49 protein-coding genes and 3 pseudogenes (1 of these 52 running past the window's edge) are annotated in these 57,671 nt (G+C 40.3%); 28 read left to right on the forward strand and 24 right to left on the reverse strand.

Features of this window, described 5'->3' with window-relative positions; translation table 11 throughout:
• The 3 genes and pseudogenes from H6G97_RS17480 to H6G97_RS17490 all read left to right on the forward strand — a co-directional run.
• Window positions 1-633 (forward strand): annotated as a pseudogene (locus tag H6G97_RS17480) (IS630 family transposase); the annotation flags it as partial.
• A gap of 5 nt (window positions 634-638) precedes the next feature.
• A pseudogene (locus H6G97_RS17485) lies at window positions 639-1,607 on the forward strand (nitroreductase family protein); the annotation flags it as partial.
• 18 nt (window positions 1,608-1,625) lie between these two features.
• Window positions 1,626-2,000 carry a hypothetical protein gene (locus H6G97_RS17490; protein WP_190942008.1) on the forward strand — a complete coding sequence of 125 codons (375 nt, stop codon included), beginning with the start codon at window positions 1,626-1,628 and terminating at the stop codon, window positions 1,998-2,000.
• A gap of 32 nt (window positions 2,001-2,032) precedes the next feature.
• Here H6G97_RS17490 and H6G97_RS17495 read toward each other — a convergent pair whose 3' ends face one another.
• The 3 genes from H6G97_RS17495 to H6G97_RS17505 all read right to left on the reverse strand — a co-directional run bounded on the left by H6G97_RS17495 (window position 2,033) and on the right by H6G97_RS17505 (window position 3,262).
• Window positions 2,033-2,503, reverse strand: a complete 471-nt coding sequence (locus H6G97_RS17495) for a hydrogenase maturation protease (RefSeq protein ID WP_190942009.1) — start codon at window positions 2,501-2,503, stop codon at window positions 2,033-2,035.
• Window positions 2,504-2,578: 75 nt separating this feature from the next.
• The gene (locus H6G97_RS55955; protein WP_190942010.1) at window positions 2,579-2,764 is read right to left on the reverse strand and encodes an element excision factor XisH family protein; all 186 of its coding nucleotides are present in this window, start codon (window positions 2,762-2,764) and stop codon (window positions 2,579-2,581) included.
• Between the two features lie 75 nt (window positions 2,765-2,839).
• On the reverse strand, window positions 2,840-3,262 hold the full coding sequence (locus tag H6G97_RS17505) for a hypothetical protein (protein WP_190942011.1): 423 nt from the start codon (window positions 3,260-3,262) through the stop codon (window positions 2,840-2,842).
• A 285-nt stretch (window positions 3,263-3,547) separates the two neighbouring features.
• Here H6G97_RS17505 and H6G97_RS17510 point away from each other — a divergent pair, with 285 nt between their 5' ends.
• From H6G97_RS17510 to H6G97_RS17515, 3 genes are all read left to right on the forward strand, one after another.
• Entirely contained in the window at window positions 3,548-4,051 is a 504-nt protein-coding gene (locus H6G97_RS17510) for a cold-shock protein (protein ID WP_242054969.1), read from the forward strand.
• On the forward strand, window positions 3,946-4,215 hold the full coding sequence (locus H6G97_RS52540) for a DUF1294 domain-containing protein (protein ID WP_338421750.1): 270 nt from the start codon (window positions 3,946-3,948) through the stop codon (window positions 4,213-4,215). The genes H6G97_RS17510 and H6G97_RS52540 overlap by 106 nt, the downstream gene beginning before the upstream one ends.
• Window positions 4,216-4,333: 118 nt before the next feature.
• On the forward strand, window positions 4,334-4,840 hold the full coding sequence (locus tag H6G97_RS17515) for a GNAT family N-acetyltransferase (protein ID WP_190942012.1): 507 nt from the start codon (window positions 4,334-4,336) through the stop codon (window positions 4,838-4,840).
• 74 nt (window positions 4,841-4,914) lie between these two features.
• On the opposite strand, the gene H6G97_RS17520 is transcribed toward H6G97_RS17515, so the two are convergent.
• Window positions 4,915-5,133, reverse strand: coding sequence for a hypothetical protein (locus H6G97_RS17520; RefSeq protein ID WP_190942013.1), 219 nt, complete (start codon window positions 5,131-5,133; stop codon window positions 4,915-4,917).
• Window positions 5,134-5,220: 87 nt separating this feature from the next.
• Window positions 5,221-5,613 carry a hypothetical protein gene (locus H6G97_RS17525; RefSeq protein WP_190942014.1) on the reverse strand — a complete coding sequence of 131 codons (393 nt, stop codon included), beginning with the start codon at window positions 5,611-5,613 and terminating at the stop codon, window positions 5,221-5,223.
• Window positions 5,614-6,054: 441 nt separating this feature from the next.
• On the opposite strand from H6G97_RS17525, the gene H6G97_RS17530 reads away from it, so the two are divergent.
• From H6G97_RS17530 to H6G97_RS17550, 5 genes are all read left to right on the forward strand, one after another.
• The gene (locus H6G97_RS17530) at window positions 6,055-6,672 is read left to right on the forward strand and encodes a TetR/AcrR family transcriptional regulator (RefSeq protein WP_190942015.1); all 618 of its coding nucleotides are present in this window, start codon (window positions 6,055-6,057) and stop codon (window positions 6,670-6,672) included.
• 109 nt (window positions 6,673-6,781) lie between these two features.
• A complete protein-coding gene (locus H6G97_RS17535) occupies window positions 6,782-8,071 on the forward strand; it encodes an ABC exporter membrane fusion protein (protein ID WP_190942016.1) in 1,290 nt (429 codons plus the stop codon).
• A 55-nt stretch (window positions 8,072-8,126) separates the two neighbouring features.
• The gene (locus tag H6G97_RS17540) at window positions 8,127-8,462 is read left to right on the forward strand and encodes a DUF2834 domain-containing protein (RefSeq protein WP_190942017.1); all 336 of its coding nucleotides are present in this window, start codon (window positions 8,127-8,129) and stop codon (window positions 8,460-8,462) included.
• A 15-nt stretch (window positions 8,463-8,477) separates the two neighbouring features.
• Entirely contained in the window at window positions 8,478-9,644 is a 1,167-nt protein-coding gene (gene devC / locus H6G97_RS17545) for an ABC transporter permease DevC (RefSeq protein WP_190942018.1), read from the forward strand.
• A gap of 62 nt (window positions 9,645-9,706) precedes the next feature.
• Window positions 9,707-10,459, forward strand: a complete 753-nt coding sequence (locus H6G97_RS17550; RefSeq protein ID WP_190942019.1) for a DevA family ABC transporter ATP-binding protein — start codon at window positions 9,707-9,709, stop codon at window positions 10,457-10,459.
• Window positions 10,460-10,652: 193 nt separating this feature from the next.
• On the opposite strand, the gene H6G97_RS17555 is transcribed toward H6G97_RS17550, so the two are convergent.
• Window positions 10,653-11,309 carry a GAP family protein gene (locus H6G97_RS17555; RefSeq protein WP_190942020.1) on the reverse strand — a complete coding sequence of 219 codons (657 nt, stop codon included), beginning with the start codon at window positions 11,307-11,309 and terminating at the stop codon, window positions 10,653-10,655.
• 370 nt (window positions 11,310-11,679) lie between these two features.
• On the opposite strand from H6G97_RS17555, the gene nifJ reads away from it, so the two are divergent.
• From nifJ to H6G97_RS17570, 3 genes are all read left to right on the forward strand, one after another.
• Window positions 11,680-15,294 (forward strand): pyruvate:ferredoxin (flavodoxin) oxidoreductase, encoded by a 3,615-nt coding sequence (gene nifJ / locus H6G97_RS17560; protein ID WP_190942021.1) that lies wholly within the window; start codon window positions 11,680-11,682, stop codon window positions 15,292-15,294.
• A gap of 592 nt (window positions 15,295-15,886) precedes the next feature.
• The gene (locus tag H6G97_RS17565) at window positions 15,887-18,430 is read left to right on the forward strand and encodes a beta strand repeat-containing protein (RefSeq protein WP_190942022.1); all 2,544 of its coding nucleotides are present in this window, start codon (window positions 15,887-15,889) and stop codon (window positions 18,428-18,430) included.
• Between the two features lie 15 nt (window positions 18,431-18,445).
• Window positions 18,446-18,658: a hypothetical protein gene (locus tag H6G97_RS17570; protein WP_190942023.1), complete on the forward strand. Its 213-nt coding sequence runs from the start codon at window positions 18,446-18,448 to the stop codon at window positions 18,656-18,658.
• A gap of 118 nt (window positions 18,659-18,776) precedes the next feature.
• Here the strand turns inward: H6G97_RS17570 and H6G97_RS17575 are convergent, their stop codons facing one another.
• Window positions 18,777-19,343, reverse strand: a complete 567-nt coding sequence (locus H6G97_RS17575; RefSeq protein ID WP_190942024.1) for a DUF2808 domain-containing protein — start codon at window positions 19,341-19,343, stop codon at window positions 18,777-18,779.
• A gap of 22 nt (window positions 19,344-19,365) precedes the next feature.
• A complete protein-coding gene (locus H6G97_RS17580; RefSeq protein ID WP_190942025.1) occupies window positions 19,366-19,803 on the reverse strand; it encodes a DoxX family protein in 438 nt (145 codons plus the stop codon).
• Between the two features lie 400 nt (window positions 19,804-20,203).
• Here H6G97_RS17580 and H6G97_RS17585 point away from each other — a divergent pair, with 400 nt between their 5' ends.
• Window positions 20,204-22,378 (forward strand): DEAD/DEAH box helicase, encoded by a 2,175-nt coding sequence (locus H6G97_RS17585; RefSeq protein WP_190942026.1) that lies wholly within the window; start codon window positions 20,204-20,206, stop codon window positions 22,376-22,378.
• Window positions 22,379-22,472: 94 nt separating this feature from the next.
• Here the strand turns inward: H6G97_RS17585 and H6G97_RS55395 are convergent, their stop codons facing one another.
• The 7 genes from H6G97_RS55395 to H6G97_RS17615 form a co-directional block, all read right to left on the reverse strand.
• A complete protein-coding gene (locus tag H6G97_RS55395) occupies window positions 22,473-22,739 on the reverse strand; it encodes a sensor histidine kinase (protein ID WP_338421747.1) in 267 nt (88 codons plus the stop codon).
• Between the two features lie 2 nt (window positions 22,740-22,741).
• Window positions 22,742-23,884 carry a HAMP domain-containing protein gene (locus H6G97_RS54780; RefSeq protein ID WP_338421748.1) on the reverse strand — a complete coding sequence of 381 codons (1,143 nt, stop codon included), beginning with the start codon at window positions 23,882-23,884 and terminating at the stop codon, window positions 22,742-22,744.
• Window positions 23,881-24,939, reverse strand: a complete 1,059-nt coding sequence (locus tag H6G97_RS17595; protein WP_190942027.1) for a substrate-binding domain-containing protein — start codon at window positions 24,937-24,939, stop codon at window positions 23,881-23,883. Before H6G97_RS17595 ends, H6G97_RS54780 begins: the two co-directional genes overlap by 4 nt.
• Window positions 24,940-25,126: 187 nt before the next feature.
• On the reverse strand, window positions 25,127-27,820 hold the full coding sequence (locus tag H6G97_RS17600; protein WP_190942028.1) for a PAS domain S-box protein: 2,694 nt from the start codon (window positions 27,818-27,820) through the stop codon (window positions 25,127-25,129).
• Between the two features lie 429 nt (window positions 27,821-28,249).
• The gene (locus H6G97_RS17605; protein WP_190942029.1) at window positions 28,250-29,428 is read right to left on the reverse strand and encodes a DNA double-strand break repair nuclease NurA; all 1,179 of its coding nucleotides are present in this window, start codon (window positions 29,426-29,428) and stop codon (window positions 28,250-28,252) included.
• A gap of 334 nt (window positions 29,429-29,762) precedes the next feature.
• Entirely contained in the window at window positions 29,763-30,548 is a 786-nt protein-coding gene (locus tag H6G97_RS17610) for an HAD family hydrolase (protein WP_190942061.1), read from the reverse strand.
• A 156-nt stretch (window positions 30,549-30,704) separates the two neighbouring features.
• On the reverse strand, window positions 30,705-30,977 hold the full coding sequence (locus H6G97_RS17615) for a Rieske 2Fe-2S domain-containing protein (protein ID WP_242054970.1): 273 nt from the start codon (window positions 30,975-30,977) through the stop codon (window positions 30,705-30,707).
• A 409-nt stretch (window positions 30,978-31,386) separates the two neighbouring features.
• Between H6G97_RS17615 and H6G97_RS17620 the strand changes: the two genes are divergently transcribed.
• The 3 genes and pseudogenes from H6G97_RS17620 to H6G97_RS17630 all read left to right on the forward strand — a co-directional run bounded on the left by H6G97_RS17620 (window position 31,387) and on the right by H6G97_RS17630 (window position 35,197).
• Window positions 31,387-31,719 carry a hypothetical protein gene (locus H6G97_RS17620; protein WP_190942030.1) on the forward strand — a complete coding sequence of 111 codons (333 nt, stop codon included), beginning with the start codon at window positions 31,387-31,389 and terminating at the stop codon, window positions 31,717-31,719.
• A gap of 1,541 nt (window positions 31,720-33,260) precedes the next feature.
• A complete protein-coding gene (locus H6G97_RS17625; RefSeq protein WP_190942031.1) occupies window positions 33,261-34,607 on the forward strand; it encodes a DUF697 domain-containing protein in 1,347 nt (448 codons plus the stop codon).
• 329 nt (window positions 34,608-34,936) lie between these two features.
• Window positions 34,937-35,197 (forward strand): annotated as a pseudogene (locus H6G97_RS17630) (CP12 domain-containing protein).
• On the opposite strand, the gene H6G97_RS17635 reads toward H6G97_RS17630, so the two are convergent.
• From H6G97_RS17635 to apcB, 4 genes are all read right to left on the reverse strand, one after another.
• Window positions 35,194-36,012 (reverse strand): TlyA family RNA methyltransferase, encoded by an 819-nt coding sequence (locus tag H6G97_RS17635; RefSeq protein WP_190942032.1) that lies wholly within the window; start codon window positions 36,010-36,012, stop codon window positions 35,194-35,196. The pseudogene H6G97_RS17630 and the gene H6G97_RS17635 overlap by 4 nt on opposite strands.
• Window positions 36,013-36,447 carry a DUF29 family protein gene (locus tag H6G97_RS17640; RefSeq protein ID WP_190942063.1) on the reverse strand — a complete coding sequence of 145 codons (435 nt, stop codon included), beginning with the start codon at window positions 36,445-36,447 and terminating at the stop codon, window positions 36,013-36,015.
• Between the two features lie 138 nt (window positions 36,448-36,585).
• Window positions 36,586-37,068 (reverse strand): XisI protein, encoded by a 483-nt coding sequence (locus tag H6G97_RS52555; protein WP_242054971.1) that lies wholly within the window; start codon window positions 37,066-37,068, stop codon window positions 36,586-36,588.
• Window positions 37,069-37,575: 507 nt separating this feature from the next.
• On the reverse strand, window positions 37,576-38,085 hold the full coding sequence (gene apcB, locus H6G97_RS17655) for an allophycocyanin subunit beta (protein WP_190942033.1): 510 nt from the start codon (window positions 38,083-38,085) through the stop codon (window positions 37,576-37,578).
• A gap of 358 nt (window positions 38,086-38,443) precedes the next feature.
• Between apcB and glnA the strand changes: the two genes are divergently transcribed.
• Window positions 38,444-39,865: a type I glutamate--ammonia ligase gene (glnA, locus tag H6G97_RS17660; RefSeq protein ID WP_190942034.1), complete on the forward strand. Its 1,422-nt coding sequence runs from the start codon at window positions 38,444-38,446 to the stop codon at window positions 39,863-39,865.
• A gap of 123 nt (window positions 39,866-39,988) precedes the next feature.
• Here the strand turns inward: glnA and gifA are convergent, their stop codons facing one another.
• Complete coding sequence (gene gifA, locus H6G97_RS17665) at window positions 39,989-40,189, reverse strand: glutamine synthetase inactivation factor IF7A (protein WP_012411649.1); 201 nt, start codon at window positions 40,187-40,189, stop codon at window positions 39,989-39,991.
• Window positions 40,190-40,477: 288 nt separating this feature from the next.
• Between gifA and H6G97_RS17670 the strand changes: the two genes are divergently transcribed.
• Window positions 40,478-41,536 (forward strand): class I SAM-dependent methyltransferase, encoded by a 1,059-nt coding sequence (locus H6G97_RS17670; protein ID WP_190942035.1) that lies wholly within the window; start codon window positions 40,478-40,480, stop codon window positions 41,534-41,536.
• A 777-nt stretch (window positions 41,537-42,313) separates the two neighbouring features.
• Here H6G97_RS17670 and patX read toward each other — a convergent pair.
• Window positions 42,314-42,541 (reverse strand): heterocyst-inhibiting protein PatX, encoded by a 228-nt coding sequence (gene patX, locus H6G97_RS17675; protein ID WP_190942036.1) that lies wholly within the window; start codon window positions 42,539-42,541, stop codon window positions 42,314-42,316.
• 107 nt (window positions 42,542-42,648) lie between these two features.
• Window positions 42,649-44,490, reverse strand: coding sequence for an FAD-dependent oxidoreductase (locus H6G97_RS17680; RefSeq protein ID WP_190942037.1), 1,842 nt, complete (start codon window positions 44,488-44,490; stop codon window positions 42,649-42,651).
• A 283-nt stretch (window positions 44,491-44,773) separates the two neighbouring features.
• On the opposite strand from H6G97_RS17680, the gene H6G97_RS17685 reads away from it, so the two are divergent.
• The 6 genes from H6G97_RS17685 to hetR all read left to right on the forward strand — a co-directional run bounded on the left by H6G97_RS17685 (window position 44,774) and on the right by hetR (window position 54,740).
• Window positions 44,774-45,235: a helix-turn-helix domain-containing protein gene (locus tag H6G97_RS17685; RefSeq protein WP_190942038.1), complete on the forward strand. Its 462-nt coding sequence runs from the start codon at window positions 44,774-44,776 to the stop codon at window positions 45,233-45,235.
• Window positions 45,236-45,253: 18 nt separating this feature from the next.
• A complete protein-coding gene (locus H6G97_RS17690) occupies window positions 45,254-46,018 on the forward strand; it encodes a PIN domain-containing protein (RefSeq protein WP_190942039.1) in 765 nt (254 codons plus the stop codon).
• Window positions 46,019-46,139: 121 nt separating this feature from the next.
• Window positions 46,140-47,186, forward strand: coding sequence for an alcohol dehydrogenase catalytic domain-containing protein (locus H6G97_RS17695; RefSeq protein WP_190942064.1), 1,047 nt, complete (start codon window positions 46,140-46,142; stop codon window positions 47,184-47,186).
• Between the two features lie 92 nt (window positions 47,187-47,278).
• Window positions 47,279-48,580 (forward strand): inorganic phosphate transporter, encoded by a 1,302-nt coding sequence (locus H6G97_RS17700; protein ID WP_190942040.1) that lies wholly within the window; start codon window positions 47,279-47,281, stop codon window positions 48,578-48,580.
• 701 nt (window positions 48,581-49,281) lie between these two features.
• Window positions 49,282-51,609: an EamA family transporter gene (locus H6G97_RS17705; RefSeq protein WP_190942041.1), complete on the forward strand. Its 2,328-nt coding sequence runs from the start codon at window positions 49,282-49,284 to the stop codon at window positions 51,607-51,609.
• Window positions 51,610-53,840: 2,231 nt separating this feature from the next.
• Window positions 53,841-54,740, forward strand: coding sequence for a heterocyst differentiation master regulator HetR (gene hetR / locus H6G97_RS17710; protein WP_190942042.1), 900 nt, complete (start codon window positions 53,841-53,843; stop codon window positions 54,738-54,740).
• 339 nt (window positions 54,741-55,079) lie between these two features.
• Here hetR and H6G97_RS17715 read toward each other — a convergent pair whose 3' ends face one another.
• Window positions 55,080-55,781: a hypothetical protein gene (locus H6G97_RS17715; protein WP_190942043.1), complete on the reverse strand. Its 702-nt coding sequence runs from the start codon at window positions 55,779-55,781 to the stop codon at window positions 55,080-55,082.
• Between the two features lie 278 nt (window positions 55,782-56,059).
• Between H6G97_RS17715 and H6G97_RS17720 the strand changes: the two genes are divergently transcribed.
• The gene (locus tag H6G97_RS17720) at window positions 56,060-56,206 is read left to right on the forward strand and encodes a hypothetical protein (RefSeq protein WP_190942044.1); all 147 of its coding nucleotides are present in this window, start codon (window positions 56,060-56,062) and stop codon (window positions 56,204-56,206) included.
• Between the two features lie 30 nt (window positions 56,207-56,236).
• Window positions 56,237-56,845 carry a 30S ribosomal protein S4 gene (rpsD, locus tag H6G97_RS17725; protein WP_190942045.1) on the forward strand — a complete coding sequence of 203 codons (609 nt, stop codon included), beginning with the start codon at window positions 56,237-56,239 and terminating at the stop codon, window positions 56,843-56,845.
• Between the two features lie 59 nt (window positions 56,846-56,904).
• Here the strand turns inward: rpsD and moaA are convergent, their stop codons facing one another.
• Window positions 56,905-57,671 carry the 3' portion of a GTP 3',8-cyclase MoaA gene (gene moaA, locus H6G97_RS17730; RefSeq protein ID WP_190942046.1) on the reverse strand. The gene runs 220 nt beyond the window's last position, so the window shows 767 of its 987 coding nt (coding positions 221-987); its start codon lies off the right edge, out of view; the stop codon is at window positions 56,905-56,907.

Below are 57,671 nucleotides of genomic sequence, written 5' to 3' on the forward strand. Positions count from 1 at the left end.
CCAAAGCCAACCCAGAGGCGGTGGCAGAAAAAAAAAGGAGATTGAAACACTACTGGCAAGCAAGCGTTCCGAAATCGAAACCGGAAAATTGAGGGTATTATTAATTGATGAGTGTCATTTAATGTGGGGAGACGCCATTGGCTATGTCTGGGGGAGAACTGATACGGAAATAACAGTTCCAGTGGTGAATGAGCGCAATAAACAAACATATTATGGGGCAGTTGATTATATCGAAGGAAAATTGCTGCTTAGAGCTTACGATAAGGGAAACTCAGAAAATACAATTGATTATCTCCGATATCTGCTAAATGAGTCTGGTGAGCAACAATTGTTACTTTTTTGGGATGGTGCGACCTATCATCGTTCCAAAGAAATTCAAGGGTTTTTGGATGAAGTTAATCAAGGTTTGACAATTGACCAATGGAAAATACGCTGCGTTCGTTTTGCACCCAATTGTCCAGAACAAAATCCTATTGAGGATATTTGGTTACAAGCCAAAACGTGGGTACGGCGTTTTTGTGCCTTAATTCCAACATTCTCACATTTGACATGGATTTTGAATGGTTTATTCGACACACTACCTTTGATTTTGCCACTCTTCAGATGTACGGAGCTTTTTCAAAAATCAAATAGGAGTCCTATACCATCTAGAAGTTGAGAATAATTGTCTAACTCTCATCTATGAATTAATTGATGATGGGTTAGAGAATTATATTATACCGGGTAAATGTATCAACGGATTCATCTTTTTAATTAGTTGTGTTTATTATAGGTCTAGCTGGAAATATCAAAATAGAAGCATAAGATATTGCTTCTTAGATAGCGGACACCATTTAGGTGCGATCGCAGCTTCAGCTTATGTTCATGAAAAAGAAATACAACTAGTTTTTGACTTTGATAAACTTGCGCTCAATTCAGATTTGGGTTTTGAGAATAAGGAGTTTATTACTGGTTGTGCGGTGTCAGGAGAAATACAAGACAAAAAAATCAGACGTTTAAGGCTGAAAATTCCTTTTGTTTCTGGTACTGATTATTTTGAACCTAATCAATTTATTGAAGATGCCTATCAAGCAACGGCTCTACAAAAGAGTTGTCAGCAGAAATTAGAGTATCCTCAATTTGATTTTGATCGGGATCAATTTTATCAAACAATTTGGGATAGACGTTCTATTAGACGTTTCCGGAAAGAGTGTATTTCTCAAGAAGATTATTTATATGTAGTGCAACAACTTCAGCAGTCAATACCGACAGAAAATTATGAGCAAATAGAGATTTACTCAGTGGTGCATCGAGTAGAAGGAATGACACCTGGGTTATATAAAGGTACGTATCTGGTTAAAGCGGGTAACTTTAGCGAAAAGACAGGTTACTTATGTATTAATCAGGCTATTGCTAGAGATAGCGCTGTAACTTTATTTTTCGTGTCAGATTATTTAAATTATCAAACTGCTATGCAAATAGCTGGTTTTCTTGGACAGAGGCTTTATTTAACTAGTAATTATTTGGGGATTCAGTGTAGTGGAATTGGTGCGTATTATGATGACGAAACCCAAGAATTATTAGAAACGAATAAAGATGTACTTTATGGAATGGTGATTGGAATATAAGCAGGAAGCTAAAGAGATATGGCTAGAAAGATGTATTACTTCAATAGTGATGACTCACATCCTATGCAACCCACATCTGCGGATATTATACTGCGGCAACAGCTAGAGTATTCTATTAGCAGATACTTTTATGACGCTTGCGATCGCACGATTCAAAATCTGCTATCTAATTGTCGGTGGTATGTCACAACCCCCGCCAATGCTCTGACATTGGTAATTGAATGTCCCGATCAAGTTACCAATTGGCGTGTTCTTCAAAAAATCGTGCCAATGGGGACATTACTATATGGAATTGTCAGCAGTGCTAAAATCCGTGTTTGTCCGCCAGAGAGTCAAGGCGTACCTTTTGAAATGAGGGTAGATGAACTTTCAGTTTATCGGGATTGGGCGTAAGAGAATAGTTAGGAGTTAGGAGTTTAAAATTTCTACTCATTATTTTGGCTGATGAGTGCAGCTACCTCTTCAAAGACTAAATCAGCAGAATATTTGACAACAAGGCTTAACTCCAGCCCCAAATCAAGATTTGCAGCCTCAATTAAATAAACTGTAACATCTTCGGGAAAGTCATTTTGAAAGATTTTCCGTCCGGCGGCTAAAGCATTATCCCAACGAAAATCGTGCAAGTTATAACTAGGTTCTGGCAAAGCTTCCAGTTCTTTTCCTGGAACTTTAAACACAGCACCTGGTTCAGAACCTGTTGAACTTGCATCAATAATTACTAATTGTTTACTACCTCTAGCTTGAAACATTACTTCCATCCCTGCGGTGCCACAGTCATACACACGCACATGAGGATGAGGGTTTTCAGCTAGATATTTTTGTAAGCGTTGGGCAATGATTACGCCCACTGCGTCGTCACTGCGATTTAGATTGCCGCAACCGATAATAGTTAGCATGGGATGAGATTTAATTGTTTAAGTAGATGCGGTCATATTCTATGAGAATATTTTTAATAATATTTCTATAGTGATTTAGTTTATCCATTGAGCTATAACCTCACTTTCGACATTTACAACCATTAATAATAGTTGATTCTGCTGAATTACTAACGTAATTGCTTTTAGCTGGAAAAATTTTTCATAAGTGCTTTGCTTAATTGCTAAATAAAGTTGATATTGAGGTTCTGTAACAATAATTAAAGTTTGTAATATAGCCAATCAGTAGTAACTGAAACAGAGGCTTTGTCTATATTATTAGTTAAAGCCTCTGAAAACTAAATTATCAGCAGGAAACTATATCTCTACACCATGTTTCTTGGCAACTTCAGTTAGTTTCTCATACTGATGTTGTGATGCTTGAGTTAATATCTCTTCAGCCTGTTCTTTAGTACTTCCTTCTTTAGGAATTAAATACTTGACATAAAGAGATACAAAATCAGCAGCGATCGCTAAACCGGATAAAGCATGTTTGTCAGCTTCCTTGCCAGCGATCGCAGCTACCAAACCGGCTTTAATTGGGTCTGGTTTAACTTTCATGAACTGCTCGACAAGTTTAGGAACATAGTCTTCTGGTGGCAAATTATCTAACTTACTTGTATCAGGAGTAAAGTTACATTCTGCGGCTTGAGCCTGCTCTAAAACACACCATTCTATGTATTCTTGCAATGCTGCATCGGGAACGCGAGGGAGATAATTATGTAGCGCTAAATCAGACACAAGCTTACCGTGTAAATTGCTGTTTTATGCAAATGCATTAACGCAAGCCTAACGCACTGTTTCTATAAGTTTTAGTGTGTTACGCTACGACTTTTGAATATAAGGCATTGGGAATATGGCATTAGGCATAGGTTATTTCTCCCTCATTTCCCCCACTCCCCACTCCCCGGTTAAAAAAGTTGGTGGGGCGATGTCTCCGACGGGCTACGCCTACGCATTTTTGATGTTGTCTATTTGTGTAGACAAGGGCACACTATAAGACAGGTATAAATATATAATTTGTTCATGAAACCTGCTTTACACAAAGGGCAACTAATCAGATGGAAGGATGATCGCGGGTTTGGTTTCATACAAGCCGATGATGGTAGTCAAGAAGTATTTTTACATATTACAGAATTGAAAGGCGTTAACCGTCGTCCCCAAGTTGGTGATTTGATTTGTTATCAATTAACAGCTCGTAAAGATGGTAAAGTACGCGCTTTTAATGCTTCTATTGAAGGAGTTACATCAAAATTATCATCTTCTACGGCACCAAAGAAGTCTATAGCCAGAACTGTAGACAAATCTATATCATTAGTATTAAAGACATTACTTCTATCTTTACTACCTGGCTTGGGTTCAATCCATCTTGCACTAACAACTGGCAACCCAATTCCTCTAATTCTTTATCCTGTCATGGTTTTATTACCTTTTGGCTATATGCCGATGATAAGTCTCGCGCACAACAAGGACGATGGAGAAGACAAGAAAATACTTTACATCTGTGCGAATTTACGGGTGGTTGGTTAGATGGATTCGTTGCTCAACAGAAGCTACGTCACAAAAGCAGCAAAGTTTCTTATCAAGTTACATTTTGGGTAATAGCAATTCTTCACATTGTATTTTGGTTAGATTGGCTATTTTTTGGTAAAGCGTTGATAAATTTGTTTTTTACTATTGCTTCTAGAGGATGAGGATCTGGTGTTCGATACTGAGTTTGTGAGTACACAACAGATTGTGGTTTACTAGACTTAGACTATGAGTAATGTTTCTATTCTCAAAAATGCTGGAGTTGCACTGAGGTCTTAGCTAATGACTTTAATACTTGAAACTCAGAGGTTGTTGTTAAAACCAATTTTGAAAAGTGGGCTGAACACACTACACGCTATTCTCATTGACTCATACGTTAGAAAGTATCTGTGCGATGACAAAATTTTTCCATTGCAACAGGTTGAAGAGATGGTGATACAGAGCCAGAATAGTTTTGAAGAAAAAAAACTTGGTTTATGGTTTATTGAAACTAAAAATGAGCAAGAAATCATTGGATTTGTTGGTTTATGGGATTTCTTCGATGAAGAACAGCCCCAACTAATTTATGCTTTGCTGCCTGAAGCAACCAAAAAAGGCTATGCTACCGAAGCGGCAACTAAGATACTGGACTATTGTTTTAATAAACTTAACTATCAGTATCTTTTAGCAAGCTGTGATCGGCCAAACCTTGAATCACAAAAAGTAACAGAAAGGATTGGAATGAGAAAGGTGGATGAAAAAATCGTAAATGGCAATCCTTTAGTATTTTTTAGGATTGAGAGGTTGTAAAAGACATTGTGACTGTGAAAGCGATCGCCTAGTTCTCATAGATTTCCCTATCCTCAGAATCTAGATTGTCTAAGTCAGTCTGTTGCTTGAGGATGAACGCAATAAACAGCAGCGATCGCTGAAGTAGCAAATGTAGTCTCCGAAGTAGCAAATGCGTAGGCGTAGCCAGCCCTTGGCATTAAGATTTGGCTGCCCAAAGTAGAGAAATGCTGCCGAAATTTCTTCTGGCAAAGGGGCATTTTCGGCAAATATTCCAGCAAAGCTTTTCTGCTTTGAGCTAAAGCAGCTAGCATAAATATTTCATCCATGTTTGAGCGTAAATGTTCTAGATAAATTACACGAGCAAAAGTTAATTATCTCTTGTTAAAAAAGTTTCTATATTAAAATTGAGTAACTGTCACACTAATACCAGAATCGAGTTTAGGAACCTTTAGATATTCAATTGGCTCACTACTTTGAGAACTTTGGCTATCTGTTGGCTTTTGACATTGCTTAAAGAAAGACTCTGGATTATTGATGAACTCAAGCGGATTAATCTTTTGGCATCCTCGATCCTGCACTAGCATAATTGATTCAGCAGTTTGTTTGGAATTATTACTTTGTCCGATAAAATTACTCCATGTAGTGTTAATCGTGGCTGGTTCCGTCAATAAAACTCCTGCCTGATTGCGATCGTCTATTATCATGGGTACATTTTCTTGGTTAGCATAGACACTCTTAGGTAAAGCAAGTGCGTTAATTACAACCATTAAGGTGATAAAACAGGATTTCATAATTCAATCTCTTAATATCAGTCTAATAATTAAAATTCGCTAGATACAGACACCCAAAAATAGCAGTCTAGTTTTAGTACTTCAGATTAACACAGGTACTAAGGAGTATGGCTAAACTTCATTAAAAATGTAGTAGCATCTATTACACTGTGGCGTAACTTTACCTATCTTTAGCAAGTTGCTCAGAGCAGCGTGTCTGCTTAATTAAGATGGTAGCTTGATTTCTGTCATACTGTACTAGTCAGATGTTGGCTATTGCATCCTCTAAGCACATCAGTATTTGACCGAAGAGACAGGGGGAGCAAGGGAAAAGATACTAGAATTCCTCCAGCAAAGAAGGGTTTCAGAGAAAATCAATTTATTTTTGCCCGATTTAAATCAATCAGTAGTAAACATGCTAAGTTAATATATAACGAGCGTTCGATATAAGTAACCTGAATCATGCCTAAGATTGTTGACCATGAGCAATACCGTAAAGAACTGCTCGACAAGTGCTTTGATTTATTTGCCCAAAAAGGTTATGGTTCCATCACTATGCGCCAAATTGCTGAAGGGCTAGGGGTTTCTACTGGTACGTTGTACCACTATTTTTCTAGCAAACAAGCTCTATTTGAGCAATTGGCCCAGGAAATATGTGAGCAAGATTTAAGTACAGCATTAGCTGAACTAGAAGGAGCGCAAACGCTGCAAGAATCAATGGAAGCATTAGGAAGATATCTAGTTAAAAACGAAGATTATTTCATTAAATGGACTTATATTTGGATTGATTTTTGCCAACACAAAGACTCTACAGAAATGTTGAAAAATAGTATTTTTAAGCGAACTAATCAGCGCTATCAGGAGGCAATTTTTGATCTTTTTGGTATTCAAGATTCGGTAGTGGCTTCCTTTATTTTGAGCTTTGTAGACGGTTTAATTCTGGAAAAATTATGGGGTAATGAAACAATTGATTTTATTGAACAATGTGCGTTGTTAGGCAAAATACTGACGGTATATTTACCGCAGCATACAGTAGTGTCTAGGAGTAAAACAGCCTTTATATCAGGTTTGGAGAGCTAGATTATGTACTTTATGCTTATTGTAGGTAAATCAATAATTATCAGCATTTATTGAAAACTTAAAATTATTTTTACTATAAATAAAACATTTTTTTAGGAGAGTAAAAGAGATGGTTCAAAAACTGTCAGAGAAAGCTTCCAAGAAAGGGTTAGTTGCATTAGTAATTGCAGCTACTGCTATTACAGGTGGAATTATTGTTTATGGGATTTCTCAGTTTGGCCAAATAACCCAAACTGGGACATCTCAGCCAGTTGAAAGTACGCCCAACATTCAAAAAGTAGCTGCATTAGGACGGCTAGAACCGGAAGCAGAGGTAATTAGCTTGTTTGCGCCCTTAGCATTGGATGGCGATCGCATTGCCAAAATTCTAGTCAAAGAGGGCGATCGCGTTCAAGCTGGACAGGTAGTAGCAATTTTAGATGCCCGCGATCGCTTGCAAACTGCTGTACTACAAGCCCAACAACAAGTCAGAGTTGCTCAAGCTAAACTCGCTCAAGTGCAAGCAGGAGCAAAAGTAGGAGAAATTAACGCCCAGCAGGCAAGTGTTGAACGCCTTGAAGCGCAATCCCAAGGAGACAAAACAGCGCAACAGGAAGCCATATTCCGCATAGAGGCACAGTGGGAAGGCGACAGAATAGCGCAAGAGGCAACCATTAAGAAGCTAGAGGCAGAACTCAAAAATGCCGAAGCCGAATATCAACGTTATCAGCAGCTCTATTCTCAAGGCGCAGTTTCTAATTCTTTGTACGATAGCAAAGGTTTGACTGTAGAAACTGCCAAACAGCAAGTAGACGAAGCCAAAGCAGTTCTCAACCGGATTAACACCACTGCTAGCAAACAACTTGCCGAAGCCAAAGCAGCACTCGCCCGTACTAACGCTACTGGTAGCAAGCAAGTTAATGAAGCCAAAGCCACACTTAACAGTATTGCAGAAGTCCGACCTGTAGATGTCGCCGCAGCCAAGACAGAAGTTGAAAATGCGATCGCCACACTCAAACATGCCCAAACCGAGTTAGCGGGTGCTTACATCAAAGCACCGATGGCGGGACAAATCATCAAAATTCATACGCGAATGGGAGAAAAAATTAGTGCTTCTGGCATTGCAGACTTAGCGCAAACAAACCAGATGATGGCAGTAGCAGAAGTTTATCAAACTGACATCGGTAAAGTGAAATTAGGACAAGAAGCAGTGATTAGCAGTCAGGCATTTGTCGGTGAACTGCGAGGAACCGTTGCCCAAATTGGGTTGCAGGTGAATAGACAAAACGTTTTCAGCAATCAGCCAGGGGAGAACCTTGATAGCCGAGTAGTTGAGGTGAAAATCCGCCTCAATCCTGAAGACAGCAAACGAGTTGCAGGTTTCACCAACTTACAGGTACAAACAGCAATTGAAATATAGAGTTGTTGTTCGCTATCTCGTGTATTCCATCATTTTTTATAAGGTGAATTTAATCATGATTAAAATCATATACCTTTTGCTTTGTGTACTTGGCTTCGTTCTACCTTACTCCCAGTTTCTTCCATTTATCTTAGAACATGGTCTTGATATAAAGCTGTTTTTTGAACAACTATTTGCCAATAAAATCTCTGGTTTCTTTGGCATGGATGTTATTGTTTCATCGCTAGTCTTGTGGATATTCGTTTTTTGGGAAGGGACACGTTTGAAAATGCAAAATCTCTGGGTTTACATTGCCTGTAATATTTGGGGTGGTGTTTCTTTTGGTCTTCCCTTATTTCTTTTCATGCGAGAGCGCCAGCTTGAACAGCAAGCTAAAACACTGGGTTACTAAGGAGTTTTTTAAAATATGTTTTCTAAACTATTTCGCAAAACGCCGCTAGCATGGCGGCAGTTAATGAAAGAAAAAACCCGTCTGGCTGTTGCAGTCGCTGGTATTGCCTTTGCCGATATACTGATGTTTATCCAGTTGGGATTTGAAAGTGCGCTTTTTGATGCTGCTGTGAAACCTCATCGCAATTTACAAGCAGATTTAGTTTTAATTAATCCCCAATTTCAAACTTTATTTTCTGTAAAAAACTTTTCCAGAGAGCGACTATATCAAACATTAGGTTATGAAGGTGTTCAGTCAGTTAATTCTGTCTACATCAGCACCGGACAGTGGCGAAATCCTGAAACACGTCTTGAACGAGCTATTTTAGTTTGGGGTGTTGATCCGGCAAAATCAGCATTCAAATCGTCCGAAATTAAACAAAATCAGCATCACCTTAAACAGTTGTATCAAGTTCTGTTTGACCAGGCAGGTCGTCCAGAATATGGGGCGGTTGCCGATATCTTTAAGAATACAGGCAAATTTCACACGGAACTGAATAGTAAAGCCGTCTTTGTTAAAGGCTTGTTTACTGATGGTGCTTCCTTTGCTGCCGATGGTAATGTGATCACCAGTGACTCGACCTTTCTCCAGCTATTTCCACAGCGTCAACCCGATCGCATCGAAGTTGGGTTAATCACGCTTAAACCAGATGCAGATCCAGAAAAAGTGCGATCGCAACTTGTCAATGGACTACCTAAAGATGTCAGAGTCCTCACTCCAGAAGAGTTTGCCAAAGTGGAGAGAACTTACTGGGAAGCCGGTACTGGTATTGGTTTTATTTTCGGTTTAGGTACAGCAGTTGGGTTTATTGTTGGCATCGTGATTGTCTACCAAATCCTTTACTCGGATGTTTCTGACCACTTGCCAGAATATGCCACCCTCAAAGCAATGGGATACACCGATAATTATCTCTTAGGTGTTTTAATTCAAGAAGCATTATTATTAGCAATCCTAGGTTTTCTGCCTGGATTCATCCTTTCTTTTGGACTGTATCAAGTCACTTATGCTGCGACGATGCTTCCTATTTTCATGAAAATGGAACGGGCGATCCAGGTTTGGATTTTGACCGTGATCATGTGTAGTGTTTCTGGCGCGATCGCTATGCGAAAACTACGGTCTGCCGACCCTGCCGATGTTTTTTAGACGCGATTCATCGCGTCTCTACAAGAATTATTTCTCTATACCCAATGCTTTATAAAATCATAATGTTGCAAAAATCTCTAGCAGTGAATTCCGATTCAACATTTTCTACTTTAGAATCTGTGATTTCTATCAGTAACCTCAATCACTATTTTGGTGAAGGTGCGCTTCGCAAACAAGTATTATTCGATATTAATTTGGAGATTAAGACTGGGGAAATCGTTATTATGACTGGCCCCTCTGGATCGGGGAAAACCACCTTGTTAACCTTAATGGGTGGATTACGTTCTGCTCAAGAAGGTAGTCTCAAAATCTTAGGGGAGGAAATTCGTGGCGCTAAAAAGTTGCAATTAACTAAACTTCGCCGCCAGATTGGTTATATTTTCCAGGCTCATAACCTGATGACTTTTTTGACAGCAAGAGAAAATGTGCGAATGTCCTTAGAGTTGCATGAGGATTTTCTGAATCAGGATATCAATGCTAAAGCGATCGCTATTTTGGAAACTGTCGGTTTAGGCGATCGTGTAGATTATTACCCAGAGAAACTATCTGGAGGGCAAAAACAACGGGTTGCGATCGCTCGTGCTTTGGTTAGCCATCCTAAGATTGTTTTAGCAGATGAACCCACTGCTGCACTCGACAAAAAATCTGGGCGCGATGTCGTGGAAATAATGCAGAAGCTAGCCAAAGAACAAGGTTGTACAATTTTGCTAGTTACCCACGACAACCGCATCCTCGATATTGCCGATCGCATCATTTATATGGAAGATGGTCAGTTGAAAACAGATGGCGCAGATTTTACCACAACAAGCAAGTAATACTAATTCGTAAATTGATTCAATAAAAATCTTTCAGAGGTTTACTGGTATCTTTGCGGCTCACCGATACAATATCGGCGATGCCAAGGATTTGAAGCCATCAACCAAATATTAAAAACCAAAACGGATAATAATAGTTCTTTAAGTTAGTAACATCAGTCAATTTTTAAACAAATTGAGCTTTGACAAAAAACTATGTAAAAAACTGAACGAGACTGTTAATCATAAATAAAACCCCAATAGCACTTAAAACAAAGGGTAAAATTTTGCTTGTCCAACTGTTTATTCTATAATTAAATTCTTTTAGATAACTAACAATATTGTCATGAAATAGAAGATAAGCTGCAACCATTATCAATAATGGAAAAATAAAAATTAAATCGTATAATGCCCAAATTAATATAAACATTGGGATTGAAATATGGGCATCAGTTAATTGCTTGAAAGCAGCAATATGAGGTAATGCAGTTGGAGTTTCGACAATGACAATGGTAAAACCTAAGAAAAAAATATGCAGTGGATTGAGTGAAAGAGGCTGTAGATTTTTTATAGAAGGTTTAAAAAAAATTGGTGCATTACATCCTATAATCAATAATACTATTCCTACAAGGAATTGTATTCCATAAATACTTTCACCAACAAAATTTAAAACTTGTTGGATTACTTGTATCATACCCCAAGCAATTAACAGCCCTGAAAACAAAAGCCCAACATATTCCCCAAGGGTAAAAGCTAATGCACAAATCACAGGCTTCGGTGTACTCAGTAGATAAATTTGCACAGCAAAGCCATTAGGATTAATACTGCCAATTACTGAGATTGCTGCAAGAGAAAGTAAAAAAGATAGCATACTTGAATAACAAAGTTTTTTTGAGTTTTCTTTAAGGAAAATATATCAGGAATTCCCGACCCTATACCCCACAAAAAAAAATAAATTATTTGAAAGTCTTTTCAAACAGGAACTTTGGCTATTGAGTACATTATTAATACATATTAATAGATGCAGCATTGTAGATGAGATATTAATAGATGCAGTATTTATTAAGGGTTAACTTTAGAGCCAAAAGTCATCAATAAATTATCCTTTAATCACGGAGTAAATCCTACCGATAATTTTTTAATGTAGATAATACGCTAATTTTTTAGTTTTGGCTATTTCTGATTCTTATATTCATACGTTCTGATCGTGCAGTTGAGAGATGGGGACAAAAATTCAGATTATGAACAAAACCTTTGCAACCATTGATGGGAATGAAGCTGTTGCCCGTGTTGCTTACAAATTAAATGAAGTGATTGCCATTTATCCCATCACCCCCTCTTCAGCAATGGGTGAATGGGCAGATGCTTGGTCAGCAGAAAGTCGTCCCAACCTATGGGGTACTGTTCCCAGCGTCGTGCAGATGCAGAGCGAAGGAGGAGCGGCTGGTGCTGTGCATGGAGCATTGCAAACAGGTTCCCTGAGTACCACCTTCACGGCATCTCAGGGATTATTGTTGATGATACCCAACTTCTACAAAATTGCTGGTGAACTGACTAGCGCTGTGGTTCATGTTGCCGCCCGTTCTTTGGCTACTCATGCGTTATCAATTTTTAGTGATCATAGCGATGTGATGGCAGCTCGTGCGACTGGTTTTGCCCTGCTGTGTTCTGCTTCCGTGCAGGAAAGCCAAGATTTTGCTCTCATTGCCCATGCTGCTACCTTAGAGACGCGAGTCTCCTTTATGCATTTCTTTGACGGTTTCCGTACTTCGCATGAAGTGCAGAAAGTTAAATTGCTGTCAGATGATGATTTGCGATCGCTAATTCACGATAACTTAATACTCGCCCACCGCAGCCGCGCCCTCACTCCAGATCGTCCAGTTTTGCGTGGTACTGCCCAAAACCCCGATGTCTATTTCCAAGGACGCGAAGGCGCTAACCTTTATTACAACGCCTGTCCAGATATTGTCCAGCGCATCATGGATGAATTTGGAGAACGCACGGGAAGGCATTATAAAATCTATGAATATTACGGCGCTAACGATGCCGATCGCGTTATTGTTCTTATGGGTTCAGGTTGTGAAACTGTCCATGAAACAGTAGATTACCTTAACGCCCGTGGTGAAAAACTTGGTGTAGTCAAAGTGCGACTTTACCGCCCCTTTGATGTCCAAAGGTTTGTCGCAGTATTACCAACTAGTGTACAAGCGATCGCAGTTCTCGACCGCACCAAAGAAGCCGGTAGCGCCGGGGAACCGTTGTATTTAGATGTTGTAGCTGCTATTCATGAGGCGTGGGGAGATAAGAGAGCAGGGGGAGTAGAGGGAGCAGGGGAGGCAGGGGGAGAAAATACTTTCTCATACCCTAAAATTTTGGGTGGTCGTTACGGTCTTTCTTCTAAGGAATTTACTCCGGCGATGGTGAAGGGCATTTTTGACAACCTTGCTCAAGCTAAACCGAAAAATCATTTTACTATTGGGATTAATGACGATGTTAGTCATACTTCCTTGAGCTTTGACCCTAATTTCTCTACAGAATCGCATAATGTTGTTAGGGCAATGTTCTATGGGTTAGGTGCTGATGGTACAGTTGGGGCTAACAAAAACTCCATCAAGATTATTGGTGAAGAAACCGACAATTACGCCCAAGGCTACTTTGTCTATGATTCCAAGAAATCTGGATCAATAACCGTCTCTCACCTACGCTTCGGGCCAAAACCAATTCGCTCTACCTACTTGATTGACCAAGCTAACTTTATTGGTTGTCATCACTGGGGATTTCTGGAACGTATAGATATTTTGAAGGCTGCTATTCCTGGGGCAACTTTGCTGCTTAACAGTCCATACAATGCAGATACCGTTTGGGAATATCTACCGTTGAAGGTGCAACAGCAAATTATCGACAAGCATTTGAAGTTATATGTAATTAATGCTAGTCAGGTTGCCCGTGAAAGTGGCATGGGTGGGAGAATTAACACCATTATGCAGGTATGCTTCTTTGCCTTAGCGGGTGTGTTGCCACAGGAAGAAGCGATCGCTAAAATCAAACAAGCAATTGACAAGACTTACGGTAAAAAAGGTGCAGAAGTTGTCCGCATGAACCTGCAAGCTGTAGACAACACCTTAGACAACTTGCATAAAGTAGATGTCCCACAGACAATCCTAACTCCTAACTCCCCACTTCCCATTCCCCACTCCCCACTCCCCATTCCCAAATTTGTGCAAGAAGTCTTGGGCAAAATCATGATTTGGGAAGGTGATGATTTACCTGTTAGCACCCTACCTGTTGATGGTACATTTCCCCTAGGTACTGCCAAGTGGGAAAAACGTAACGTTGCCGAAGAAATACCTGTGTGGGAGCCGGATGTCTGCCTTCAATGTGGTAAGTGCGTGATGGTTTGTCCCCATAGCGCCATCCGTGCAAAGGCTTATCAAGCCGATGAGTTAGTTAATGCACCAGAAACTTTCAAGTCAACTGGTGCAAAAGATAAAGACTTTGCCAATCAAAAATTTACCATTCAAGTTGCCCCAGAAGATTGCACAGGATGCACTATTTGTGTAAATATTTGCCCTGCTAAAGATAAATCTGAGCCATCGCGGAAAGCGATTAATATGGCACAGCAGTTGCCATTGCGAGAACAAGAGCGAAAAAACTGGGATTTCTTTTTGAGTTTACCTAATCCTGACAGGCGATCGCTAAAATTAAACCAGATTCGCCAACAACAACTGCAAGAACCTTTATTTGAATTCTCTGGTGCTTGTGCAGGTTGTGGTGAAACACCTTACTTGAAATTATTAACACAATTGTTTGGCGATCGCGCCGTCATCGCGAATGCTACAGGTTGTTCCTCAATATATGGTGGGAATCTCCCCACAACTCCTTGGACAACCAACGCCGAAGGACGCGGCCCGGCGTGGTCTAATAATTTATTTGAAGATAACGCCGAATTCGGTTTTGGCTTCCGCCTCTCCCTCGACAAACAAGCTGAGTTTGCGGCGGAGTTGTTGCAGCAGTTGGGAAGTGAAATAGATGAAAACCTTGTCTACTCCATCCTGAAAGCTGAACAAAAATCTGAGGCTGACATTTGGGAACAGCGCGAAAGGATAGAACTGTTGCAGCAAAAGTTAGATGAAATCGTAACTTTCGATCCTAATCTCAAATCTAAAATCCAAAATCTAAAATCTCTTGCCGATTACTTGGTGAGAAAAAGCGTCTGGATTGTTGGCGGTGACGGTTGGGCTTATGACATCGACTTTGGCGGCATCGATCATGTAATTGCTAGTGGTCGAAATGTGAATATCTTGGTGATGGATACAGAAGTGTATTCTAATACAGGCGGTCAATCTTCCAAAGCTACGCCACGAGCCGCAGTTGCTAAATATGCTGCCAGTGGTAAGCCTGCACCTAAAAAAGACTTAGGGATGATTGCCATGACCTACGGAAATGTCTACGTAGCGAGTGTAGCCCTTGGTGCTAGAGATGAACATACTCTCAAAGCATTTTTAGAAGCAGAAGCTTATGATGGCCCATCAATAATTATTGCTTACAGCCATTGCATAGCTCACGGCATTAATATGACTACAGGGATGAATCATCAGAAAACTTTGGTAGAATCAGGTCGTTGGTTGCTGTATCGGCATAATCCAGAGTTGCTCAAAGAGGGTAAAAATCCATTGCAATTGGATATGCGATCGCCAAAGCAATCTGTAGAACATTCGATGTATCAAGAAAATCGTTTCAAAATGCTCACCAAGAGTAAACCAGACGTAGCCAAGCACTTATTAGAACAAGCGCAAACTGAGGTAGATACGCGTTGGCAGATGTACCAATACCTGGCAAAGCGCGATACTTTCTGAACATCAGCCCTAGTTTTTAGTTATAAAAATAACGACTTGAGTAACTCAAGTCGTTATTTTCGTTACAAAGTTACCTTTTTGGTTAGTAAAATCATTCTTTTTGTTACGAATATTATAATTTTCACTACAAAATTACCTTTTTGGTTAGTAAAATCATTATTTTCGTTACAAACATCATAATTTTCGTTACAAAATTACCTTTTTGGTTAGTAAAATCATTATTTTCGTTACTAATGCTGTGGTTTAAGTTGTGTTAAACCTAAACTTTAGCCAATAAACGCGCAAATGTTGGGTTTCTTTCCTTAACACAATTTGTTAATAAGAGCGTAATGTCTACAACGGGCTACGCTTATGCGAAAACTTTATAAATTAATTATAGATGTGCGGTTCAATTTTAGAAGATAGCAGGTGCGATCGGCGAACTTACCATTGGTACTCAGCCTCTTAGTACAACTCCAGATAGATAAACTACCCATTTGAAACTTCTAAAGCCCTTACGCAATGGTAATTACGAATTACGAATTACCCAAATTAGTATCTTTGCTAATGACTAACAACAAATAACTCAGTAAAAGCTAATACTGGAGAACTCATGGCAAATTCAACTTTTAACCTCTCCACCCTCAACGGCACTAATGGCTTTGCTATCAACGGCATTGCGTCGGGTGACTTCTCAGGCCGTTCTGTTAGCAGTGCAGGAGATATTAACGGCGACGGCATCGACGACCTGATTATCGGGGCACTAAATGCCTCCCCCCCCAACGGCGGCCGTCCAGGGCAGAGCTACGTGGTATTTGGCAGCAAAGGGAGTTTTGATGCCCAATTCAACCTCTCCACCCTCAACGGCACTAACGGCTTTGCCATCAACGGCATCAATCCAAGTGACAACTTAGGCTACTCTGTCAGCAGTGCGGAAGACATTAACGGCGACGGCATCGACGACCTGATTATTGGGGCACGTGAAGCCGACCCCAACGGCAACTTTTCAGGGCAGAGCTACGTGGTGTTTGGCAGCAAAGGGGGTTTTGATGCCCAATTCAACCTCTCCACCCTCAACGGCACTAACGGCTTTACCATCAACGGCATCAATCCACGTGACATCTTAGGCAACTCTGTCAGCAGTGCGGGAGATATCAACGGCGACGGCATCGACGACCTGATTATCGGGGCACCTGGAGCCGACCTCAACGGCGATTATTCAGGGCAGAGCTACGTGGTGTTTGGCAGCAAAGGGGGTTTTGATGCCCAATTCAACCTCTCCACCCTCAACGGCACTAACGGCTTTACCGTCAACGGCATCAATCCAAGCGACAACTCAGGCAACTCTGTCAGCAATGCGGGAGATATCAACGGCGACGGCATCGACGACCTGATTATCGGGGCAACTCGTGCCGACCCCAACGGCGATGGCTCAGGGCAGAGCTACGTGGTGTTTGGCAGCAAAGAGGGTTTTGATGCCCAATTCAACCTCTCCACCCTTAACGGCACTAACGGCTTTGCCATCAACGGCATCGATGCATTTGACAACTCAGGCACCTCTGTCAGCAGTGCAGGAGATGTCAATGGCGACGGCATCGACGACCTGATTATCGGGGCATCGAATGCCAACCCTAACGGCAGCCTTTCAGGGCAGAGTTACGTGGTGTTTGGCAGCAAAGAGGGTTTTGATGCCCAATTCAACCTCTCTACCCTTAACGGCACTAACGGCTTTGCCATCAACGGCATCGATGCATTTGACGACTCAGGCTTCTCTGTTAGCGGTGCGGGAGACATCAACGGCAATGGCATCGACGACCTGATTATCGGGGCATATCGAGCCGACAACCTTTCTGGGCAGAGCTACGTAGTGTTTGGCAGCAAGGGAGGTTTTGATGCCCAACTTAACCTCTCTACCCTCAATGGCACTAACGGCTTTGCTATCAATGGCATCAATCCAAATGACACCTCAGGCAACTCTGTCAGCAATGCAGGAGATATCAACGGCGACGGCTTCGCTGACCTGATTATTGGGGCAGGTGGTGCCTCCCCTAATGGCACCCGTTCAGGGCAGAGTTACGTGGTGTTTGGCGGGAAGAATATAAACAGTGGCAGCACCATTAACCTGACGGGAACTGCTGACACAGACACTCTCATCGGTACAATTGGCAACAACATCATCGACGGCAAAGCTGGCAATGATATCCTCACAGGCAATGGTGGTCAAGATAAGTTTGTGATTCGCCTCAGCGATGGCAATAACATCATTACCGATTTTAGTGGCGTAGGTAATAGCTTAAACGCATCAGTAGGAGTAATTGTCAATCTTGATACACTGCAATTTACAGGTAATGGCTTGACTGCCCAAAATCTCCAACTAACTCAACATGGCAAAAACTTAGAAGTCACCTTTGACAATGTAGCTAACACCAAAGTCACTTTGCAAAACTTTAAATTAGAAAACCTGGATAACCTGCCAGCAAATTTTCTAGAACCAGAGCAAGGCAATCCAGCAACTTTTCTAAAACCAGTGGGCAATATTCTGTTTGATGGGCAAACCAGCATCGCCGACAGTTTTGATGTCTTCGATGCCAATTCCACTCAAACTAGCATTTTCAACAAAAACACTGTCACCTTTCTCAATGACCTAAACAATAACATCGCAGGTTTTGACAACTCTAATGATGTGATTAATGGTCAAGGAGGTAATGACAAAATCGATGGCAAAAGTGGCAACGACCTGCTGCGAGGTGGTACTGGCAATGATACCCTTGTCGGTGGTGCTGGTAATGATACCCTTGTCGGTGGTGCGGGTGCTGACAGATTCCTTTACAATACCAATGCTCCCTTTGCTAGTTTTGCTGTTGGTGTAGATGCGATCGCTGACTTTAACCACTCCCAAGGTGACAAGATAATTTTAGATAAGACTACTTTTAATGCAATTACTTCTACTCCAGGAACAGGTTTTAGTAACGCCAATGATTTTAAAATCACGAATTCAGTGGCGACTAGCACAGCAAAAATTGTCTATGACGCTGTGAGTGGACAGTTGTTCTACAACCAAAATGGCAGCGCGGCTGGTTTTGGCAGTGGTGGTCTCTTTGCAACTCTAACTGGTGCGCCAACTCTGACGGCATCAGATTTTGTCTTGCAAGCATAATTCGGACAAAACATCTTGTTCCAAGCTTGGAATCTTGAAACTGAATCGTTTATTAACATGACCACAGGGATGAATCATCAGAAAACTCTGGTAGAATCAAGTCGTTGGTTGCTGTATCGACATAATCCAGAGTTGCTCAAAGAGGGTAAAAATCCTTTGCAATTGGATATGCGATCGCCTATCGAAAAATTAGAAGATACGTCAGCGACTCAGGAAAAATACAGCTAATCTTTCCTGAATCCTCAGAGATATTTAACGAAAAAGCTTGATGGTAAGCGCTTTCGTATTGTTTAAGACTCTTGCGCGTTTTTATAACACAACTTTTGGAGAACGTTCCCTATTCCCTCTATGGAAACCACCAGCTTCCCCTATTGCTGTAAAACTGAAATCGTCCAAAGCCAAGAAATTGGCCGTGAGATCTCTCACCCGCAGGAAATGCTGTGACACCTAATAAGTAGACACCAGAAAAGCTTGGATTATTTACAGGACGGAGGGCGATTGTAATTGTCTGCCCTGGAGTTACAGGTGGGTCAAAGTTTATAGAAACCGTGCGTGTGTCGCGCTCGTTTGTGACTGAGCTTAGTTTCAGTTGCGTTTCTTTGCGATTGCGTGTTCCGACAAATGCCCGGGTATCATCAAGATTGTAGCGGATGTTTTGTGATCCCTCTTTTTGGGCGATCGTTACCTTCTGGAGCGATTCTCCAGCATTCTCCGGCAAATCGATAGTGAAATAATAAGTTGCGCCCCAAACATTCACCTCTTTGTAAGTAGTTGTTGCGTTAACAAGTTTTGGCGGTTGAACGAAATAGACTACCCCATCTCTAAGCTGCACAGCTTGAGTCACCGGAAGCGTAACTTCTCCAATGCTTATTGCTAACGAGAGTGTTATTCCAAACAAAGTTGTGAGGCGCATGATTCAGATATAAAAAACGCACTTATTCTAATTCTAATTCTTTAGGAATCAGTGACTTAGGAATGATAGAAACTTGTTTTTCCCCAAACGAAGATTTTGTGTACCACCAAGCCCAAGCAATTAAAACAGCTTGAAGGGGAAGTCTAACTACGTGTAGCCAAGGTGAGTTTGGTATATGTTCAATCTTAATCAGATTAGCCGCCATGTAAATATTCGCTGGGTAAACAGCAATAAAAAGTGCAAGAAGTCCCCAAGCAGCAGCTTGACTTACAGGCGGAACTAATAACCCGATACCACCCAAAATTTCATAAAAGCCACTGAGATAAACTAATCCTAAAGGGTAAGGTAGTTGCGGCGGCACAATTTTGACATATTCTTCTGGAACAACAAAGTGTGTCACTCCAACAACAATGATGGATATAGCAAGGATGACACGTAATATTTCCTTATACTTCTTCATAGTTTTGCCTCATTATATACTTCCTCTTATTACTTCAGTTTGGCTTACAGACGTTAATCTGCCTTGAGTCAATAGGAGTAAAAACGGAAAATACTTTAATTAAATCAGAATAAATTACCTTAAGACAGAGATAAAATATTGTTTTTTATAATTATCTCAGGCGGAAATTAATAAAATTTGTGGTAATTTGACCAGTTCAAAAATCACTGTATTCTGTGGAGCCTGTGGATAAACAGATTTTTCGAATGGGGAAATCATTGACAGATTTGATTCGAATCTGATATTTAGTTGGTTTCAAGTTGTAAAAACTCAAAATTCCTCCGTTGCACTACTATTGTTTGATGATCAGTTGTCGTACTAGCTATCCTTAATTACCTATTACTTTTTATCCATAAAAAATATGAGCGATGCTTTTAGCAGACTTGCACCCTTCATTCAAGAATATATTTATCATCACCAGTGGACTGAATTACGACCAGTTCAAATTGCCGCTTGTCAAGTTATATTTGACACTGATGCTCACTTGCTAGTTACTGCTGCAACTGCTGCCGGAAAAACAGAAGCAGCTTTTTTGCCAGTTTTGACCCTATTACATGAAAACCCTGCTGCTACCATCGGCGTATTATATATTAGTCCAATCAAAGCTTTAATTAACGATCAATTTGAGCGTCTCAACGATTTACTCAAAGAAGCAGATATTCCAGTTTGGCACTGGCACGGTGATGTTTCACAAAATCGAAAAAACAAACTTTTAAAAAATCCTCAAGGCATTTTACAAATTACACCAGAATCTTTAGAAAGTTTGTTAATTAACAAAAATAACGACCTACTTCGCTTATTTGGTGATTTAAGGTTTGTTATCATTGATGAAATTCACGCCTTTATGGGTTCAGAACGTGGTTGTCAAATTATTTGCCAATTGCAACGTTTAGCAAAGTTAACGCAAAAACAACCGCGTCGTATTGGTTTGTCGGCAACTCTTAGTGATTACTCAATAGCTGAAGAGTGGTTGAGTTCAGGAACAGATAAGCCAGTCATTACACCAAAAATTGATGGCATAAAACGGCAAATAAAACTAGCTGTAGAACATTTTTATATTACTGATGAAGTAGATGAATCAGAGGTAAAAGCTGATGAAAAATATATTTTCAACCTTAGCAAGTCTCGCAAATGCCTGATATTTGCTAATAATCGCACGCGTACCGAATCTGTAATTGCATCTTTGCGACAAATCGCCACAGAACAAGGACTACCAGATATATATCATGTACATCATGGGAGTATATCTGCTAGCTTGCGGCAAGCTGCTGAAAATGCCATGCGTGAACCCAATAATCCAGCAGTTACTGCTGCCACTTTAACTCTAGAATTAGGCATAGATATCGGTCATTTAGAGCGAGTGATTCAGTTAGAGTCACCTTTATCTGTAGCCAGTTTTTTACAGCGCTTGGGACGCAGTGGCAGAAGAGGTGAAGCTGCTGATATGCGCTTTGTCTGTGCTGAAGATAAGCCATTAGCAGAAGCTTCTTTACCAGAACAAATCCCTTGGCAACTCTTGCAGTGTATCGCCATCATTCAACTTTATTTAGAGGAACAATGGATTGAACCAATTAGACCAATTAAATATCCTTTGAGTTTGCTTTATCACCAAACAATGAGTATTTTAACAGCAGCAGGGGAAATTTCAGCTAATGCCTTAGCTAAACAAATTTTTAACCTATCGCCCTTTGCGGCGATTTCCAAAAAGGATTTACAACTCTTGCTACGCTATTTAATTGATATTGGTCATATTCAACATACTGAACAAGGTAAATTAATCCTGGGTTTGGCAGGAGAGAAGGTGGTGAGAAAATTTCAGTTTTATGCTGTCTTTGCTGAACAGCAAGAATATATTGTTAAGCAAGGTACAACAGCAATTGGCAGTATTGTTACGCCGCTTCCTGTTGGCAATCAATTTGCTTTAGCTGGGAGAACTTGGGAAGTCGTAGAAGTTGACTTTAAAAAGAAGGTTATTTTTGTTAAACAAGCTGAAGGTAAAGCTAGTATTTATTGGCGCGGTGGTAGTGGTACTATTCATACCAGGGTTTTGCAACGAATGCAGCAAGTTTTATTTGAGAATATCGAGTATAGTTACTTACAAAAAAATGCTTTGGAACGTTTAAATACGCTTCGCCAATTGGTTCAACAAGTTGGATTAGATAAACACAATATTGTGCAATTAGAAAAAGGTAAATGCTGCATTTTCCCTTGGATGGGTACCGTTGCTTATCGCACCTTAGAAAGGTTACTCAATTCCTACTGTCGGGAATCATTGGAAATTACAAGTATTGGTGGCGTAAATCCCTATTATTTGACAATTAAATTAGGCAAAAATAAATTAAAATATCTTTATAGTGAAATTGCTTCATTGTGCGAACAAAAAATTACCTCAGAAGATTTAGTCAGTACTTCAGAAGCACCAGAAATTCAAAAATATGATGAATTTATTCCTCATCCACTTTTACGAAGAGCTTTTGCTAACGATTATTTGGATATGAAGGAACTCAAACAGCAAGTGGCAATGTGGAGAGAATAAATAATTCTTAATTATTAAGTAATAAAAAATTTATGTTGTATCTTAAAATAGAAAGTTGATTATAACTGCGAAATTCATTTAAAAAAATGTTTTATTATTGCAAATCAGTCGGCAATTGAAATCCGTTAGATTTTACCGATTTCCCAACCTGATGCAAAGGAATCTCAATCCAAAACTCGGTTCCTTTCCCCACTTCTGATTCACACCGTAGTACTCCAGAGTGTTTCTGCACCACAATCTGATAGCTAATTGATAAGCCTAACCCTGGTCCCTGTCCCACAGGTTTAGTGGTAAAAAATGGATCGAACAGTTTATTTTTAATATCTTCGCTTATACCAGGGCCATTATCTGCAATTATCACTGTTACTCGGTTAGGATTGTCATTGACTTGAGGATTTTGGGCAAATCATCTAGCATAAATTCTAAATCAATTTCCTCAACCTTTTCCTGAATCTTCTCTCCAGAACCTGGGAACTCTTCTTGATAGAGACGTATTAGTTCTAGCAGGTGTTGAGTGTATTCACTAGCGTGAACGATATTGCCAGAAATAAAGTTAACGGGGTTATTAATTTCGTGTGCAACCCCTGCCACAAGCTGGCCCAGACTAGACATTTTCTCAGTTTGAATCAATTGAGCTTGAGTGCTTTGGAGTTCTTGTAAAGCTTTCTGAAGTTCTGATTCTGCCTGTTTGCGTTCATAAATTTCCAACTCTAGACGTTGATTCATTTGGGTTAATTCAGTGTTCTTCATCAGGGTTTCACGAGATTCAGCTAGCTTAAGTGACATATAGTTAAATGACTTAGCAAGGTCTTCGACTTCATCCCCTGTCTGAATATCTAGACGGTAATCTAGATTTCCGGCGGCAATTTCTGCTGTTCCTGCTTGTAATTTTTGCAAAGACTTAATTGTTGGATGCCAAATCACTATAAATTTAACAATAAATAAAATTACAATCACTTGCACAACTACAAATGAGATAATTCTCTGTATTTGATATAGGTTTTCTAGCTCATCTTCAACCAAGAGGTTTTGCTGGTTAGCATGTTTAATCAGCTGACTGAGAAACAACTCAATGTCTCTATCAAAAGAATTGATGGCTCTAAAATACTGCTGGGAATCTGCTAAAGAAGTGTCACTGGAATTCCAGTGGATTAGTTGATTTGTTAACTGGCGAATAAACTGGTGACGACGACGAATCACTGCAATTTCCGTAGCATCTGGCATTAAGCGTTCTAATTTGTCGAGGGAGTCTAAAAACTGTTTTGAATACTTGAGCATTTCTGTGTCTTGACTCTTAAGTAAGACAATATCCTTGAGTTCAATAATTTCAGACTTCAAAGCATTTTCCGCAGTCAGAGCAACTTTTATCGTTTCGGTAGTTTGATTGCTTTTCTCCCGGATAGTCTGCCTTATCTGTTGGACAGCTACAGTATTGCCAACGAGAATAGCTATTATCAATCCGACAGACACGGCAGAACCTGTAAAAAACTTTGTCGAGATTTTCATTTTGCCGGAACAGAAATTAAGTTGAGATATTTTCGGAGTTGTTCAATAGGAGCGTAATCTGAAGAACTAACAAGGGTGTATCCGGCTGACTCAGTTCCGATAATATCCTCAAAACCTTCTGGGCTACTAATAAAAGCCTGCTTTAGCCGTTGGATTAACTCAGGTGCTAGTCTTTTGGACACTACTATTGGATAACTGGGTATGGGGGCAGATTCCCACAGAATTCTGGAGTTTTGAGGTGTTAGCTTACCGCTTTTTTGCCGTTTCAAGTAGGAGGAAATATTAGTGGCTACGGCATCAACAATGCCATTTTCTAATGCAGCCATACTGTTGCTATGGCTGCCAGTATAGAGGACTTTAGCAAAATCCCGGTCATAATTAATCCCTACTTTTTTGAATGTTGCCAGCGGCATCAAATACCCAGAGGTTGATAATTTATCTACAAAGGCAATACGCTTACCTTTGAGGTCTTTTAAGGTTTTGATGAGGCTGTCTTGTCTGACAATGATACACGCCCGATACCAGGGTTGTCCCGTATATTTATCAATGGGAGCAACCAACGGTTCGACTTTAGCACCCCGATCTAATGCCTCCAAATAGCTCATAGGCCCTAAATAAGCCATGTCCAGCTTATCCTGTAATAGCCAGTCAATGATTTGCTCATAATCTTTAGCAATCTGAAAATCTACTGAACTTGCGATCGCATATTCTACCTTTTGGATCTCTGGTTTTTTGTGTCTCCCTTGTCCTCCTATTATCTTTGATTGCGACTTAGTATCACCCCTCTGTCCAAGAGATTGCTCTAAGTATTCTTTTAGGGGTTTAATCATCCGTTCTTGCTCTGTCCGGCTTTGCGTAGGCAGCACCCCAATTTTTAAAGTTGGTAAGTTCTGTTTACTTGAGACATTATCCACAATAGGCTGGTTCTTCTGAGACACTTTTCCAGTACAGCCTGTGCTAAGTAGCGCCAGGATTACCACTACAATCAGAACTCTACTTTTATTGAATAAGCAATATCTAGTAACGAGTCTTGGTACTAGTAAGCACTTGTTCATAACATTTAATTTAAATTATAGATAGTTAATATCAGAGTACCGAACAAAATAAACAAAGTCCGCTTAGGCGGACTAAGGTTAGTTAGCTGCAAGATTTGAGCAGAGGAATATTTGCATATTTTTCCTTAAAGAAATATCAAAGTACAGCTTTGCATAAATTCGTGCTATTTTTAAGCGCAAAGTATTTTTAAATCGGAATTTGAATCCAGAATTCTGTACCTTTTCCTGGTTCTGATAGACAATTCAGAATTCCACCATGTTTTTCTACTACAATTTGGTAGCTAATTGATAATCCTAAACCTGTTCCCTTCCCCACAGGTTTTGTAGTGAAAAATGGATCAAATAAGCGCTTTTTAACGTCTTCCGCCATTCCTAATCCATTGTCAGCAATTCTGATGACAACAAATTTACTGTCTAAAATTTCAGTCCGAATTTTAATTTGTGGTTTATGACTTATTTCTTTACTGACCATTGACTCTTCTAAAGCATCGATCGCATTAGTTAAAATATTCATAAATACTTGATTAAGCTGCCCAGGGTAGCAATCAACTAAGGGCAAATCGCCATATTCTTTAATGATAGATATATCCAAACCAATTCCATTATCTTTCCAACGATAATGTAAAATTAATAACGTATTTTCAATTCCTTCATGAATATTAACTAACTTTTTATCTGCTTCATCATGACGAGAAAAGTTTCGCAATCCTAAAACAATTTCACGGATACGATTAGTACCCATATTCATTGAAGACAGAAGTTGAGAAAGATCACTAGTAATAAATTCTAAATCAATTTTTTCAGAGAAATCTTCAATTTCTCTTTGGGGCTGAGGATAGTGTTGCTGATAAAGCTGTAAGAGAGTTAACATCTCTTGAAAATATTCGTTAGCATAGGTTAAGTTACCATGAATAAAATTAACTGGATTGTTGATTTCATGGGCAACTCCAGCTACTAATTGTCCTAAACTAGACATTTTTTCATTCTGGATCAGTTGAGATTGAGTTTGCTGCAATTTATGCAAGGTTTCGGTAAGTTTTTCAGCTTGAGTTTGAGCTTCTAAAGTAGCAGAGCGACTTTGAGTATAAAGTTGTGCATGATCGATGGCGATGGCTAGTTGATCGCAAACAGCTTGTAGCAGATTAATTTCACTGTTAGTCCAAATGCGATCGCCACTACAATGACTGCACACAATTGCCCCAATTTCACCGGAATTGCTCTTAACTGGTAGCATTAGTTGAGATGTGATACCAAATTCAGTTAAAAGTTCTTCTATATCATAATCGAGATATGATTTACTATTAATATTCTCGATGCAAATTAGCTCTTGAGAAAGAAGTGTTTTGGTTAAAAAAGTACTTTTTTGTAGTGGAATACTGCCTAGCATAGTCGGTAAGTTAGGGTTTCGTGCTTCATAGGTAATAGTCAGGCTTGGTTGGGATGGATGCGGTAAGTAACAAAGAAAGTAGCAACGGTCAATTTGTAATAAGCTACGAATTTCATTCACAGCAGTTTCTAGGATCATATCTAGGTTAAGAGAACTGCGGATTTGACTAGCTAGACGCAGTAATAAAGCTTCCCGACGGCTGAAGAGTTCTTCTCGCGCCCAGATTCGGTCAATAGCTACAGCAATATTATTAGCAATCCAATTTAATAGGTTATGAGTTGGTTCGGTAAATAATTGCTTACTAAATAAAGCGATTATGCCAATTAATTGCTGCTCTACTATTAAAGGATAAGCAGAAAATCGAGAAATTGAAAATGTAGATTCGACAAGATTTTCTGAATGATTAATTGATAATTCTTGGTTAAAAACAGCTTGATGATTTTGAATTATTAAGCCAATAGTATTATTGACTAAAGCGATATGATCTGGGAAATCTTGAGTATCGCTCAAAGCACTACAAGTAATATCTGTGCAATGAACGCCAGCTTGCAATTGTAGCTGGTTCGTCTGTCGTTCAAAAGTCCAGATACAAACAAAGCCGATATCAAGGTATTGGGAAATAGTATTTGTACAATTTTGCAGAATATCTGTAAGTGTGCCACTCTGAGATAAAGCTAAACTGACTTCTGCACTCAAAACTGACAAACGCGATCGCTCCAATAAAGCTAACTCTGAAAGCTTACGCTGTGTAATATCTGTACGAATTGATACATATTGATAGGGATTTTTATCTTGGTTCAACATTGGGGCGATTAAAGTATCTACCCAATAAAGAGTTCCATCCTTAGCTTTATTTTGAATTTCTCCTTTCCAGATTTTTCCTTGGGCAATAGTTGTCCATAAGTTTGCAAAAAATTCTTTTGTGTGGTGTGCAGAATTGATAATTCGATGATCTTGCCCTAGAAGTTCTTCTGGAGAATATTTAGAAACTTCACAAAATAGGTCATTTACATAGGTTATTTTTCCAGTTCTATCAGTAATAGCTACCAGTGAATGAGCATTTAAAGCAAATTTAAAAGCTTCTAATTCTTGGATAGATTTTTGTAGCGCTATCTCATTTTGTTTATTAGCAGTGATATCACGAGCTACTGCATAAATCAACTTTTCTTCACTAAAACCAGTTGCATTCCACGATAGCCATTTGTAAGAACCATCTTGACAAAGATAGCGGTTTTCAAAGCTAATTGCATCCACCGACTTAGTAATATTTTGGGCTGCTGCAATAGTAGATTCACGGTCTTCAGGGTGAATAAATTCAATAAAGGGTTTAGCAACAAGTTCCTGAATTGACCAACCTAGTGTTTTTGTCCATACTGGATTTAAATACTTAAAATAACCATCAAAGTTAGCAATACACAATAAATCTATAGAGAGTGAGAAAAATCGAGAGTATTTTTCTTCAGATTTATTGTACTCAGATTTAACTAGTTTCATCAGCTTTTTAGGTATAAATCTTTTTTGAGCAAGGTTAAATAAGTTAGTACGTTTTTTACTGAAATTGAACAACCATTTTGATAGGATATATCAACCTAGAGACTCACTTAATAGGAGTTTGGGCGAAGACTGTTTCGCTTACGAATGAAAACGTAGTTAACTTGATGTAGAGTCAAGAAGTATCTACTAGTTTATACGGAGTAAACTAGCTAGCTATTGACTTATTTCTCTACTAGATAAAGGTTTCCCTAAAAAGCTGTAAAGTAAACATTTATATTTTAAATTTAAGATAAGAAGTGTTACGTAAACTGAATTAATCAAAACTATTATCTGTGATTTTTCTTAAACAGCGAAGGTACTAGTACCGCAAGGCGTAATTCGTAGTTAAGAATTAAATTACGAATTACGAATTACGAATTACGAGTTTTTTTAAGCAATACTCCCGCGCTTTCTGGCTTCTTTGTAAGAAGTTCCCACATTTTTCAAACCAGCTTTAATCATTTGTTGTTCGAGTAAAGCAAAGAAACGTGCTCTATCGCCACCTTTTACCACTGCTTGATTATGCGCTTCAGCAATCGCTACAGGGTAGCCATATCCTTTTTGTACTTGTGCTAACATCAGTCCCAGTGCTTGGTCTAACATGGTTGCATTCTCCGCTACCCATGCCGGAACTTCAATCCGGGCGATTTCGGTGCCAACGTGGACGTAGCAAAAGTAAATTGTTTGATCGCCGTAGAGTTCGAGAATGGGTGAATTACTGCGCCACAAGGTACTGCGTTGTCCTGGTTTGAGCCGGGTTGCCCAAACAGAAGTATCTCGCAACTGTTCAAATATTTTACAAGGTACTTTTTCTAGCTGATTTGGGCAATAACTTTTACAGTCTGGCGCTGTGTGGGGACAAGCCAACAACCGTAAAAAGTTCATTGTTTCGATGCTGCGAGAGGCGCTAAGATAGCCCATTAAAGGAATTCGAGCATCACGCATTTGCTGCCAGGCTTCTAAGATGGGGGGTAAAATGCGATCGCGTGCATCCATCGGCAACTGTTCCAAAAACCAGTAAATTAGCGAACCATCTACCATCGCTAGCGCTGGCGTTTCCGCTTGCGCTGCACTACACGCAAGTTCTGCTAACACCGTTGTTTCTGAAGCAGTGCGGCGAAAACTCATCCATTCCTCGGTTCTAATTCCCCACTGCCGAGACATATATAAATCTTCTGAGCGATAAAAGACTTCTGGCAAACTATCGAGTAGCGGATGGCGATTTTGTCCGTAGTGTAAGACAACTCTGCCGATATTTAGGAGATAACAGTAAGCAATTTCGTGATGGTTTGGGGCAATTTGGGAACCATCGGTAGCGATGACAGTATGAATTTTTGGGGGAACTGAGATATCGATACAGGTTTCTAGCGGTTCAATTGGGGTAGCATTAGCAAAGAGAATGCGATCGCGCCATTTTTCTTGGCGATCAATTAAATCTTGTTGAGACTCGTAAGCATTTTTTAGATGTTGTTGTGCTAATTCCAAACGCTGACGACTGGCAGCAGCTTCTAAAGTAAGATGCTGACTTAAACCCTGCATTTGTCGCGCTAGTTGTGTTAAATCAAGCATAAAATTAAGTGTTAAGTGAGGAGTGAATAGTTATGAGTTAGGAGTTTCGCTAATTCCTAATTATTTATATTTTTTAAATATCTCGCTTATTTGCCATTTTCTCAGAAAATTAAAATAATTCGTAATTCATAATGACAGTCTCTACGAGATATTGCACATAGCTTGGTTTCCCGTAATAGATACGAATACTCGTTAACGTAATTCGTAATAGAAGAAAGCTAGGTATTTAGAGCGCAAAACGTCAAAATCACCAAGATAAACAATTATGTGCGAGTGTTTCGCCAATAATTACGTTAGCGTCTCGTAGAGAGCGTGATTACGAATTACGAATTAGTTAAAACCAAGCTGAGAAATCTTTGGCAAACTGAGAAAGTGATAACAACTGAATTCGCGGATCATTTTGGGCAACTTCCCTTTCTGCTTGGGTATTATAACCCCAGTCTGCAAGAAAAAGTTTCACATCCTCAAGGTCTGCTTGCTGTTGGACTAACTGTAATGCCTTGAGTCTATCTTCTACAAACCAGAGACTAACTGGTTTGTCTCCTGCTGACTGGATTAATTGTCGCAAAATTTCATATTTGGGACGCTTGACTTCTTTACCAAAAATTGCCTCTGGTGGTAAATTCACTCCTTCTTGTTGCAACAACTGCTGCACAAAACGCCCTTCTTTAGTTGTCACAATGTATAGCTTAACTCCACTGTCAAGAGTTAATTTGATTTTTTCTATTACACCCGGATAAAATCTATGCAGACTCAGCCAACCACCTAAATCTTTGGTGATCCATTCATCTCGCTGTTGATCTAGTTTCGCAGCAATTTCTCTTGCTTGTAGCTTGTCATCTAACAAAAGTTGTGGGGCGATGGTTGCCCATTCGTGAAGAATGTTTTCATCATGAATTCCATTTACTAAAGCTTTGATTAAAACAGGCATTTCCCAACCAGTTTCAATCACAGGACGTAAGCGATAGAATCTCAAAGCTAAATCATCTGGTGGTGTGTTGTTAACAGACGACCAAATTTCACAGTAGGTATGCCACGCTACCTCAAAATATTCAATTAGTCCGTCGCAAATCACTCCATCAAAGTCCAGGGCTAAAATCGTGGGACTACTTGCGGTCATTGTTTTGAGGATTAAAACTGCTGTTGTCAGCTTACCTGACAAATTCAAATCATGCAGTAATTTTTGTTAGTCTTTTATAATTTATATAATTTCTAACTTGCTAAACTTGCTCAAAAAGTATAGTGGCATTGTCCAACCTGATTTGATGTTGCTATGCTAACGAGGATCTACAGCAGGGTCACGATCAACTAAACGAATTTGGTTTTGCTTGACTACTCCCGTGATTAGTGGTAAATAGCGTTTAGCTGGGGCATGAACTCCTTGAGCCGGAGAATCGTATTGAGACTCATGACAATCACAAATAAAGTGATTATTGTCAAGATCCGATTTAACCGTACATCCTAAATGGGTGCAGATTGGATTGATAGTGTACTCAGCAATCTTTGGCGTGTCTTGAATAATCAGATAATCAACACTACGGTCTAGCAAGCTTTTTACTAAAATCAGAATTGCGTATAGGTTAAAAAATCGCGGCGTGTTTTTATCCTCGCTGGAACTTTGCCATTAGTAGAAAAATGTTCTATCAGGATTCGTACTAACAAAAGTCGATTAATATACTACGGTGCGATCGCAGTAGCATTAATGTACGTTTGTGTTTAATATAAATTCATTTTTATGAAATTTGCTTTTTCAAGAGTTGTTCCTGCAAGTGTGATTTTTAATTATTATTTATTTCTGAAGTAAGACGTTATTGGTAAGCCTCATAGCTAAAATCTAACTTAAGATATGTTTTTCATAAAATCTATTCTCAAACTCTCTCTAGAGAAAGAACTCTTTATGCTTTTGATTTTTTATGATGTTGTTAGTCAAGTCACATTTTTTGATACCTGAAAGTGCCATGAGTAACAATAATCAAGAAAATCAAATTAATCAACCAGTAGGCGAAGAGCGGGATTCTCGTAAACCAAATGTAAATGACAGAAACTTAACCGCGAATCCAGGAGATAGAATTGCTGATCAGCCTCAATCAGTTGAAGAGAAGGCTAAACAAGCAGCTATTGATAATGTACCAGACATTACAGGCGACAATATTACAGTCCCGACTTACTTCGTTGTGGATGAACCCGATGGTGAAAAAAAGGCACTCCATCACGTTAAAGATGCTGAAGAGATTTCCGATGTAATTCGAGAAGCACGAGTTGACGAAAATGGAAATCGAGTTTGGTGGTAGTTCTTTATTAAAGATGCAAAGACGCGGAGAAATTATCAAATAATCTCTCCGTTTCTTTGCGTCTCCCATTGATACCAATTCTGTATGAAGATGTGCCTATAGTGCAAGTAGTGCGAAAAATAGAGAACGTAAACACAAAGAGACTTGCCGCAGCCTTCCGCCAACGTGTAGCATCTCGTTAGAGAAGAGCGCCAAGTACGCCAAAAAATAAGAAATTGAGAGATTTGGCGCAGCTTCACAAAGAAACGGTATGAGCGCGTCTTTTTTGGTTAAGTTAGTCTATTAATTTACGCAATTAAATAAAATATGGAAATTCTCGCAGGTTCAATGGTAATGATAAATGTTAAAAATATTTTTATCTGCATTGGAATGCGCTAAACATTTCCAGAAATTCAATATGCCTTATCCTGAACCCTTGTAGAGACGTAGCGCTGCTACGTCTCTACATTCTTTTGACCAAATTTATGCTCTAAATTAAATCAGAATATTTAGTTGTATTAGCGTTTATTTTAGTCCGAAGTTTTTGCAACTTCGTTTTCTATTTCTTCTGGTAAAAACTCAATTTTTTGTCCGTAGTCTAAGCCTTTAATATGCTTCATCTAGAGGATAATGCATTACTTCCATTTTTCCATCTGACTTTTGTGAAGTTTCGGATTTATTGTTTCCAAGTATAAAAAAGAATTAATTTATATTGTCAGCATCACGCAACATTTTGCTAACCAAATTTTGTTATCAGATACAAATATATAATAACTTAGGTCATATAAGTATTTTTACTGTGTCATAGAAAGAAGGTTGTGAGTGAGATTTACCAAGATTTACGCAAGAGCGATCGCTATAACTTCAATATTTTTTCATGAAAAATATTTTTTAGTGCTCAAAGATTAAATTTTCTAAGAAGTTGTCGCTTGTAGCTTTGACATAAAAGTATATAGCTTCAATAATATCCTTACGTAAAAATCCATACTTGGATACAAATCCTATTTGATTTTTGCCAAATATGCTGAGAGCCAAAACCTAATCCGGTTAGCTCTGAGTCAGCTTGGCTTTGGCAAATCAAATAGGTTCTATAAACTTGCATTAATAGGGTTGCATCATGCTTTTCTCAAATTCAAGAACCAGCTTAAAAAATAGCAAAAAAAAAACAATAAACTAGGCACAGTTTTTTGGACTAATAGTAACATTCTGATACTAACTGGGTATTTAATTACTCTATCAATTTGCACATTGATAACTTTATCTTTGTTATTGCCCTTATTCACCGCTATCTTATTTACTCCCATTGGAAACTCGTACCACTCTACATCAATTCCTTGGATAGATAATGCATCGGAATGTGAACATAGTGGCAGAAATTGGAGCGATCGCAAGTGTTGGGATAAAGAACACGATCCCATGTTCTGAGATGGACACTTCACAAAGAGGGCATGCAAACTCTTCTGACAATTGCCTAATTTGACAAAACAGGCTAACAGTCTAGAAATTATATCAGAATGGATATGTAGCCTGTTGTTTGTCCAACCTTAAATCAACCTAACTTCGTGCGTAATCTGCAAGAAACTCATTTAAATCGTGCCCGCGCCAGTCTCAGACAAGCGCTGTCTTGGTATGGATATCTCCGCAAATCAGGACAGCTGTCATCTAACCCAGAATTGGTAGGTTTGGTAAAACCAGAATTGGAAGCTTTGAATGCCACACTCAACAAGCTGGATTCCAACGTCATTAGAATTGCCGCCTTTGGTTTGGTGAGTCGGGGAAAGTCAGCAGTTCTAAATGCCTTACTGGGAGACAAGATTCTGCAAACTGGGCCCCTGAACGGTGTCACTCAATGGCCCCGTTCCGTGCGTTGGCAGCCGGGTGGTAAGGTGCTAGTAGAGTTAATTGATACCCCCGGATTAGATGAAATTGAGGGTGAGTCACGGGCAGACATGGCGCGAGAAGTCGTGCATCAGGCTGATTTAATTTTGTTTGTCGTGTCTGGTGATATTACGCGCACTGAGTATCAAGCACTGCTGGAATTGCGGCGATCGCAAAAACCCCTGATTTTAGTATTTAACAAAATAGACCTTTACCCAGATACAGACAAGGAAGTGATTTACCAAAATTTGCAACAACTAGGTGCTGGGAATCCTCAAGCGAAACCTCTACTACCTGATGAAATTGTCATGGTGGCGGCGGAACCAGCAGCAATGGAAGTGCGGGTAGAGTGGCCTGATCGGCGTGTCAGTTATGAATGGGAGACACCACCACCGCAAGTAGACGAACTCAAAGAGACAATTCTGAATATTCTCAATCGGGAAGGGCGATCGCTTCTGGCTTTAAATGCACTGATCCAAGCACGGGATGCAGAAGCCGCGATCGCTCAAAAAACCATCGACTTACGCGAACAAGAAGCTGAAGATATCATTTGGCAATTTACCAAATACAAAGCTTTGGCAGTAATGCTCAATCCCATCGCTTTTTTAGATATCCTTGGCGGCACAGTTGCGGATTTGGCTTTAATTCGCGCCCTAGCTAGATTGTATGGTTTGCCCATGACTAGCTATGAAGCCGGGAAAATTTTAAAAACGATTTTATTTAGTTCTGGTGGCTTGCTACTGGGAGAATTAGGTAGCAGTTTGCTTTTGGGTTTAAGTAAAACTACTGCTGCAATAACCAGTGGTGACAATCCCAGCAATATTACTGCCTTTGCTGGCAGTGCGATCGCTCAAGCTGGTATCGCCGGTTATGGTGCATATTCCGTTGGCAAAGCCGCTCAACTTTATCTCGAAAAAGGCTGCACCTGGGGACAACTCGGCGCTAGCAGCGTCATTCAAGAAATTCTCTCTCAAGTTGACCAAAACACAATTCTGTATCGTTTGCGACAAGAATTGGGAATAAAATATTGAGAATAAATAATAATTATTTCTTCATTGTTACCGTTTATAAGTGTTTATCAACTTCTATCAAACTCTTCTGACAATTGACTGACATTCCGAATTTGGGATGCAAGATTGAGGAAATGACCTCCTCTGCTAGTGACTTCAACTAGTGGAATTCCCCTAGCTTTCTTTTTGAATCAAAGATGACAAGAGGGTAATTCCCACTCAAATTTGCTAAAAAGATGGCGGTGTTTACCACCACCTTGTGTGGGAAGCCTATCTAAATTGGAAATGTGAGCCAGTCATTGAAAGCTCACAGTTAATATCTATCTCTGTAAATTAAAGGTAAAAGTATCATGACAACTACCCTAAACTCATTTGAAAATGCTGGGGCAACAAATCTTGAAGAAGCCATTATTGAAGCCATTACTGAAGCCCGCACAACTTGTGAGGTAGATGGCACTGATTCTGCTGGTTGTGCCGTAGCCTGGGATATTGTGGAAGAATTACAAGCTGAAAAAGCGGATCAACAGCAAGCAAAATAAAAGAAAACCTCTTTGGAAAATTACTGCGATCACCATCCAGATTCTGTAGAGTGTCTAATCTACGACGTTTAATTCTTCCGTAAATCAGTTGTTGCTGATTGCGTTATTTGCTTAATTGCTTCTAAATCAGGTGGTGGCGTTTCACTTTCCATTCCCAACCACAAAAGATATTCAATATTCCCAGCAGGGCCAGTGATCGGCGACCAAGTTAAGCCTTTGTATTTCCATCCTAATTCGTGGGCTGTTTGCAACACCTGAAAAATGGCATCAGCTTGGTCGTTTGGATCGCGCACAACACCTTTTTTACCCACACGGGATCTGCCGACTTCAAACTGTGGCTTAACTAACAATACAGCTTCTCGGTTAGCTTGAGTTAGTTGCCACAAAGCAGGCAGAATTTTTGTTAAAGAAATAAACGATACATCGACCACCGCCAAATCAGGAATCGGGTCATTTTCTCTATATAACTCATCTGGTCGTAGTTGCCGTAAGTTGGTGCGTTCCCGTAAAATCACCCGCGAATCATTTCGCAACCGCCAGTCAACTTGTCCGTAACCAACATCAATACCGTAAACTAGTTTTGCTCCAGCTTGTAAGAGACAATCAGTAAAACCACCAGTAGAAATCCCACCATCTAAACAAATGCGCTCTACTACGGGAATGGCAAATACTGATAAAGCTTTGAAGAGTTTTTCACCGCCTCTAGAAACAAAAGGCGATCGCTCTTTAATATTTATTTGAGCAGTAATATCAACTTCTGTACCAGGTTTATCAACTAACTGCTGATTAACAGTAACTTCCCCCGCCTGAATTAGCCGTTGTGCTAAAGCGCGAGAAGAACATAAATTTAACTCTACTAATAGTGTGTCGAGTCGCTGTTTAGCCAATTAATTAGACTCTCCTGGTAAAATTAAAGCCAAAGCACGATTGATAATTTCTTCTTGGTTAACCAGCTTTTCTAATTCTTGGGCTTCATAACGGCCTTCTTCTACTTCTAAGGAAGCCTCATCAATGGCATTTAAATAGGCTTCTGCTAAGATTTCTAACAATTCTTCTGGCGTAAGATAATAACCCCCCGCTTTACGCCGCTTATTTTCCCGTTGAATTTCCCGAACAGAATTCCGAATTGAGACTTCCCAAGAGCGAGTCGTGCGGTTTTCAGCTTGTTGTTTAATCAGATGCAATAGCAAAATCACTGCATAGCTACGAATCGTTTTGATGATGTCATTTCGGCTCATTTCTGTTAATTCTTCAACTATAATCAATGCTCCTTGAACATCGCCTTTAACAAGTAAGTCTTTTAAAGTCAATAATTCTTCCATAATCAGCGCCTCAAACATGGGCAACTTCTATTGTGGCTTATGGCGGTTCTAGTTCAGATAAGATAAGCTAATGCGTTTAATGTATGAGCGATCGCTACTTAATCTATTATTCTTTGGAAATACACAATATCAAGATAATTAAGATACAGCAAAATCCGTGTATTGTCGTAGTTCAGCTGGATGGAAACCTAAGACAATATCTTCGCGCAAAATACCTGCTTCTAATAATGCCTCTGCTACTGGCTGCGAAGTACCATCATATTGAATCCACACTTTATCATTAATAATATCTATATGTACCACCGAACCATGTATGCGGCGCACTCCATCCCAACCGATATGTAACACTTCGTAGTCATAATTAAACATTAAAACAAATTTTTGCTTAGGTAAAACTAACATAGGTAGATATATAGGATGATCATCCCATTTCTTCTTTTTTTCACCTTTTTGATAGCAAATAATTAACGTTGGAACATCAGGATATTTCTCTTTAGCTTCTAATGACCACCTACCTGAGCCGAAGCCAAACATCCATTCAAAAGGGTCTTTTCTCGTCATATCTAATCCTTGATTATTATTTCTTTCACCTCTACGAACATTTAAACGACCCTTTGCCATACCTTTTGATTTTATATCTGTTAATCCTTTGATAATACGTTTATCTTCCCATTTTTCCGAGAGGACATAATGACTTTTTGTATAATTGAGTCTTTTAATGATTAAGTCTATATCAACTTCATAATATTGATTATTATCTTTGTAATTTATTAAAAGGTTCTCAATTTCTTTGAAATTATCCTCGATTTCATCTTTTTTATAGGCTGGACTTTGAGGAGTCGAAGAAAAGCCGCACCGTGCAGAAATTCTAGATCATTAATACTCATAGAACTATTGCCAAAAATTATTTATATCAATAATAAACATCATAAGAGTATGTATAAAATTTTTCCAGTACTTACTTTCGTTGTAATACAATTAATTTTTCAGACGACAAATAGTTTCTTGCATTAAGAAAAGTAAACGCACCTTGCCAATCAAGCCAAAGTGCGATATTTGTTAAGCCCGCTTACGCGAACTTTGTTTGTTTTGTATAGTTCTACGATTTCTAATCACCAAGACTAGATGCTAAATATCCTGTTCGCTCAACTCGCGTGTGATGTGATCAAATGGTTCATCCACAAAAGCAGTATTAACCACACCTGCTGCTGCCACTTGTTCCTTAATCAGATCCTTAAGAATTTGGACACCACGAACTGTAGGCCCAATAGGTACTCCTAAAGAATTGTAAGTTTCCCGTAGCCCTTGTAGCACACGCTCATCCAATACATTCGTGTTTCCAGCAACTAACGCATAGGTGGCATAGCGCAGATAGTAGTCCATATCCCGCAGACAAGCTGCATACCGACGAGTTGTATAAGCATTTCCACCGGGACGAATCAATTCTGGCAGTTCTTCAAATAACTTTAAACCAGCTTGCTTGACAAGTGCAGCTGCATTAGAGTTTATCGCCGCCGCCGCTTGTACTCGTGCTGTACCACTGTCAAAGTAAGACTTCAGGCTATCGATCGCATTCCGGTCAAAATACCGACCAGCTAAGTCATAATTCTTAATTAAACTTGTTACTGCATCGCGCATTCTTTTTTCTCCCAATCCTTGCTATTTATGGTTTGATATTTATTTGGCTGCACTTATGCACCAGTAAATTTTTGTGCTATTTAAATATAGATTCGGCACAAAAACAATCTATCCACTATTTAAGGATTCTATGCCAAAGTTGACCCCTATGTGATGAACTTTCCAGTTTTGTACAGATGATCGCTGAAAGGTTAATATAACCTGATAATCCAGATATCTGTAGCACAAATTACAAAATCCGCTAATGTCTAGTATTTAAGATATTTCTGGTGTGTCACGGCCTGATTGAGATCAGCAGGGTTAGGATGCAATGTAAGATTCTGGTTGACTTTAGGAAATTGGTAGACAAGGAGTAACAATGACGACACCACAAGAACTCTTGAAGAGAATTCAAGATGAAAAAATTCAGCTAATTGATCTCAAATTCATCGATACAGTAGGGACTTGGCAGCACCTCACACTGTACCAAAACCAAATCGATGAGACTGCATTCACCGATGGCGTAGCTTTTGACGGTTCCAGCATTCGGGGTTGGAAAGCGATCAACGAATCGGACATGACGATGGTACTCGACCCTAACACTGCTTGGATCGACCCATTCATGGAAGTGCCAACACTAAGTATAATTTGTAGTATTAAAGACCCTCGCACGGGTGAACCGTACAACCGTTGCCCACGCGTTATTGCTCAAAAAGCAATAGATTACCTGGTTGCCAGTGGCATTGGTGATACAGCCTTCTTTGGCCCTGAAGCTGAGTTTTTTATCTTTGATAGTGCTAGGTTTGCCCAAACTGCTAACGAAGGCTACTACTTCTTAGACTCCGAAGAAGGTGCTTGGAATTCCGGTAAAGCCGGTACAGATCAAAAACCCAACTTGGGTTACAAACCACGCTTCAAAGAAGGTTACTTCCCAGTCGCACCGACGGATTCTTTCCAAGATATCCGTACAGAGATGCTGTTAACAATGGCAGAATTAGGTGTGCCCATTGAAAAGCATCACCACGAAGTTGCTACTGGTGGTCAGTGCGAACTAGGTTTCCGTTTTGGTAAGTTGATCGAAGCAGCTGACTGGTTGATGACTTACAAATATGTCATCAAGAATGTTGCTAAGAAATACGGTAAAACTGTCACCTTCATGCCAAAACCGATTTTTGGCGATAACGGTTCGGGAATGCACTGTCACCAGTCCATCTGGAGGGACGGCCAACCTCTGTTTGCAGGTGATAAGTATGCTGGTTTGAGCGATATGGCGTTGTACTACATTGGTGGTCTTCTCAGACACGCACCAGCACTGTTGGCAATTACCAACCCCAGCACCAACTCATACAAGCGCCTAGTACCTGGTTATGAAGCTCCTGTAAACTTGGCTTACTCTGAAGGAAACCGTTCTGCTTCTATCCGTATTCCTCTATCTGGTAAGAACCCCAAAGCCAAGCGTTTAGAATTCCGTTGTCCAGATGCTACATCTAACCCCTACTTGGCATTTGCTGCAATGCTTTGTGCTGGTATGGATGGCATCAAAAACAAAATCCATCCTGGTGAACCCTTAGATAAGAATATCTATGAACTATCTCCAGAGGAGCTTGCAAAAGTTCCCTCAACTCCAAGTTCTTTAGAACTCGCGTTGCAAGCATTAGAAAACGATCACGGTTTCTTGACAGAATCAGGCGTTTTCACGGAAGACTTTATCGAAAATTGGATTGACTACAAGCTTAACGAAACCAAGCAGTTACAGCTACGTCCTCATCCCTACGAGTTTTACCTCTACTACGATGCTTAATGAAGAGTCGTATCTAACTAAAAAGTAATAAATTTTGCCACCCTAAATTAGAGGGTGGCTTTTTTTTCCAAAGTTGTCAGTTGAGACATTCAATCAAAAAATCCAACTTATGACTTCTGAAACTTAGCTCATAGAAGCGTGGCTGGGGCCATAGATCATCCGACTACTAGCATCTACCTTCCCTTGAATTGGGTTCCAGTAGTGAGATACTTCTTCAGGAAGACCAAGCTCTTGTGCAGCCCGCATCAGCATTGATTGTTGGCGATTCTTGACTTGCTGATGTTCACGCACCATCAACGCACGAGATTTATCTGCGATAGACATAACCATAGTCCTCTCTATTCGTGAATATATAATTTTTGATTTCTCTATAAACTAGTATAGCGAAAGTTCTGTAACATAAGCTACTTTTTATAAAAGTTTATATTTACCTTTGCTGACAATATCAGGTATTTTTCCCCAAAGCTCGAAAAATCTTCCCTAATCTACCGTTGATGGCTAAAATCATCTGGCTTCAGATTTGTCTCACCTCGGAGCCTTTACCTTTCCAACAGTAGGTGATTTTTTCGTTACAATTATTTACATAGAAGTATCAAAACTTGAGCTATTTTTATGCCTGAGAGTTTAACTAAGCTGACTTATCAAACCTTTCAGCAGGGCAAAAATTACTTTGGTCTGGCTCACAAAATATTAAGTTCACGGTTGATGAACCTGGTATATCCGACACTTGAACAAAAGACCAAACCCATCTCAAATGAGCTTTTACTCAAACTTCAACAGAGATTGAATCAGTTGCTGGAAACAGACTGGCAAGACACCCAAAAAGGTGTATACCCGGAAAGTCTGCTGTTTGACAACCCTTGGGATGATTTTTTGCGCTACTATCCTTTGTTATGGCTAGATTCCCCTCAAATATGGGAGCGGGTTCAACAACAGAATTACCAAGATTTTTCGCCCGAAATTGACACAGATGGTTATCCCAGCTACTACGTGCAGAACTTCCATCACCAAAGCGATGGCTACTTGAGTGACTTGTCAGCTAATTTATATGACTTACAAGTAGAAATTCTTTTTGGTGGGGCAGCTGATCCAATGCGGCGGCGGATTCTCGCTCCCCTTAAGCAAGGGCTGAAAGCAATTGATTCGGTTGCACCACGGCAAACCCGTATTTTGGATGTAGCTTGTGGAACTGGGCGGACTTTGAAGTTAATTCGGGCAGCATTGCCGCAAGCATCTCTGTTTGGTACGGATTTGTCACCAGCTTATTTGCGTAAAGCAAATGAGCTACTATCCCAAATTCCAGGAGAATTGCCGCAACTTTTACAAGCGAATGCCGAAGAGTTACCCTATCTAGATAACTATTTTCATGCTGTAACTTCTGTTTTTCTCTTCCATGAGTTACCAGCGATCGCACGTCAAAGTATTATTGAGCAATGCTTCCGGGTGACAAAACCAGGAGGAGTCTTTATTATCTGTGACTCAATTCAGTTGAGTGATTCACCTGAGTTGGAACATATAATGAATTCTTTTCCCGAAACTTTCCATGAACCCTATTACAGGCATTACACCACTGATAACTTGCTAGAACGTTTACAGAGAGTAGGCTTTGAGAATATTGAGACGCAAGTCCATTTTATGAGTAAGTATTTCATTGCTCATAAGCCAGCTTGAGAAAAAACCTTCTCATTCCCTTATCTTTAAATAAACTTTACCTAAAAAGGGCAAATGCAAAATTTTGCATCTGCCCTTGGGTGTAGAATTAAAATAAATAAGATGATCTAGTGCGATCTTTCTTAATATTTATTTTGTCGGGAGCCATCTGTGAGGAGAATCAACCAAGGGGCAAGAGTAGCTCAGGAATAGTAAGATTTTTTGGCAAATACAATAAACCTATACTACTTGTGCAAATCCATCTGCTAGAAAAGCTCAGATGAAACGAAAGAGATTTTATACTTCGGCAAAGGACGCTAAACAAACGTCGGAGCGAAGATCAATTAGTTGCTATCTAGATAACCATCTACTAAATGTATGAGAACAAAACCTATTGGACAATAAAGTAAAGTTGCCTTAAGACTGTTTCCTCAACAAGCAAAATGTCTAAATTAGATGTGCTTTAGATTAACTGATAGTCTAAGTAACATCTATTTCTAGAGCCGTTGGAGATTAAGACGTAGAGCTTTTCAGGAATATGAGCAACAGTTGTGTAGCTTTTGAGGAGTTGGTAATGGTGTTGATCAAGGCACTTAATTTGATTTGCGTTTTGATCGGCAGGATTGATGCCAACTATATATACAAAGCTTGCAGTTGAAATACTAAGCCATCGCTGAAGATTTTAGTGTGTCAACTGTATATATCTCTGCCAGAAAAGCTGTGTTCAAGATGTCAGCACAACATCGTGTTTTCTGGTAATTGTGTTCCTTTAGGAAAAGAGGCATTACCCGACGGTAGTTAAACCACAACATAGATATTTCCGAATTTTTGTGTCACTTCTCTGCGCCCACTACCGCGATGACGTGGCGCATCATCTGAAGCTTGTTCAGATGCCGCCGAGAGCCACTGTTCCGAAGCAGGCGTGGAAGGCAGCCCATAGGATAAGTGATTGGCCATTGCTTGGCAGTTAGAAGCTAAGGGGCCGAACACCAGACTCGAGACTAAAAGTGAAATGGCAGCACGCATAGCAGATGTCTATTTTGGAACTCTCCACTTCACTGATACTTAGCTTTTTGATTAATATCCGGACAATTCATCAAAAAGTATTCTGTTTTACTGAAAATAAACTCTTCTTAGCCTTCGTCTAAATTTTCGACTAATAACCAATTACCAAACTGATTCTGACGACCCCACAATGTAACTAATTGTTCGTGGGGATAAGCGCGTAATTGCTCGTCGATATGCGATCGCAACGTCACAAGCTGCCAATTTTGCCCTTGATATGCAGCTGGTGCTGTGACAGTGAATCTGTATTCTTGCTGTTCCAAGCGGTAAAAAATACCTGTGAAACAGTTACTTTCCTGAATGAATGCTTTGTCAAAAGCAGAGTCAGAGCAATCATTTTCGGATGGGCAGGGGCAATCGCCATTAACTGGATAGGCTTGTGGGTTATCTAAGTAATACAGCTGACAGTGCCGCCAATCCGAATGATTGGGGGGAAGATTAAACAAAGGAATAATGAGCGCTTTTGAGCGATTATCTTCTAATAAAGCCGTTTGCAGAGTTCTAACAGGTAAATCCCTCGGCTGGCAGTTTAATTCAACACATATCGCCGCTGCCATCCCTGCTGCTTGACCAATGTTCATAACCACAGGTTGTAATCTGGTGGCTCCATTGGCAATGTGGGAGACAGAAATATTCTTTTCACAAACCAAGAAACCATCTGTTGTGGCTGGAATTAGACAACTGTAGGGAATTGTAAAAGGAGTTCCAGTCCAACGTCCCCCCCAACGGATAGATTTTGGTTGCAGTGGGAATTGAATACCAGGATAATGATGGTCATTGGCGTAGTTACCAACTGCGATTGCTTTGCAAACGCCTGCTGTAGAATGCCCGTTCGCGTAGCGTCTCCTTTGAGAGAAGGGCTGTAGGGCGATCGCATCATTAAATATAGATGCAACTCTACCTCCAGTAATAGGTAAAATATCCTGTTCTCGGACAGTAGTTAGCCCCACTAAGCGGCGGCTTTCCCGGTAATAGGGATGCAGTGCAAAAGCTGTAGGGGTGTGAGGAAATACTTTTTCTGCTAAACCATAGCGACGACCAAGCTGTTTTTGGATAAAATGAGCAAAATTTTGGCTGTGCCTGCGAGATTCTTGGATGAATTCACCTCTGGATACATCTGACTCTATCAACCGCCCTACCCCTTCGCCGTAGTCATTGCCACAGATTGGCCAATTCATCATAAACAGACCACCAGGCAAACGTCCATAATTTAAAAATGTCTCTGCTCCATAGCCATCCCAAGCACCTGTAAACTGGGATGGATTATAGTTAGAAGCAGCCGGAATTTCTGGTGCAATAGCTTCACCAAAGTCCTGCATAATCACTACATAGGTGGGCGCTTGCACAGGATATTTCTGGGTTAAAGAGTTAAAAATCACTGGGGCGCTGGGTTCTCCCCACTCAGATTGCAATTCCCAACCCCAGCGGTAAGGTATTTCAGCTAAAGCCAATAAATCTCCCAATTCTGTAGCGTCGAGAATAATTTTGGCTGTAACAGCAAAATTAGCAAAGCGGACACCAGTAATCAAATCACCTTGACGGAACACTTCTATTGGTACTTGTCCAGAAATCCATTGTAGATTGGATAATTCCTGCACCCAGCCTGCAAAAATCTCTGCCCCAATGCGGGGATCGTAACTAAAAAAGCTTACCCAGCTATTATCTAATCCTCCAGGCTGTCGTTGTCGCAATTCCTGCAAAAACGCCCCCCACAACCCCGTTTGAAAGGCTTCTAATTCGTTGCCATCAGGTACAGACACCCCAGCTGAAGTTAGCATCCCCCCCAACCAAGGAAATTCACTCACCAAAATGGTTTTAGCTCCCCGTCGCGCTGCTTGGATAGCAGCCGCAGTCCCTCCGGTTCCCCCACCGACAACTAAGACATCCGCTGTGTATGTTTGATTAACCATCACTTAACCTCACTGGAGTTCCGAGATATTCTCTCCAGATAGCTTGGCATCAGATAAGATAATTTATTTTATTTTTCGGATATTTCGTTTATGTAGTTGACATAGCGCCTATGATTAAGTGCCAACATCAAGGTTATCGATACCTTATTTTTATAGAGGGCAAATCATCAGCTTCTTTTACCTCTTTCCCATAGTTTATTCATCTTTGTTTCGGATATTGCGTTTATGTAATGTGAAATATATTATTATGGATACATGATCAAAAGAGTTAAGGTTCACCACAATGGCTATCATATCTGGGCAAAACCTGCCTTTAGAGTCAGTGATGGCTCAAGAAAAAGAAACCCAATCAATCAAGCAAATAGAACGTCTTCTAAAACTTGAAGGCTCCCACCCGAAACTTGTAGGTACAAACGGAGAAGAAATTGTTATACCTGATTCTGTTTACCAGGTGCTGCGTCAAGTTGTCAATGCAATGGCATTAGGTCAGGCTATATCTATAGTTCCTCAAGAGCAGGAATTGACGACACAACAAGCAGCCGAATTTCTAAATGTATCACGTCCCTATCTAATCAAATTACTAGAGCAAGGTGAAATCCCCTATGTAACTGTGGGAACACATCGACGTGTTCGTTTTATGGATTTGAGAAGATATAAGGAACAAAGGGATGCTAAACGTCACCAATTTTTACAGCAGCTAGTTGAGATCAGCGAAGAGGCTGGTTTGTATGAGTATGATGAATAAGTACTCAGAAAAATTTCTATGCCCAGTGTGATATTAGATGCCTGTGTTCTTTTTCCAATGTACCTTCGAGATACTTTGCTGACCACTGCTGAGTTTGGCTTATACATGCCCTATTGGTCGCAGAAAATCTTGAATGAAGCAATGGATAAGCTTGTTCTTAAGGATATAGTATCAGCCGAACTAGCTAAAAAACTACAGGAGGCAATAAAAACAGCTTTTCCTGAAGCAATGGTTGAACAAGTACCTTGGGAAATAGAGGCAGCCATGACCAATCATCCCAAAGATCGTCATGTTCTTGCTGCTGCAATGATAGCTAGGGCTGATATTATTGTTACCAATAATATTAAGGACTTTAGTGCTAAAGCTCTAGCTCCTTTGAATATAAAAGCACAGTCACCTGATAATTTTCTCAGCGATCTATTTGATAAATACCCGGAAGAAATGGTTCAAGTAGTGCAGAGACAGTCATCAAAGTATAAAAGGAAGCCCCAGACTGCTGATGAACTACTTGAGTTACTAAGTAAACAGATACCTGTATTTACCGCAAAAATTTTGTTGCATGAATACGGCGAGAGTATTTTCAATACTACAAAGAAAGCTTTAAAAATAGTAGGAAGACCATCACCAGAAAGTGGCAAATATTTGGAAGGTGAACGATATCGAGTATGGCGAAACAGGGAAATTTTAACAATTACTGCTAAAGATAATAGAGGGAAGATTGTACAAGTTAAAAATCGGAAAATAGAAGGAAAGCTCTCATCACTTGATGTCAAAGCATTTTAAATATTTGAACAAAGCTTAGAACATGAACTAGAACAAGCTAAAACAGAGAAATCTCAAACTTGATAGCACAACGTTGGCTGCTAATGTTACATCTAGTATCGTTGAGCGGGAAAAAACCAACGTGAAAGCACAGGTATTTAGAGGCGTTAATCAACTGTCTTACGAAGATATCCCAGTTCCAACGCTAGAACCAGATGAAGTGCTGGTACAGGTGCGGGTTGTGGGGTTGTGTCAGTCAGATATTAAAAAAATTCGTTATCCACTTTATGAACCGCCGCGCATTTTTGGACATGAAACCGCCGGCACGATCGCAGCACTAGGCAATAATGTCAAAGGTTGGCAAGTTGGACAACGGGTAGCAGTGATGCACCACATCCCTTGTATGCATTGCGTCTACTGCCTAAATGATAATTTCTCCATGTGTGATGTCTACAAAAACATCTCCACAACCGCAGGCTTTAACGCCAGTGGTGGCGGTTTTGCCGATTATGTCAAGGTTCCCGGACATATTGTGGAAAATGGTGGGCTAATTCCCATCCCGGATAATATCAGTTTTGAAGAAGCGAGTTTTGTAGAACCGACTAATTGCTGTTTGAAGGCAGTGAAAAAAGCTCAAATTGCCCCAGGACAAACTGTGTTAGTTACTGGTGCGGGGCCAATTGGGTTAATGTTTATCATGTTGGTGAAATATTTCGGAGCAAAAGCGATCGCTACTGACTTACTGCCCTCTAGAATTGAAAAAGCCTTGAGTGTCGGTGCAGAGGCGGCTTTTGATGCGCGTGATGCCGATTTAACAGCAAAAATCCATGCCCTAACTGGTGGATTAGGTGTTGATGTTACTTTGCTGGCTGTTCCTAGTGATAAAGCTTTCTTTCAAGCACTTGATAGTACCCGCAAAGGTGGCAAAATTTTGTTTTTCGCCGAATTTCCTGATGAGGTGGAAATTCCCATTAACCCTAATATCCTCTACCGTCGGGAAATCGACTTAATCGGCAGTTATAGCTCATCTTATCGGCTTCAGAATTTATCGGCTGATATTGTATTTAATCAGCGGATTGACGTGCAAGCATTGATTAGCGATCGCTATCCATTAAAAGATTTATCAGCAGCTGTGGAGCAAGCGATCGCACCCACACCAAATACTTATAAAATCTTAATTTATCCGTAAAAGGAAGATAAGGGGGATCTCTTCAATTAAAAATTTTTAATTTTTAATTTTTAATTGTGATCTCCCCCTGCTCCCCCATCAGCCTCAAAAAAATGCTTATTATCCAAGTCGTAGTCGTTCTACTAGCTTTTTACGTCGCCTGGAATCTCGGAGCAAACGATGTTGCTAATGCGATGGGAACCTCTGTAGGTTCCAAAGCTGTCACTCTCAAACAAGCGATAATAATTGCTGGGATATTAGAGTTTACGGGTGCTGTGTTGTTTGGACATGAGGTAACGGAAACTCTAGCGACGAAAATTGCTAATCCCGCCTTATTCGCAGCTACACCTCAAATATTACTTACTGGGATGGTAACGGTACTAATTTCTTCTGGTGTGTGGTTGCAAATTGCCACATCACGCGGTTTACCTGTATCGTCTTCTCATGCGGTTGTTGGTGCGATCGCTGGATTTAGCTGGGTAGCTTTGGGAGTAGGTGCAATTGATTGGTCATCAATTGGCTTCATTACCATTGGCTGGATTTTAACGCCGTTAATTAGTGGTGCGATCGCTGCTTTATTTTACAGTCAAATCAAGCACTGGATTTTAGATCAACCCAATCAAATAGTGCAGTTACAAGAATGGATTCCCTGGTTGAGTACTCTACTACTGGGTGTATTCGGCGTGATTGTATTACCATCGTTGACTCAACCACTAACCAATTTTGTGATTGAGCAAGTTGGTTTCAACATCCCTGCTTACGACATCCCACTGTTAACCGGTGCTGTAGCAGCAGTTGGACTCACAATAATTAGCTGGCGACAGTTAAAAGAAACAGAAGAAGCGTTTCCCAGTCCCCAATCCCCATTACCTCTTATCCCCAGAGAGGCCCCTACCTTCCCCAATTCCATAGAAAGATTATTTGCCCGATTCCAACTACTAAGTGCTTGCTTCGTAGCCTTTGCTCATGGTTCTAATGATGTGGGAAATGCGATCGCTCCTTTAGCTGCGATCGTTTACATTAATCGCACTGGTAGCGTACCTACCGATGGTATCACTATCCCAATATGGATTTTAATTCTTGGTGGTGCTGGTATTGTTGGTGGTTTAGCTGTCTGGGGTAAAAAAGTTATCGCTACCATTGGCGAAAATATTATTGCCTTGCAACCTAGTAGTGGATTTTGTGCCGAACTTGCTACTGCTACTACCATCCTCATCGCCTCCCGGCTAGGTTTACCAGCCTCCACCTCCCACGCTCTCGTCGGTGGTGTAGTGGGTATTGGACTGATGCAAAATTTCAAGTCGATCAAGTTCCAAACACTAAAAGGTATTGCCGCCGCATGGCTAATTACCATTCCCGTAAGTGCTGCCCTTAGCGCTGCCATCTTTAGCATCGCTCGGATTTTATTTCTCTAAGAATTATTAATACTTTCCTAACTTTTTCCTCTACTGCAATTTACTTGTAGTAAAACCTAGACTGCAACAACGCCAAAAAAGAGTGTTTTTGCAGAATTGCTGTTCATTCATTTAGAATGTTGTGCAGGGGATAACGTAACTTTGAATTTCCATAGAAAGATACTTTAATCTCCATTTAGAGATTTAAACTGTCACACAAGTTACATTACACACAAATTACAGCTAGTTTCGCAAGTCAGACAATTTTCTGGCGATGTCTCGCAATAAACTACTTTGCGCCTACGCACACGCATCTACAAGTCTTTGATAATTATTATTGGCAGCAAAACAATAAATATTTATTTGGAGTGAGATTTATTTAAAAAGTAAAAATCTCATTGGCAAATAATAATTGATGAGAATTAAATTGACAAAAAACACTAAAACTCTTAGTCCAAGAGACTTACAGTCGTGGAAATAATTCTAAAATTGAAAATCGAATGGCTAAATAGTTGTCAATGCTGAAGAGAACACAGTGTAGTAAAGCGTGGGATAAACTTGATGCTTTGCTAACCTGTGTCTAGTATGACAGAATTACGTTGAAATGCCCAAGTGCTGTTAAACTTTTTAATTTATCTGACAAAATACAGGAAATTAGGATGACCGCCAATAAAGTGTACAGGAAGCAGCTTTATCGTCAAAGTGTTAGAGGTTAGAAGCTAATGGGGCGATTCGAGAAGCAACCAGAAAACCCAAGAGTCAGAGGGGAGCTATCTAGAGCAGCAGAAAATGCTCTTTGGGCTGTAGTTGAAGACTTAGAAAATCTTCAGCAGAATGTTCTTAGAGGATTACAGGAAGACGTAAAGCGGCTTCAGTCAGAAAAAAATCGGTTATCTGATGAAATTCAAAGCTTGGTAGAGGAAAAAGAGCATTTACAACAAGTGCGCCAAATTACTGAGCAGCAAGCGTTAATTCGTCAACTGGCAGAAGTTCTGGCGAAGCATATATCTTCACAACTGCAATCCTCTCTGGCAAATTTAGCTAACCAAAGCGTAGAAGGCAAATCTTATGAACAAGCTGCGCTGAAGTCTGCTGAAGTGAGCAGCAATGTAGTAGGTGAAATCAATGAAAAAGTCGAACACATGTTTGACAGTCTGGATGATACCGTTACAGTTACTTTTAACTCGCTGCAACAAGAACTGAAGAACTATCAAAGTAATCTTTCCCAACAGTTGTCACGGATGTACAGCCAGCAGCAACAAGGGGAAACTATTTTGACAGAGTTTGTTAATCGCCTGCATGGAGAACTAGAAAAAACTATAGAAGAAACTTCACGTAAAGCAGCAGCAACAGCAGGTACACCTACTGTTTTACAGTTTACGGAGCCAGAAAAAAACAGTTCTTTTGAGACATCCCGGCCACCGCTTGGCGAAGTAGTAAAAAATTCCCCTGAGCCAATTTCCTCGATCCCCAACAAATTTTCACAAGGGGAAACGACATCAAAACCACCAGTTGTTAGAGAAAATCCCACAAATCCAATTTCTCTTGCCAGCAATGGCTTGTCCCCAAGGGTAACGCCATCAGAACAGTCGGTTGTTAGAGAAAATACCGCGAACCCAATTTCTCTTGCCAACAATGACTTGTCCCCAAGGGTAACGCCATCAGAACAGTCGGTTGTTAGAGAAAATACCGCGAACCCAATTTCTCTTGCCAACAATGACTTGTCCCCAAGGGTAACGCCATCAGAGCCTTCGGCAGGTGTAGTTCCAGCACCAAAAGAAAATGTTACTGAACCAATTTCTGTCCTCAATCAGAACTTGGCAGAAAACAAAACGACATCAGAGCCTCTGATTGCGCCTGTGCCACGTCCGAGAATAACACGACCTTCTCAAAAGCTAAATACTACTGAACCAATTTCTGTCCTCCGCAAGAACGGATCGCAGAACCAAGCTAAATCCTCATCGAACACCGCGCTAGAGCCACAATCGGCAGCAAAACCCCCACAATCGCGATCGCCTAATTCCTCCAACTTCTCGACACTCCAATTCGGGTTATTGTTAATTGTCTTATCGGCGGTGGTATCGTCGCTTTACAACGTAGCCATCAAAGTAATTTTCCACGAAGGTTCTCAGATTTTTGGAGTCTTAGAGGTAGAACAGTTGCTACCACCGACTATAGGAAATACCCTGTTAATTTTGACGCTACGGTTTATGGTGGTAGTTCCACTAATGGTACTGTTGTCCCCCATACTGCATCCCAGATTGTGGCAAGACTTGGAAAACTTGGCCGCATCAGTCCGAGGAAATCCCACACCTACCAATGCCGGTACGAGGCAGATTTTAGTGTTGTCGATTGTGAGTGGATGCTTTTTGTTTTTGTCTCAGGTGCTAATTTACATTGCGATCGCTCAAGTCAAAACTGGAATGGCGATCGCACTGTTCTTTATCTATCCAATGGTTACTGCTCTATTGTCGTGGTTTCTGTTTCGCGATCGCCCGACAATATTCCGCATTGCTGCGATCGCGGCGATCTGCTGCGGTGAATTGTTGGTTTTAGCGGGTTCTCCCAGCATGGGTATAGGTAATACTTCAATGGGAAGCAGCACCGCCATTCTTTCGGGTGTGGCTTTTGCTGCCTACATAATTCTGACGCGGGTTTGTGCTAGTAAACTGCATCCCGTGACTTTTACCTTAATTAACTTCGCTACCATGTTGCTGTTGAGCTTTATCTGCTTGATGCTACCTTTTTGGAATTTAGTAGTTGACAGCTCAAAGATGCTGGAACTGGTCTTAAGCGCTTTTATTTTAGGTGTGCTAACTCTTGCTGGCTATTTGCTCAACAATGTTGGGATCACTAAACTAGGTGCTTCACGATCGGCACTCATTGGTGGTAGCATCCCAGTTTTAACCGTGATTTTTGCTGGGTTAATCATTCAAGAAAATTTGGATATCGTGCAAATTCTGGGAGTGTTATTTGTAACTTTTGGCGCGGCTGCTTTCAGCTTTGAAACAATGCGAAATCAGGTTAAACCCTCTAGTCCCACGAATTAAATGGCGAGTTCAATCAGCTTAAGTGTGATGGGATCTAGTTTACTTCCCATCACTCTCAGCATCAATCCTCACATGAATATACCTATTTTTAAGTTCTCTAAAACTAATGCGAGCGTAGGTATTCTATATATTTAATTAACTACCAAATTTCAGATAAATTCGAGTATTCAGGATTGAAAAACGTTGCATTGCAACGTCTCTACATAAATCTATTCCAGAACAGCTAGAGATATTAAGTCTCTGGCTAATAGCAAAAGTCCGTTTTCAATTACATGAAGTAGGGGCGCACAGTAAGCTTACTGTGCGCCCCTACTTCTGCATTAGATCGATTATTTACTAAACCCGGCCACTCCACCAAAGAGCTGGCGGGGCTAAGGTGTACTGCGATTTTGGCAAATCAAATAGGATTGCTGCATAAGCGATTAATATTCATCATTAATAAGATATTTATGGATTTAACCTGATACAGGTGGAGGTAACACTTGTATACAGCAGTAATTTAGAAAAATTTGACTTGTAATATATTTTTAAGGATTTAGCCTGATACAAGTAGGGAAAACACGTATATGTAAGCAGTATGAGTAGTACTGACTCCAGCAATTGAGTACGAGTACTTGCTCAAAGAGTAGATTCGCAAGGAGTTAAGACCATTGCAACACGTTTTGAGACTAGAAGATGAAGAAGTAGGACAAGTGTTTAGAGTCACTCATTTTTTAAGCGTCGGAGACTATTGTTGCTACATGAATATATGCAGCGATCGCCCGTGAAACAGCTAGTACATTTATCCTACTAAAACTCCTGTGGGTAACGCGAAATTAAAAATTCCTCATTCTATTCTATGCTCTTGTGTTTGGTGAAATGGTATGTTTATTTTTGCTGGCCTGTATTGAGTAAGTGGGCACAATAAAACTAAACTATGTAAAGAAAGATGAACTAGATTAAAACCCTCTTCTGTTGTGGCTTCTGCCTTCCGGCTCCTGCCTTATCCAACGGCAAATTTTACGCCCACCTGCTTAGAATTTGGTCTGCGATCGCCCAGATGCTCAGAGAAAGAAGCTTACATCGTAGCCCGCTGCGGATTATCCTCTTTTTCTAGCAATAAACTATCTACGCGATTCAAGTCTCTCAAATATATACAACAGCGAGGTCAAAACATACTTGAAAGTAGCCAATGAATTAATCAAATCACCCAAATTTATATTTCTTTCGTTAAATAAATATAAATTAAGTGAGAAAAACCCCGTAAATAATTCTCAGATAGAATCCAATATGTTTTATTATATGTATGGTTAATAACTAGTTATTAAGTTATTAGCCTAAGTAACAAAACTTTGTAGCTAGGCAATTTAGCCTGAATTAATCGCGGCTGTCTGTGTCTAATTATCAATGTGAAAGAATAAATCAGACTTGGATTTAGGAGCAAAAAAATATCATCAAACCTTGATTTACCCAAGATATTAAAGTGTTTAAATAGTTGTTATTTATCAAATCTAAAATACATGATTTTATTCTAAAATCAAAAAACAATGATATGATAAGGAACGATATTTGAAAACAATAACGGGTATTTTGAAATTGGAATTATTTGCTCTACTTGATGTCTCCTATCTTCTTTCAAGCCAACGGCTGATACTGCTAAGACATCACTGGAGGTTGTGAAAAGGATGATAGTTCACAATGAGCCGTGTAGCTCAAGTTCTAAATGTGGCTACATCTGGTAAGCGATTTCTTTTTAGACAATTCCCAATTATTTTTAGTCACCTGTGTACTACAAATAATTCACCAAAGCTGGAAAAAAACATCTTTTTCGAGTAACAGAAATCCTAGATGAACAGCGCAAACTAGTTTTTACTCCGAGTCGGCATAGTGTCATAATTAGGAGTAAGCAGCTTGACGTTGTTGCTCTTATAAAGATGAGAAAAACCCCAGAAAACTGAAAGGCTTTGTAGATTACTTGCAACACAGTTGACTTTTGGGAAGTAAACCACCGTCAAACTGAACTTGGTAATATCTTTAATTTTTCGGTCAGATGCAGAGACAGTTATAGTAACAACTACCGAATCTGCTTTTGTACTAGAAAATATGCGAAAATGGTAGTTTGTGCTACTACCGATATTATCGTTATCGCATACTAATATAGTCTGAACTAAAGACAGCCTTCAGCCAGGTGTATACTACCTATTTTCATTCGATTAAAAACTGTGTAAACGTGCTATTCAATTGTCTGTAATATGAGTAACGACATAGATCTGATCAAACGTCTTGACCCCAGTGCGATGGATCAGATCATGCTTTATCTGGCTTTTAGTGCCATGCGGACGAGTGGGCACAGGCATGGGGCATTTCTAGACGCAGCCGCAACAGCCGCAAAGTGTGCAATTTACATGACCTATCTAGAGCAGGGGCAAAACCTGCGGATGACAGGGCATTTGCATCACTTGGAGCCGAAACGAGTAAAAATTATTGTAGAAGAAGTCAGACAGGCATTAACAGAAGGCAAGCTATTAAAAATGCTGGGTTCTCAAGAGCCTCGCTATTTGATTCAATTGCCTTATGTCTGGCTAGAAAAATATCCTTGGCAACCGGGGCGATCGCGCGTTCCTGGCACTAGTCTGACAAGTGAAGAAAAAAGACAAATTGAGCAAAAACTGCCCAGTAATTTACCTGATGCCCAGTTAGTTAGCTCTTTTGAGTTTCTGGATTTGATCGAGTTTTTGCACAGGCGATCGCAAGAAGACTTGCCACCCGAACACCAAATGCCTTTGAGTGAAGCCTTGGGTGAGCATATCAAACGCCGCCTGCTTTATTCAGGAACGGTAACACGCATTGATTCTCCTTGGGGAATGCCTTTCTACGCTCTTACTCGTCCTTTCTATGCACCAGCAGACGATCAAGAACGTACCTACATTATGGTGGAAGATACCGCTCGGTATTTCCGTATGATGAAAAATTGGGCAGAACGGCGACGAAATGCCATGCGCTTACTGGAAGAACTTGATATTCTGCCAGAAAGAATGGAGCAGGCTATGGAAGAATTGGATGAAGTTATCCGTGCCTGGGCAGATAAATATCATCAAGACGGAGGTATCCCTGTAGTTTTACAGACCGTTTTTGGCGAAAGAGAAGACTAGTACACTGTAGCGATTTCTCTATCTTTAACCAGTTACTTGAGTAAATTATTTAGCGTCGCTCCAGTTATAGTAGGGTGGGCAATATCATGCAAACCCTACTACACATCTCCAGAAATTAATTATGCTTTACCCGAAAAAGAATGTAGAGACGCGAAATTTTGTGTCTCTACATTCTTTTTCATAAAGCACTAGACTTCTTGCGTAAGTGGGTGAAAGGGGAAGGGGTAAAGGGGAAAGGGATGGAATTTTCCCTTTACCCCCGCCCCTTATTCCCAGAGGGGCCCCACCTTCCCCAACTTCTTGGCATTTGTTACTTTTGCAAGAAGTCTACTGTGTAATTTAATTAGTAGTGCCGGGCTGTGCTGGAATAAGCGGTTGGGTTGGAATAACCGGTTGCGTTGGAACAATCGGCTGTGCTGGAACAATCTGTTGCGTTGGAAATGGTGTAATCTCGGTACTTGGACTTGATCCCGCAGGAATTATAGTCGATGGTGTAGACAAAGATGAAGCGCCGATAACGCTGTCACCACCACTAATACAAGTATCCAAAACCTGGGTAGGAGGAAGGTCGATTTGACTACGTAAGCCAACCACACACTGACCAAAGCGCACAGGTAACAAACTACGACCGCAATAATCCAAAACTGCTGGATTAATAGCTTCTTGAGTACTTGAACTCGCACCCACTACACAGGTAGCTAACTCTTCAGGACGGCGGGCCTTACCACAAGAATAAAGCGCATCTGTGGCGGCAATTTGGGTCTGATTCTCAATTTTAACCACACAAGCAGCCAAATCCCTTGGACGTAATGCGGATGCACAACCAAGTGAAGCGGCCTCTGCCGTAACACCTACTTTCAAAAGGCGACCCGCACAGACACTATAATCATTGCTGTAGGAGGCAGCAACAGCCACATTAGGCAAGAGCGTTGTCAACCATCCAGCTATAGCCAAAACTGGTAATGTTAAAATCCTGGAGGTGGAACTGCCTTGTTTGTTCTTCCCTCTGTTAATCACTTTTTTGATCATTGACATTGCCATTCTCCAAACACCCAAAGTTATGCTAACTCAAATATCTTAAAAATCCTCTGTAATTAAAGAATTTCGGCGGTAGTTAAAGTATAGACATAATTAATTATGTCGAAGTTGTGTTAATATAACTGTTTGAAAGATAAGTAGGCAACGTAAAAAGTATTTCAGAGTAAGAATACTGCGTAAACCAATCTGATGATTGAGTAGCCTACGAAACTAAATAAACACAAAAAACTTATTGGCAAGATTACGGCGGGGCACGTCGGAATTCAAGCTTGGAAGCCAGTATGTCGGCTCTACCGACTCAAATTAACTGGCGCAAAGAAGATGCCTCTACATTGGTAGGATACGTCATACCAAAGCAAGCAGCCTCACAAAACCAAGAATCCTCTGATTTATCTTCAGGGGAATGTCAAAATGGAATGTCTGTGTAAAGTTTAAACAGGATTAGATTAAGGAAACTCATGTCCCGATATAGAGGGCCACGCCTCAGAATTGTCCGTCGCTTAGGCGACTTACCAGGATTAACTCGTAAAAGCGCTAGACGCGCTTATCCACCTGGTCAGCATGGTCAGAACCGCAAGAAACGCTCTGAGTATGCTATCCGTCTAGAAGAAAAGCAAAAGCTCCGCTTCAACTACGGTTTGACTGAAAAGCAATTGCTCCGCTATGTGCGGAAAGCCAGACGTGTTACTGGTTCTACCGGACAAGTGCTGCTGCAATTGCTAGAAATGCGCTTGGATAATACCGTTTTCCGTTTAGGTATAGCCCCGACTATTCCCGCGGCTCGTCAATTGGTAAATCACGGTCACGTAACTGTTAACGGTCGTGTGGTGAATATTGCCAGCTATCAATGCCGTCCTGGAGAAGTAATTGCGGTCAGGGATCGGGCACAATCACGGAAGTTGGTGGAAGCTAACTTACAATATCCCGGTTTGGCAAACCTCCCCAGTCATTTGGAGTTTGACAAAAATAAGTTGGTTGGTAGAGTCAACAGCGTTATTGAGCGCGAATGGGTGGCACTGCAAGTTAATGAACTACTTGTGGTGGAATACTACTCACGACAAGCCTAATTGTCATTTGTCCTTAGTCATTTGTCCTTAGTTATTTGCAAAGGACAAATGACCAATTACTATCCGCCAATTTGGGACATGGTGCGGGTATATGTACCTAAAATGCCAGAATCGCGTTGTTTAAAGTTAATTTCTGGTTTGATTCCGAGTAAATGTCTGACCTGTTCTTGTAATTGAGCGGTGCTAGTGCCAGACCGCAGAGCAGTTTTTAAATCTATTTGACCAGTTTCATTTAATAAACAGGGACGCAGCCAACCATCAGCACTCAGGCGCATCCGGTTACAATGATCGCAAAAACATTCCGACATCTGACTAATAAATCCTAGTGTCCCCTTCGCACCAGGAATTTGAAAGACATCGGCAGGGCCAGCGCCACGAACTTGAGCTTCTGTCAAGCCCCAGTGATCGCGGATAGATTCTCGTAAATCGGCTGAAGATACCCAACCGCGATCGCCAAATAAATGTACATTACCAATGGGCATAAATTCAATAAATCGAACGTGCCAGTGTTTATCAATTGTCAGGGCGGCTAAATCGAGAACTTCGTGGTCATTAACGCCAGGAATCACCACTACATTCAGCTTCAGGGGGTCGAATCCGACCTGATGGGCGGCTTGAATCCCCTGCCAAACCTGCTGCCAACGAGAACGCCCTTTATTACCAATAATTTGATCAAAAATGTCGGGATCAAGAGAGTCCAGACTAATATTAATTCGTCGCAGACCAGCATTGTAGAGATTCTGTGCCATCGGAGCCAGCAAAAAACCATTGGTGGTCATTGAGAGGTCTTGAGTTTGGGGGAGAGTTGCGATCGCACTTACCAAAT

Origin of the sequence: Nostoc flagelliforme FACHB-838, assembly GCF_014698065.1 — a bacterium.
In the GTDB taxonomy this organism is placed as follows: domain Bacteria; phylum Cyanobacteriota; class Cyanobacteriia; order Cyanobacteriales; family Nostocaceae; genus Nostoc; species Nostoc flagelliforme_B.

What these genes read in the sequence shown, in the direction of transcription:
- H6G97_RS17605 (WP_190942029.1), bottom strand. Translation starts at nt 29,428, where the DNA reads ATGCTTGATTTAACACAACTAGCGCGACAAATGCAGGGTTTAAGTCAG.
- H6G97_RS17600 (WP_190942028.1), bottom strand. Translation starts at nt 27,820, where the DNA reads ATGAAACTAGTTAAATCTGAGTACAATAAATCTGAAGAAAAATACTCT.
- H6G97_RS17680 (WP_190942037.1), bottom strand. Translation starts at nt 44,490, where the DNA reads ATGGTTAATCAAACATACACAGCGGATGTCTTAGTTGTCGGTGGGGGA.
- apcB (WP_190942033.1), bottom strand. Translation starts at nt 38,085, where the DNA reads ATGCGCGATGCAGTAACAAGTTTAATTAAGAATTATGACTTAGCTGGT.
- H6G97_RS17670 (WP_190942035.1), top strand. Translation starts at nt 40,478, where the DNA reads ATGCCTGAGAGTTTAACTAAGCTGACTTATCAAACCTTTCAGCAGGGC.
- devC (WP_190942018.1), top strand. Translation starts at nt 8,478, where the DNA reads ATGTTTTCTAAACTATTTCGCAAAACGCCGCTAGCATGGCGGCAGTTA.
- nifJ (WP_190942021.1), top strand. Translation starts at nt 11,680, where the DNA reads ATGAACAAAACCTTTGCAACCATTGATGGGAATGAAGCTGTTGCCCGT.
- H6G97_RS52555 (WP_242054971.1), bottom strand. Translation starts at nt 37,068, where the DNA reads ATGGCAAAGGGTCGTTTAAATGTTCGTAGAGGTGAAAGAAATAATAAT.
- patX (WP_190942036.1), bottom strand. Translation starts at nt 42,541, where the DNA reads ATGCGTGCTGCCATTTCACTTTTAGTCTCGAGTCTGGTGTTCGGCCCC.
- H6G97_RS17540 (WP_190942017.1), top strand. Translation starts at nt 8,127, where the DNA reads ATGATTAAAATCATATACCTTTTGCTTTGTGTACTTGGCTTCGTTCTA.
- H6G97_RS17690 (WP_190942039.1), top strand. Translation starts at nt 45,254, where the DNA reads ATGCCCAGTGTGATATTAGATGCCTGTGTTCTTTTTCCAATGTACCTT.
- H6G97_RS17575 (WP_190942024.1), bottom strand. Translation starts at nt 19,343, where the DNA reads ATGCGCCTCACAACTTTGTTTGGAATAACACTCTCGTTAGCAATAAGC.
- H6G97_RS17550 (WP_190942019.1), top strand. Translation starts at nt 9,707, where the DNA reads ATGTTGCAAAAATCTCTAGCAGTGAATTCCGATTCAACATTTTCTACT.
- H6G97_RS17585 (WP_190942026.1), top strand. Translation starts at nt 20,204, where the DNA reads ATGAGCGATGCTTTTAGCAGACTTGCACCCTTCATTCAAGAATATATT.
- H6G97_RS17530 (WP_190942015.1), top strand. Translation starts at nt 6,055, where the DNA reads ATGCCTAAGATTGTTGACCATGAGCAATACCGTAAAGAACTGCTCGAC.
- H6G97_RS17535 (WP_190942016.1), top strand. Translation starts at nt 6,782, where the DNA reads ATGGTTCAAAAACTGTCAGAGAAAGCTTCCAAGAAAGGGTTAGTTGCA.
- gifA (WP_012411649.1), bottom strand. Translation starts at nt 40,189, where the DNA reads ATGTCTATCGCAGATAAATCTCGTGCGTTGATGGTGCGTGAACATCAG.
- H6G97_RS17700 (WP_190942040.1), top strand. Translation starts at nt 47,279, where the DNA reads ATGCTTATTATCCAAGTCGTAGTCGTTCTACTAGCTTTTTACGTCGCC.
- H6G97_RS17620 (WP_190942030.1), top strand. Translation starts at nt 31,387, where the DNA reads ATGAGTAACAATAATCAAGAAAATCAAATTAATCAACCAGTAGGCGAA.
- H6G97_RS17495 (WP_190942009.1), bottom strand. Translation starts at nt 2,503, where the DNA reads ATGCTAACTATTATCGGTTGCGGCAATCTAAATCGCAGTGACGACGCA.
- H6G97_RS17490 (WP_190942008.1), top strand. Translation starts at nt 1,626, where the DNA reads ATGGCTAGAAAGATGTATTACTTCAATAGTGATGACTCACATCCTATG.
- H6G97_RS54780 (WP_338421748.1), bottom strand. Translation starts at nt 23,884, where the DNA reads ATGAAAATCTCGACAAAGTTTTTTACAGGTTCTGCCGTGTCTGTCGGA.
- H6G97_RS17595 (WP_190942027.1), bottom strand. Translation starts at nt 24,939, where the DNA reads ATGAACAAGTGCTTACTAGTACCAAGACTCGTTACTAGATATTGCTTA.
- H6G97_RS17720 (WP_190942044.1), top strand. Translation starts at nt 56,060, where the DNA reads ATGTCGGCTCTACCGACTCAAATTAACTGGCGCAAAGAAGATGCCTCT.
- hetR (WP_190942042.1), top strand. Translation starts at nt 53,841, where the DNA reads ATGAGTAACGACATAGATCTGATCAAACGTCTTGACCCCAGTGCGATG.
- H6G97_RS17565 (WP_190942022.1), top strand. Translation starts at nt 15,887, where the DNA reads ATGGCAAATTCAACTTTTAACCTCTCCACCCTCAACGGCACTAATGGC.
- glnA (WP_190942034.1), top strand. Translation starts at nt 38,444, where the DNA reads ATGACGACACCACAAGAACTCTTGAAGAGAATTCAAGATGAAAAAATT.
- H6G97_RS17510 (WP_242054969.1), top strand. Translation starts at nt 3,548, where the DNA reads ATGAAACCTGCTTTACACAAAGGGCAACTAATCAGATGGAAGGATGAT.
- H6G97_RS17705 (WP_190942041.1), top strand. Translation starts at nt 49,282, where the DNA reads ATGGGGCGATTCGAGAAGCAACCAGAAAACCCAAGAGTCAGAGGGGAG.
- H6G97_RS17555 (WP_190942020.1), bottom strand. Translation starts at nt 11,309, where the DNA reads ATGCTATCTTTTTTACTTTCTCTTGCAGCAATCTCAGTAATTGGCAGT.
- H6G97_RS17640 (WP_190942063.1), bottom strand. Translation starts at nt 36,447, where the DNA reads ATGGAAGAATTATTGACTTTAAAAGACTTACTTGTTAAAGGCGATGTT.
- H6G97_RS17520 (WP_190942013.1), bottom strand. Translation starts at nt 5,133, where the DNA reads ATGCTAGCTGCTTTAGCTCAAAGCAGAAAAGCTTTGCTGGAATATTTG.
- rpsD (WP_190942045.1), top strand. Translation starts at nt 56,237, where the DNA reads ATGTCCCGATATAGAGGGCCACGCCTCAGAATTGTCCGTCGCTTAGGC.
- H6G97_RS17515 (WP_190942012.1), top strand. Translation starts at nt 4,334, where the DNA reads ATGACTTTAATACTTGAAACTCAGAGGTTGTTGTTAAAACCAATTTTG.
- H6G97_RS17610 (WP_190942061.1), bottom strand. Translation starts at nt 30,548, where the DNA reads ATGACCGCAAGTAGTCCCACGATTTTAGCCCTGGACTTTGATGGAGTG.
- H6G97_RS17580 (WP_190942025.1), bottom strand. Translation starts at nt 19,803, where the DNA reads ATGAAGAAGTATAAGGAAATATTACGTGTCATCCTTGCTATATCCATC.
- H6G97_RS17685 (WP_190942038.1), top strand. Translation starts at nt 44,774, where the DNA reads ATGGCTATCATATCTGGGCAAAACCTGCCTTTAGAGTCAGTGATGGCT.
- H6G97_RS17525 (WP_190942014.1), bottom strand. Translation starts at nt 5,613, where the DNA reads ATGAAATCCTGTTTTATCACCTTAATGGTTGTAATTAACGCACTTGCT.
- H6G97_RS17715 (WP_190942043.1), bottom strand. Translation starts at nt 55,781, where the DNA reads ATGGCAATGTCAATGATCAAAAAAGTGATTAACAGAGGGAAGAACAAA.